The sequence below is a fragment of the Pseudomonas sp. AD21 genome (assembly GCF_002878485.1).
In the GTDB taxonomy this organism is placed as follows: domain Bacteria; phylum Pseudomonadota; class Gammaproteobacteria; order Pseudomonadales; family Pseudomonadaceae; genus Aquipseudomonas.
This window is the reverse complement of the sequence record NZ_NQYG01000048.1, coordinates 1-41,939: the sequence shown is the minus strand read 5'-3', so window position 1 is coordinate 41,939 and position 41,939 is coordinate 1. Positions and strand designations below refer to the sequence as shown.

The 41,939-nt window shown below is 60.8% G+C and carries 30 protein-coding genes and 1 pseudogene; 15 read left to right on the top strand and 16 right to left on the bottom strand.

The window, feature by feature from the left end:
* From PseAD21_RS22390 to PseAD21_RS22380, 3 genes and pseudogenes are all read right to left on the bottom strand, one after another.
* Positions 1-1,059: pseudogene (locus tag PseAD21_RS22390) on the bottom strand (autotransporter domain-containing protein); the annotation flags it as partial.
* A 369-nt stretch (positions 1,060-1,428) separates the two neighbouring features.
* The gene (locus PseAD21_RS22385) at positions 1,429-2,265 is read right to left on the bottom strand and encodes an amino acid ABC transporter permease (protein ID WP_102357889.1); all 837 of its coding nucleotides are present in this window, start codon (positions 2,263-2,265) and stop codon (positions 1,429-1,431) included.
* Positions 2,262-3,083 carry an ABC transporter substrate-binding protein gene (locus tag PseAD21_RS22380; protein WP_102357888.1) on the bottom strand — a complete coding sequence of 274 codons (822 nt, stop codon included), beginning with the start codon at positions 3,081-3,083 and terminating at the stop codon, positions 2,262-2,264. Before PseAD21_RS22380 ends, PseAD21_RS22385 begins: the two co-directional genes overlap by 4 nt.
* 111 nt (positions 3,084-3,194) lie before the next feature.
* Between PseAD21_RS22380 and PseAD21_RS22375 the strand changes: the two genes are divergently transcribed.
* Positions 3,195-4,094 carry a homocysteine S-methyltransferase family protein gene (locus PseAD21_RS22375; RefSeq protein WP_102357886.1) on the top strand — a complete coding sequence of 300 codons (900 nt, stop codon included), beginning with the start codon at positions 3,195-3,197 and terminating at the stop codon, positions 4,092-4,094.
* 44 nt (positions 4,095-4,138) lie between these two features.
* On the opposite strand, the gene PseAD21_RS22370 is transcribed toward PseAD21_RS22375, so the two are convergent.
* Genes PseAD21_RS22370 through PseAD21_RS22360 form a run of 3 tightly spaced genes read right to left on the bottom strand, consistent with a single transcriptional unit; the run spans position 4,139 to position 5,903 of the window.
* Complete coding sequence (locus tag PseAD21_RS22370) at positions 4,139-4,810, bottom strand: GNAT family N-acetyltransferase (protein ID WP_102357885.1); 672 nt, start codon at positions 4,808-4,810, stop codon at positions 4,139-4,141.
* 12 nt (positions 4,811-4,822) lie between these two features.
* The gene (locus PseAD21_RS22365) at positions 4,823-5,269 is read right to left on the bottom strand and encodes a GNAT family N-acetyltransferase (protein ID WP_102357883.1); all 447 of its coding nucleotides are present in this window, start codon (positions 5,267-5,269) and stop codon (positions 4,823-4,825) included.
* 10 nt (positions 5,270-5,279) lie between these two features.
* Positions 5,280-5,903, bottom strand: a complete 624-nt coding sequence (locus PseAD21_RS22360; RefSeq protein ID WP_102357882.1) for an FMN-binding negative transcriptional regulator — start codon at positions 5,901-5,903, stop codon at positions 5,280-5,282.
* A 92-nt stretch (positions 5,904-5,995) separates the two neighbouring features.
* Here PseAD21_RS22360 and PseAD21_RS22355 point away from each other — a divergent pair, with 92 nt between their 5' ends.
* Positions 5,996-7,549 (top strand): PLP-dependent aminotransferase family protein, encoded by a 1,554-nt coding sequence (locus PseAD21_RS22355; protein ID WP_102357880.1) that lies wholly within the window; start codon positions 5,996-5,998, stop codon positions 7,547-7,549.
* Positions 7,550-7,563: 14 nt separating this feature from the next.
* Here the strand turns inward: PseAD21_RS22355 and PseAD21_RS22350 are convergent, their stop codons facing one another.
* The 8 genes from PseAD21_RS22350 to aspA form a co-directional block, all read right to left on the bottom strand.
* Positions 7,564-12,162 (bottom strand): hypothetical protein, encoded by a 4,599-nt coding sequence (locus PseAD21_RS22350; protein WP_102357879.1) that lies wholly within the window; start codon positions 12,160-12,162, stop codon positions 7,564-7,566.
* A gap of 143 nt (positions 12,163-12,305) precedes the next feature.
* Entirely contained in the window at positions 12,306-16,883 is a 4,578-nt protein-coding gene (locus PseAD21_RS22345) for a dermonecrotic toxin domain-containing protein (protein WP_102357877.1), read from the bottom strand.
* Positions 16,884-17,033: 150 nt separating this feature from the next.
* Positions 17,034-18,134, bottom strand: coding sequence for a polyamine ABC transporter substrate-binding protein (locus PseAD21_RS22340; protein ID WP_102357876.1), 1,101 nt, complete (start codon positions 18,132-18,134; stop codon positions 17,034-17,036).
* The gene (locus PseAD21_RS22335) at positions 18,131-19,156 is read right to left on the bottom strand and encodes a histone deacetylase family protein (RefSeq protein ID WP_102357874.1); all 1,026 of its coding nucleotides are present in this window, start codon (positions 19,154-19,156) and stop codon (positions 18,131-18,133) included. Before PseAD21_RS22335 ends, PseAD21_RS22340 begins: the two co-directional genes overlap by 4 nt.
* A gap of 274 nt (positions 19,157-19,430) precedes the next feature.
* Positions 19,431-20,426 (bottom strand): AraC family transcriptional regulator, encoded by a 996-nt coding sequence (locus tag PseAD21_RS22330; protein WP_102357873.1) that lies wholly within the window; start codon positions 20,424-20,426, stop codon positions 19,431-19,433.
* Between the two features lie 102 nt (positions 20,427-20,528).
* On the bottom strand, positions 20,529-21,533 hold the full coding sequence (locus PseAD21_RS22325) for an asparaginase (RefSeq protein WP_102357871.1): 1,005 nt from the start codon (positions 21,531-21,533) through the stop codon (positions 20,529-20,531).
* 169 nt (positions 21,534-21,702) lie between these two features.
* Positions 21,703-23,148 carry a sodium:alanine symporter family protein gene (locus tag PseAD21_RS22320; protein ID WP_102357870.1) on the bottom strand — a complete coding sequence of 482 codons (1,446 nt, stop codon included), beginning with the start codon at positions 23,146-23,148 and terminating at the stop codon, positions 21,703-21,705.
* Between the two features lie 610 nt (positions 23,149-23,758).
* On the bottom strand, positions 23,759-25,183 hold the full coding sequence (gene aspA, locus PseAD21_RS22315) for an aspartate ammonia-lyase (protein WP_102357868.1): 1,425 nt from the start codon (positions 25,181-25,183) through the stop codon (positions 23,759-23,761).
* Positions 25,184-25,363: 180 nt separating this feature from the next.
* On the opposite strand from aspA, the gene PseAD21_RS22310 reads away from it, so the two are divergent.
* From PseAD21_RS22310 to PseAD21_RS22290, 5 genes are all read left to right on the top strand, one after another.
* Entirely contained in the window at positions 25,364-26,272 is a 909-nt protein-coding gene (locus PseAD21_RS22310; protein ID WP_102357867.1) for a LysR substrate-binding domain-containing protein, read from the top strand.
* Between the two features lie 333 nt (positions 26,273-26,605).
* Positions 26,606-27,097, top strand: a complete 492-nt coding sequence (gene purE / locus PseAD21_RS22305; protein ID WP_003229641.1) for a 5-(carboxyamino)imidazole ribonucleotide mutase — start codon at positions 26,606-26,608, stop codon at positions 27,095-27,097.
* A 10-nt stretch (positions 27,098-27,107) separates the two neighbouring features.
* Entirely contained in the window at positions 27,108-28,190 is a 1,083-nt protein-coding gene (locus PseAD21_RS22300) for a 5-(carboxyamino)imidazole ribonucleotide synthase (protein ID WP_102357865.1), read from the top strand.
* Between the two features lie 106 nt (positions 28,191-28,296).
* Complete coding sequence (locus PseAD21_RS22295; protein ID WP_003229635.1) at positions 28,297-28,542, top strand: GlsB/YeaQ/YmgE family stress response membrane protein; 246 nt, start codon at positions 28,297-28,299, stop codon at positions 28,540-28,542.
* A 102-nt stretch (positions 28,543-28,644) separates the two neighbouring features.
* The gene (locus PseAD21_RS22290) at positions 28,645-29,181 is read left to right on the top strand and encodes a DUF3299 domain-containing protein (protein WP_102357864.1); all 537 of its coding nucleotides are present in this window, start codon (positions 28,645-28,647) and stop codon (positions 29,179-29,181) included.
* 152 nt (positions 29,182-29,333) lie between these two features.
* Here the strand turns inward: PseAD21_RS22290 and PseAD21_RS22285 are convergent, their stop codons facing one another.
* Together PseAD21_RS22285 and PseAD21_RS22280 are read right to left on the bottom strand one after the other, a co-directional pair.
* Complete coding sequence (locus tag PseAD21_RS22285; protein ID WP_102357862.1) at positions 29,334-30,233, bottom strand: D-hexose-6-phosphate mutarotase; 900 nt, start codon at positions 30,231-30,233, stop codon at positions 29,334-29,336.
* A gap of 58 nt (positions 30,234-30,291) precedes the next feature.
* The gene (locus PseAD21_RS22280) at positions 30,292-30,696 is read right to left on the bottom strand and encodes an acyl-CoA thioesterase (protein WP_003229628.1); all 405 of its coding nucleotides are present in this window, start codon (positions 30,694-30,696) and stop codon (positions 30,292-30,294) included.
* Positions 30,697-31,072: 376 nt separating this feature from the next.
* Between PseAD21_RS22280 and PseAD21_RS22275 the strand changes: the two genes are divergently transcribed.
* The 8 genes from PseAD21_RS22275 (at position 31,073) to PseAD21_RS22240 (ending at position 41,828) form a co-directional block, all read left to right on the top strand.
* Positions 31,073-32,371, top strand: coding sequence for an MFS transporter (locus PseAD21_RS22275; protein ID WP_102357861.1), 1,299 nt, complete (start codon positions 31,073-31,075; stop codon positions 32,369-32,371).
* A 240-nt stretch (positions 32,372-32,611) separates the two neighbouring features.
* A complete protein-coding gene (locus PseAD21_RS22270) occupies positions 32,612-33,616 on the top strand; it encodes a phosphate ABC transporter substrate-binding protein PstS (RefSeq protein WP_025112655.1) in 1,005 nt (334 codons plus the stop codon).
* Positions 33,617-34,041: 425 nt separating this feature from the next.
* Positions 34,042-36,075 carry an ABC transporter permease subunit gene (locus PseAD21_RS22265; RefSeq protein WP_178082153.1) on the top strand — a complete coding sequence of 678 codons (2,034 nt, stop codon included), beginning with the start codon at positions 34,042-34,044 and terminating at the stop codon, positions 36,073-36,075.
* 15 nt (positions 36,076-36,090) lie between these two features.
* Positions 36,091-37,761 carry a phosphate ABC transporter permease PstA gene (gene pstA, locus PseAD21_RS22260; RefSeq protein ID WP_102357858.1) on the top strand — a complete coding sequence of 557 codons (1,671 nt, stop codon included), beginning with the start codon at positions 36,091-36,093 and terminating at the stop codon, positions 37,759-37,761.
* A 161-nt stretch (positions 37,762-37,922) separates the two neighbouring features.
* Positions 37,923-38,756, top strand: coding sequence for a phosphate ABC transporter ATP-binding protein PstB (gene pstB / locus PseAD21_RS22255; protein WP_102357857.1), 834 nt, complete (start codon positions 37,923-37,925; stop codon positions 38,754-38,756).
* Positions 38,757-38,827: 71 nt separating this feature from the next.
* Positions 38,828-39,589, top strand: coding sequence for a phosphate signaling complex protein PhoU (phoU, locus tag PseAD21_RS22250; protein ID WP_007954334.1), 762 nt, complete (start codon positions 38,828-38,830; stop codon positions 39,587-39,589).
* A 177-nt stretch (positions 39,590-39,766) separates the two neighbouring features.
* Complete coding sequence (locus tag PseAD21_RS22245) at positions 39,767-40,723, top strand: response regulator (protein ID WP_102357855.1); 957 nt, start codon at positions 39,767-39,769, stop codon at positions 40,721-40,723.
* Positions 40,724-40,931: 208 nt separating this feature from the next.
* On the top strand, positions 40,932-41,828 hold the full coding sequence (locus PseAD21_RS22240; RefSeq protein WP_102357853.1) for a M23 family metallopeptidase: 897 nt from the start codon (positions 40,932-40,934) through the stop codon (positions 41,826-41,828).
* Positions 41,829-41,939 lie beyond the last annotated feature (111 nt).

Below are 41,939 nucleotides of genomic sequence, written 5' to 3'. Positions count from 1 at the left end.
AGGTTGCTGAGGTTGCTGAGGTTGCTGAGGTTGCTGAGGTTGCTGAGGCGAGGAAGAGGGCTCGTTGATGTTTTGAGCGAGCGCCTGGCTATTCTCCGTGGTCGCAAGATTTTCAAGTGGTATGTCGTTACGGGTGTAGAGCAAGCCTACGCGTTGTGCTTCGTAATGCAGTGTGGGAGTCATGAACGCCAGATCGTTTTCGACGGTGCCGAACTGTCCTTCAACCTTTCCCGCCTCAAGAATGGTGTGTTGACTGCTTTGCGGATAATCGCCGGCGGTCACCAGCTTCAGGGTGGCGTCGCCCAGATGGGCAGTGCCTTTGACGAACACGGTCGGGCTATTACCGGAGGCTTCCACGGCATAGGCCAGTACGGCGGTGCGGGAAAGACTCAGGTCTCCCGCGACTTTGGGCGCGCCGTATACATCGTCGACGCTCATGCGTCCGTATACGTTCAAATGGTTCACCGCGCCACTGCCGGCAAAGTGGCCGTTCTCATGGACATTCACAATGCCGTCAATGAGGCCCTGGTTGGTCAGGTCTCCTCCTGACTCGACAGCAGCGCCGCCGCTGATCGCACCTTTGTTGATCAGGATGCCCTCGGTCATTGCCGTGCCGAGAATATGCCCGTCGTTGACCAGCAAGGCCTTCGGATGAACCAGTACCCCTAGGCTGAAATCACCTGGTCCGTTGCGTGTCCAGCTCCCGCGCCTGACCTCCAACCCGCTGAAGTTACGGGTTTCACCCAGCGTGCCTTTCTTGTTCGCGTCGAGTTGCAGCAGGTTTTCGCCTCCGCCACCATCGACCAGTCCGGCGAAACTGCCACGTGATTGCACTGTGACAAGGTCGTTGCGCCCATCGAGTGCCAGAGCCACACCATCCTGCGCCGTATAGGCTTTGCTGACCTTCAGTTGAACGGTGTCTGGATGATGGGTGAAAGCATCGATCGCTGACTTGAGTGCTTCTGGAGGGGCGGACAAGGTGTCTTGAGTGTCGAGGGGTGCCTCCTGAGCCATGGACAGATCAGTGCATCCCAGTGCCAGGGCAATGGCCAGTGTCAAGTGTGTAGGTCGATAGTGGAATTGAACGGGCATCGAGTTCAGCCTCTCGTGGAAGGAGGCCAAACTCTAAGTTGGCGCCGGCAGACGCCGATGTCAGCTGGTTCGCACGGTGCTGCGGGCTGCGTCGGTTTGATCTGCGGAAAAGGGCAGCCCGGCGCAGAATTTCCGATCACATCTTCCCGATCCGTCGTCCTTTCCTACAGGTTGTGTCGCCGCTAGCCGCTGGTAATGATCAGAAACTCATCTGCCACTGTCCGATCAGCCCGTGATTGCGGCTGTTGCTGCGGATCTCGCCGTAGGTGTGTTTCCAGCCAACCGTCATGCCTGGCACCAGGCTCATGCCGTTGCTCAGGCTGCTGTCGGATCTACTCAGCTGCGACGCACGTAAGCCTTGCCGTAATGGCGCTCCATCCGTGCCTGGATCAATTCCAGACCGATCGACATCAGCCAGTAAATGAGCGCCGCTGTGGTCAGCATCTCGATGTAGCGGTAGCTCGAGCGCCCGTAGGACTGGGCCAGGAACATCACTTCCCACACACCCATCACCGAGATCAGTGACGAGTCCTTGAGCATCGAGATGAACTGGTTGGTGGTCGGTGGGATGATGGTGCGCATGGCCTGGGGCAGGGTGATGCGCCAGAAGATCACGCTCTCGCGCATGCCCAGCGCCAACGAGGCTTCGCGCTGACCATAGGGCACGCCGAGGATGCCGGCGCGGAAGATCTCACTGAGGTACGCGCCATAGTTCAGCGACAGGGCAATGATCCCGGCCACCACCGCGCCGGGCACCACGCCCAGTTGTGGCAGACCGAGGTAGATCAGCAGGATCTGGATCAGCAACGGCGTGCCGCGAAAGAACGAGGTGTAGAAGCTGGCAATGCCGAATGCCACGGCGCTTTTCGACAGGCGTGCCAGAGCGGTGACGAAGCCCAGCAATGACGAGGCGACGATGGCGCAGGCACACAGAAACAAGGTCAGCGCCGCGCCCTGCAAAAAGCCGTTGGGTGCCAGGTGCACGCCAAGCAGGTTCGGCAATTTGTCGAGGATGATCGAGAGCTTCAGGTCGAAGCTCAGGAAAAAACCGGCAAACAGGCTGAACATCGCCGCCCACGTCAGGTACAGGCGCGTGCGGAAACCGAACAGCCGTTGCAGGCGCGATTCAGCCACCGGTTGTGGCGGCTGTGGAGGGGTCGGGAAGGCAGTCATTGGCTGATATCGGCGCCGATCCATTTCTGCGACAGCTTGCTCAGCGTGCCGTCCTGTTTCAGTTGCGCAAACACCTCGCGCACCTTGGAGTCCCATTGCGCGTCACCCTTTTCAATGGCAACCGAGTTAGGTTCCGAGTACAGCGGCGCGCCGGCCAGTTTGAAACGCTGGTCCTGATTCAGGCGCGGCTGCGCGGTCACCAGGTTGGTGAGGATTGCATCCAGGCGCACACCGGCACCCAGGCCCAGATCCTGAAAGGCAACGTTGTCGGTATCGTACGGGGCGATCTGCACATCCTCGAACGGGTATTGCAGACGCGTGTCTTCGGCGCCTTCGATGATCAGGTTCTTGTTCAGGTAACTTTCGTAGCTGGAGGCGCTGGTCAGGCCGACTTTCTTGCCGCTCAGGTCCTTGGCGCCGTGGATGCGATCGTCCTTGGCGTTGACCACGATCACTGCCGGTGAGGCGTAATACTCGACCGGGAAGTCGAACACTTCGGCGCGGGCCTTGCTCGGGGTCATGGAGCAGATGCAGATGTCATAGCGCCCGCTCCAGCGGCCGGCGGCAATAACGTCCCAGGACGGTGTTTCCAGGCGCAGCTTGACCCCGAGTTTATCCGCCACGGCTTTGGCGACGTCCACATCGAAACCGTCGAGCTGATTCTGGTCATTGAGGAACGAGAAGGGCGGGTAGCTTTCCATCAGCACGCCGACCAGTTGTTTTTTCTGTTCGACGCGGTCGAGTGTGGCGCCGCCGAAGGCTTGAGTGGAGGCGGCCAGAATCGTCAGGCCCAGGGCCAGTAGCGGTTGAAGTTTCACAGTCGACACCTGAAAAAAAGGGGTTGTTATTAACCGAATGGTGCGTATTAAATAGTTATAAGAACTACTCTGGTAGTGAGCAATTTTCATAAGCTTATGAGTGAAACGCATATGGGCACAGCAAGCGCGGTAATTCTTGATGGCGGCATGGGCCGTGAGTTGCAGCGCGCCGGCGCACCGTTCAGGCAGCCCGAGTGGTCGGCGCTGGCTTTGATCGAGGCGCCGCAAGCGGTTGAAGCGGTACACGCCGCCTACATCGCCAGTGGCGCCAACGTGATCACCAGCAACAGTTATGCAGTGGTGCCGTTTCACATTGGCGAAGCGCGGTTTGCTGCTGAAGGTGAGGCACTGGCGGCGTTGGCCGGTGAGTTGGCGCAGCGTGCGGTGCAGGCATCGGGCAAAGCGGTGCGAGTGGCAGGTTCGTTGCCGCCGCTGTTCGGGTCTTATCGTCCGGACCTGTTCGAGGCGTCGCGGGTGAACGAGTTGCTGGCGCCACTGGTGAACGGCCTGGCGCCCCATGTCGACCTGTGGCTGGCGGAAACCCAGAGTTCGATCATCGAGGCGCGATCGATCCGTGCCGGTCTGCCGAAGGACGGCAAGCCGTTCTGGCTGTCGTTTACGCTGAAGGACGAAGATACCGATGAGGTGCCGCGTCTGCGTTCCGGTGAACCGGTGGCCGAAGCAGCGGCGGTGGCGGCGGAGTTGGGCGTGGAGACGCTGCTGTTCAACTGCAGCCAGCCGGAAGTGATCGGCGCGGCGATTGATGCGGCGCGCGACACCTTCGAACGTTTGGGCGTGCAGATTCACATTGGCGCGTATGCCAATGCGTTTCCGCCACAACCGAAGGAGGCGACGGCCAACGACGGCCTCGACCCGTTGCGTGAGGATCTGGATCCGCCGGGGTATCTGCATTGGGCGCAGGACTGGCAGCAGCGCGGCGCCAGCCATTTGGGCGGCTGCTGCGGGATCGGTCCGGAACACATTGCGGTGCTTGCGCAAAAGCTCGCTTGAACAAAAATCAAAGGATCGCAGCCTGCGATCCTTTGATTACAGACTCAGGAACGGCACTCGACCAACCCTTTCACCTGCCCGGTCGGCGTCTGGTTTTCATCACTCAACCAGCGTTCGAACCCTGCCGCAATCGCTGGCCACTCCGAATCCAGAATCGAGAACCACGCGGTATCGCGGTTCTGGCCCTTGACTACCATGTGCTGGCGGAACACGCCTTCGAAGCTGAAGCCCAGGCGCTCGGCGGCGTATTTGGAGCGGGCGTTGCCGTTGTTACATTTCCATTCCAGGCGACGGTAACCCAAGGCGAACGCATATTTGGCGAGCAGGTATACCGCCTCGGTGCTTTTCGGTGAACGCTGCATCGGTGCACCAAAGGTGACGTGGCCGATTTCGATGCGGCCCTGGGCCGGGACAATCGACATCAGGCTCAGAATGCCTTGCACCTGACCCGTGGTGCGGTCGACGACGCTGAAGAAATACGGATCGCTGCTGGCCGCATGGTTGTTCAGCCAGTCATTGAAAACGCTGCGTTGCGGAAACGGTCCGTAGGGCAAATAGTCCCAGAGCTTCGGGTCGGCACCGGGGCCTTCGAGGGCGTTGAACAGCTCGTCCTCGTGGCACGCCGGGTCGAGTCGTTCGAGGCGAATGAAGCGTCCTTCAAGCAGGGTGGCGGTGGGGGCGGGGACGCCTTTCCAGTCGGCCGGTGAAATGCTCATGCGTGCGTCTCCTTAAATGGCTTTGCGAAACTGGATGAATCCCGGGCGCTCGGCGATGCGCTCGTAGAGCTGGATCGCAGTGGCGTTGGTTTCGTGGGTCAGCCAGTGCACTTTGCAGCAGCCGTCAGCCTTGGCCGTGGCGTAAACGTGTTCGATCAGCAGACGGCCGACGCCGGTTCCACGGGTTTGCTCGGCCACCAGCAAGTCCTGCAAGTAGCAGGAGTTTTCGATGCTCCAGTTCGAGCGATGATAGATGTAATGCACCATGCCGACCGCTTTGCCATCGGCCCAGGCCAATGCTGCGTGAGTCGGTTCGCTCGGATCGAGGAAGCGCTGCCAGGTGCTGTCGGTCACCGCGTCCGGCAGTTCGCCGTTGTAGAAACTCAGGTAGGCCTGCCACAACGGCAGCCATGCTGCGTGGTCGGCGGCGCTGACCTGGCGGATGTCGATCTGACTCATGGTGATTTCCTTAGCGCATCAGTTGGGCGAGGGTTTGATCATTGATTTCAGGGCTGGCGGCCAGGCCTTCGCGCACCCCGGCAATGTCTGCGGCGCTGCGGTTCTGGCTGAGTTTGCGCTTGCCTTCGAGACGGTCGATGGGAATGGCAAAACCGACAATCGCTTTAAGCATGCCGTCGATGTAATCGGCGGGCGCGTCATTGACTGACCACGGCTGGGCGCGGCCGGCTTCGTGTCGGTCAGTGAGGGTGCTGACGATGTCGAGCAGGCGTCCGCCGTCGCTGAAGGTTTCGGCGTGGCCATAGGCGTGCACCGCGATGTAGTTCCAGGTCGGCACGACTTTGCCGTGTTCGGCTTTGCTCGGGTAGAAGCCCGGGCTGACGTAGGCATCGGCGCCGGCAAAAATCAGCATGGCCTCGGCACCGTCGCGCAGGTCTTTCCACTGCGGGTTGGCGCGGGCCAGGTGTCCGTACAGCGTGCCGTACTCGCCTTGCTCGCAATGCAGCAGCACCGGCACATGGCTAGCTTGCAGGCCGTTTTCGCCGTGGGTGACCAGAATGGCGAGGCGGCTGGCGAGGATCAGTTCGTGCAGTTGGGACAGTTCTTCGATGGCGAAGGCGCGCGGCGTGTACATGGACAGATTTTCCTTGGCGAATGCCTGCATCCTAGGCAGGCTATTGGTCTGTTGTAAGAGCCATTGATGGCCAATTTCATAGGTCCATTGCCATGCCTGAGCAAACTACCCTGTCGATGCCGTTCAATCCGGCCGGCATTGAACTCGATCGCCGTCAGGGTTTGAGTCGTCAGCTCTACCAGGCTTTGCGTCTGCGCGTACTGGATGGACGTCTGGCCAGCGGCACGCGATTGCCGGCCAGTCGCGATCTGGCGACGGCATTGGCCATCTCTCGCAATAGCGTGGTGCGCGCCTACGATCAGCTGTATGCCGAGGGGTTCATCGAAGGGCGAGTAGGGGACGGCACTTACGTTGCGCAATTACCCCAAGCGCCCAGCTCGCCGAAAAAACTATCCACAAAAGTATCCACAGGGTTTTCAACAGGCTTACCCACAGCCTTATCCACAAATTGGCTGGATCTACCTGTTGTTTCATCCAGTAAAGTTATCCACAGCGATACGTTTGCGCGTATCGAAAAAAACCATTTAGCCCTGCCGCCAAGTGGTCCGCCGCGCGCATTTCGAGTGGGTGTGCCAGCTTTTGACCTGTTTCCATTTGAGGTCTGGGCCAAGCTCAATGCGGCTTTCTGGCGAAAACCGGATCTACAGCAACTGTGTTACGGCGATCCGGCAGGCGACGCGCGACTGCGCGGCATGATCGCCGCCTACTTGCGCAGTTCGCGCGGCATGCAGTGTTCTGCTGAGCAAATTGTGATCACCAGTGGTGCGCAACAGGGCATTAGCCTTTGTGCACAGCTGCTGGTGGCACCGGGCGATGCGGTCGGGATAGAGAATCCGGGTTACCGGGCCGCCGGCCACGCCTTTGCAGTGGCTGGCGGTCGTTTGCACGGTGTGCCGGTGGATGACGAGGGCATCGATTGTCGGGCATTGGCTGAAGTTGCCGACTGCCGGCTGGCCTATGTCACCCCCTCTCACCAGTACCCGACCGGGGTGGTCATGAGCCTGGCGCGCAGGCTGGAACTGCTGGCCTGGGCTGAGCGAAGTCAGGGCTGGATCATCGAAGACGACTACGACGGCGAGTATCGCTACAGCGGTGCACCACTGGCCCCGCTGGCGGCGCTGGATCGGCAAGGCCGTGTGCTTTACGTCGGGACCTTCGGCAAGGTGGCGTTCCCGGCATTGCGCCTGGGGTATCTGGTGTTGCCGGCCGGGCTGGTCGAAGCTTTCGCAAGGCGGCGAGCGGTGGACGTGCGTCATTCCGAAGTGAGCACTCAGGCGGTGATGGCTGAATTCATGGCCGCTGGGCATTTTCAGCGACACATCCGACGCATGCGCCGTGCCGCCCTGAGCCGGCGCAACTGCCTGTTGGCGCATTGGCCGGGAAATATCGCCGGCGTTGGCAGCTTGCCGGCGGTGGCCGCAGGCTTGCACCTGACGGTGCCGGTGGCAAGCGTTGCCCGCGAACGCGAGCTGATTGCCCAGGCCGAACAGGTGGGCGTCGAGGTCAACGGCCTGAGCAGCTATTGGTTACCCGACTCGCCTCGGCCAGCGCAGCAGTGCGCCGGGTTGGTACTGGGCTTCGCCGCTGTGCCGGAGCCGCAAATTGAAGCGGCTCTGGCACGCTTGCGCAGTGTCTGGTGTGAGTGATCGCGTCGGCGTTTTTATACTACTGCGGGGCCAGCATGTTGCGGATGGAGAAACAGATCCCGTACCGCTGGAGTGACGATCCGGCGCAGCAGATTATCCACCGCATCGAAGTGCTCCAGGTCTTGACGCGATTTGCTCGACAGATTTTGCAGATAACTGTCGGCAAATTTCAGATGCGCGGCAGTGAACTGCTCATCCGGATCAGCCAGATTGTTGTAATGGAAGTGCGCGACCCATAGGGTTTTGTTCTGGCGGCTGACGTCGAGGACCCGATACTCCTGAAAAAAATCTTTGCGTTGTTTCGTGCGAATGCGGCCACGTTCGTCTCTGACGATCTGCACCAGATTGTGTTCGTGCAACCATTGCAGATAGCTTTCTCGCGGACGGCGTCCGGTTAGCATACTGCCGTAGACACTGATGCCTTCGCGGCGCAAACGTGTCGCTGCTGTGCGCAGTTCGGCACTCAGGGTTGCAATCGGAAAATCGGCACGTCTGCGCGCGAATATTTCATCAACACTCAGCGCCGCCTGATCGAGGCGAGTGGCCTGTTGATCGAACAGATCCTTCATGTCGGCCGGAATTCGCGAGGGTCGTTGCGCATCGATGCGCAGGCGTTTGATGAACGCTTCAAGCCCGGCGATCATCGACATGGCGTTGTCAACCAGCGGTTCGTCGCCCAGAGCCGGTACAGGTAAAATGCGCCTGGCCGCAGCGCGCACGACGGGCATTTGCTCGACCACCGGCGGTGGTTCGGGAGCCGCCCTGCGAGGTTCGATGACCTGTGGCCGTGCGCGGTTGACCCGACCGACCGCACGTGAAGCCGAGGGGGCCGGTTCGAGTCTGGCCATCGCCGCAATCGGAAGCTCTTCCGGTTCCGGCAATGCTTCGAGCAGGCGCTCACGGGCCAATTCGTGAAACTCGTTCACCAACTGCTGAATCCGCTGGAAACGTTGGGTTTCCAGGTGCGCGGCGGAGCTGTCAAAGACCTCTTGCAGGCGCCGCTTGGCATCAGCCAGACGGTCGACCAAAGCACTGAGTCTCACCACAGCCAGTGCTTGTGTCTCGGCGGGTTGCGCCGTGTTGCGTCGTTCGATCAAAGCATGTCCGGCGTCGGCCGCGCCCTCGAAAATCGGCACAATCAACAACCGCAACGGATCCAGAGCGCTGTCCGGTGCCTCGCGCAATGACAGTTCGATGGACATGCCGATTTCATTGGCGTGCAGGTCTCTACGCGAGAAAGAAGGCAGCAGCCTCCTGAGGTCGCCAGCGACTTTCTGAGTGACGCCGGAGTGATGATTCAACCTTTCGATCGAAGCGTGCAGTCGATCGAGGCGCTCGACCATTTCGTCGCTCACGGCGATGGCGTTGCGCGCCGCCGTCATCTGGACCTGGCGTGAACGGGTTTGCGCTGGCTCTGCCGTGTTGAGCTGTGGCAAGACGATTTTTACGTATTCGCGCAGCTTCATGCGTAGCCAGCCACTGAGGAAACGATGCTGTTCGACGGTCATGCGCATCAGTTGCGACTGATAAAACACCCCGGCACCGCCGGCTTCACGCCACTGCTCCAGTGTTGCCAGCGCCCCGGTGTAGGAACTGGCGAGCTCATCGGCCTTGGTGATGTAGAGCGTGATTTCAGCATCGGACATGGGTGTTTGCTCGTCAGCCTCTTCCAGAGGCTTCAAGGCATCGCTCAGGTTGGCCTTGCGGCCGGCTTCCTGTTCGATGAACCGATGCAGTTCTTTCCACGTGTCAGCCTTGCGTTTGGCCTTTTCGCGGCGCAGTGCTTCGATACGTCCGGTCGGCCCACCGCCGCGCAGGCGCAACCGGAGTTCCCAGTGCCAGCGAGCGCCTTTGGTGTCGAAACGGATGCTCAGACCCGGGTGAGCAGGGTCGGCCGGATCAAGCGCGAATACCGGTTCGTCGACTTGTGCGCTGACTTGAAACCAGCGCTCGCCTACCTGGGCGTACAGCTTGCCTGCGGACTCGTAGAGATGCTCGGCATTGGGGCGCGCGCCTTTGGGCAGGGAGGGCTTGGTCACCTTCATATGATCGATGGTTTTCAAAAAAGCGCTTTGCGAGTCGATGCGCGTCAGTGTCGCTGGCGCCAGCAAAGAAAGGTGAGCCTTGGGCAATGGTGTAGTGATGGGCGTGTTGTCATGCGTAATTTTCGGCTCCTTGCGCAGCAGCGGCGCAGGCCGGGGCAATTCGGTGCCAGACGCATGCTTGAGCGCTTTGCTTTCACTCCACGGGTTGAAAAGCCGAAGCCGACGAACAGCGATGCGCTGCCCAAGCAGAATGCCCAGCGTCAGCAGAACATCACCGATCGATGACCATTCAGCGGACGTATCCCCCTGGTCGCGGGCATCCAGCGCCTGCTGGATCTGGCTGATGGTTTGCCAGACCCAGACAGCGGTGCCGGCCGGACCGCTGAGAAAATTGGCCGCGACGCCGAATATCGCCCAGCCGCTGTCTGCCAGGATCGCCCAGCGGCGCTCGGCATTGGAGGTCGACTGGCGATCGGCAAGATCAGCCAGTGCCTGGCTGTGGCTGGTGAACAGGGTCTTGTAGATGTCGCCGCTCATTGGTGTGTCGGCGAGTGTCACGGCCGCCGTCAGGTCAAGGTGGATGAAAGGTTCGAAAGCCAGTTCGGTGATGGTCCAGGGCGAGGGCAGCCCGCTGGAAAAAACGTATTGGGCGTAGTCGAAACTCAAGGATCGGTTGGGCAGCCAGGCCAGTACCGAGTCACGCAGTTCGCCGGATTGGTAGAACGCATACAGCATGTTCTGCGCGGAGGGAAACTGCCGCAACGGTTGATCGAGTAGTGGCCGATAAAGCAGGCAGGGGCCGTCCTTACCCGCAGGTGGCCCGATGATGTACATGTTCGCAACGGTGTCGGGAGTGCTGCCCGGGCGAAAGCGCGGCATGAACGCCAAGGGACGGATTTGCACCGGCCAGTCAGCGACGGCGCGGTTGTCGGCAATCGATTTGATCAACTGGCGAACCTGGCGATAACCCTGCTCGTCGACATCGCCCTGGCGCTTGAGTTTGCATTCCAGCGCCAGCAGCGGCAGCAACAGGGGTAACTGTTGGCAGTAGCGGGTCTGGTAAAGCCGCGCCTGAGACGCATCGTCGATCAAGCTGGTCTTGATCAGTTTCGGATAGTTTTTGCCGATGTCGACCTCGCCTGCCAGGCGCACCAGCAGATCCAGGGTCAGCCAGCCCGGCGCGGGTGTCGCGTCAGCGTAGGCGACCTTGGCGAGGTAGGGTCGGGTGTTATGCAGAGCGAATTCGCCAAGTGTCTGCACGCGAGTGCTGAAAGGATCGGGCAAGGTCAATCCGCCGGCCTCGAAGCTCTGGGTGACGGTGATCCGTAGTTGATCCGGACGCAGTAGCGCAGGCTCTTTGGCGGGCTTGGCGGCGATAATGGCGTCGCGCATTTGCTGCTGGGCATAGTCGGCGATAAGCGCAATCTTGTTGACGTCGAAGGCATCGCTGTCGGCGTCTCTCAGCCTGCCCAGTTCTGTCAGGTAACCGCTGTAGGCCTGGATATCGTCCAGTGATCCGGTAATCAGCCAGTCGGGGATGGCCTCGTCGAGAACCCCGGCACGCGGATCATTGGCTATTTCTTCATGACCGCCGTGCTCTTGGGGGGAAATGAACCTTATCAGCGGCGAGCGGCTCATCGGGTCAAGCGCGTCGATCGAATCGATCTGGCAGCTCACCAGTGCCCGGACCAACGCGTCAAAGATATTGCCATCGGGTTCATACAATCGCCATTTCAAGGTCTGACCACTCAGATCCATGTCGATTCGTTCAGGCAGGGTGGCGCCCAGTTCCGCCAGGGAGCTGAACGATTCAAAGCCTTCATCGATGGTGTACATCGTGACCAGTTCCCGGCTGCCCAGCTTCGCCGTCAACACCAGTGCGCCGGCGACCATCAGGTGGCGGGTCTGATTGCCTTCCGCCAACTCGAAGGCGAAGTCGAGATCGATCAGGCTGGCGCGCACATCCGACAGACCTGCATGCGTTGTTGCGCGCGAAGCCTTGTCCGGAAATGCCGAGACATGACGTGCCAGGCTGCATTCGTTGGCATCCCAGCCTGCGATTGACTGCACATTCAGCGTTGCTTTCAGGGTGTCAGCCAAGTGTTGCCAGCGCGGTACTTGTTCTTCGGTGGCATTCCAGTAGTCCAACTGGCTTTGAGCGAAAGCGAGAAACAATGCCGGCGCGTTTTCATTGAGCATTGTACTGATTGCATCCATACCGACGGGTAAATGGACCGGGTCTTCCATCTCGGGTGCCACCGTCAGAAAGTGTTCGCCTTCTATGTAGTTGGCGGTCTCGCCGGTAAACGCCAGGCGCGCCAGTACGTGGGGCAGTGATTCGAATTGGCTGCTGTGACTGAGCAGTTTTTGCCCTTGCTGATACCAGACAGGCGTCATCAACATGATGTCGTCCGGATCGATCTGCAATTGCGCAAGGGTGGTCTTCAGGGCCTTGCGCAGCATCTCTACAGCAGCCTCTTGCAAGGTCGGCCCGCTGCTGGTCTGTTCCACCAGTCGGCTTTTTTTGAGCAGCGGCGGGGCGATGATCGTTCGGTTGGTTTCACTCATTGGTCAGGCACCGGTTAGAAGGTGGACGGTCGGCAAATGCCGCCTGCCACGGACATTAGCGAGGCGTCCAATAGCGCGGGTGGTAGATATATATAGGATGAAAAAAAGCCCGCACATGGCGGGCGATTGATCCGGTTGAGTGATCAGGAAAAGAACAATGTAGCGGCCTGGGTATGGCTTATGGCGCTGCGGTGGATGGCGATCAATTCCTGATTACTGCGGCCCTCACGCTCGACAAAGGCACCGCCCAGCCGGCGCTGCTCGACGGTTTTCAAATGCGCGGCGGTGAATGACGGCAACGGATCGTCAAGGTTGGCGTAGTGAAAGTGGGCGTACCACAGGACTTTACCGCTCTGTTTGTCGAGAATCGGGTATTCGAGCAGGTAGTCTTTGCGCGGGCCTTTGAGCCGGCGGCGTTCGGTGGATCGAGTAATCGTCACCTCCTGCTTGCTGTACAACCATTCGACTCGCGCAGCAGTCGGCGCCTGTTGTTTGGTGATTTCGATCCGGGCCGCTCGACCTCTGGCATAAAGTGCCGTGGCTTCGCTTTCGAGTTGCTGGCGCACTTCGGTAGCGGAAGCGGTTTTGCTTTCGACGTGATTGCCTGAGGTGAGTGCCTTGTCGATCTTATCCATGGCATCGCGCAGGCGCGTGGCGTGCAGGTAATAGATCTCCTCGATCTCAATGGGATTGCGTTGCGCCCGTGCGATGTGTGACTGGGTGCGCTGCCTGAAGGCTGGCAGTTCGTCGAGTAATTCCCTGGCGCCCTGCAGGCTCTTAGAGAGCCCAGGACCTGGCTTTGGTAATGCGACCGGTTTGGCGGGAACTCTCTCGACCCAGTTGCCCGGGGTTTTCTCGTGAAAGGTAGCAATCACTTTACCGGTCAATGGCGCCACGACGTCGACCAGATCGCCATCCTGCCCACCACCACTGCGCCTGGGCTGACCGACCAGTGTGCCTTTGTAGCGAGTCTTGATGATTTTACGCACCGGCGGCGTCGACGATTTTGATGGCCCGGCAACGGGCTCTACCAGGCGTTGTTCGCGCAACAGGTTGGAAAGCTGCTGTACGGCATCCTGTTGAAATCCGCCGACGTGGCGTTTTACCTGCTCGAGGCGTTCGCTGACCAGATACTGCGGATATTCACTGACAAGGTCGCCAAACCGCTGGTCGATGACGTCGAACTGTTCCACCAGATTGTTCATCGCTTCCACGCGCTCACCGAGCTGGTTGAAACTTTCTTCGGCGCTCAAGTCGAGCACGCTCTGAATGTTCAGAGAGGCATCCTCGACGAGATTTTCCAGGGCGGTACGTGCTGCTTCGCGAGATTCTCCCTCAGCGGCCGACAGACATAGCTCCTGACCCAGAGTGATTTGCAGCAGCTTCAAGTCTTCCAGCGAGAACTTCGGCAGCCTGGCTTTGTAGTGTCGGGCGACATCAACGGCTTCTTTACCAAGCAGGTTCAACTCGGCGAAACGGGTATGGGCAAATTCGATTTTGTCGATGATGCCCTGCGTCAGGTCAGACATCTTTTCGAAAGGTTCGGAACGGTCTTCTGTGGCTTCGATGGGGTCCTCGTCAAGCAGCTCGAGCGTCTGTGCCAGATTCTCGCGAAAGGCTACGTAGGTCTCATCGATCCAGTTCTGCATGAGGAACAATTGCGAGGAAAGTCGTTCGAGCATTGCGCTGCGATAGTTGGGTACCGCTTCGAGAAGATTCAGTGCCTTCAGGCTGTCGATATGGGGGCTGTACTCCTTTACCTGAGTATCAAGCGTGTCGAGAAACGCCTGACGGGCGCCTTCAGCATCTGGTGCGGTAGCCTCCAGCATGGCTTGTCTTGCGTTGACCATCTCGCTGTGCTTGCCGGCCAGGCCTGCATCGAATACAGCAATGTCGCGTTTTATCTGCCGCAATTGTTCGGCGTTCTGCTTGCGCAGTTTTGCGCGTTGACTGTTGAGGCCGCCGGCGCGCAGACGCAAGCGTAAATCGACAAACCATTGCCCTCGCGCATTGGCGATCAACAGCGGCCCGGTGCGCGTCGGTTGCTGGCGCGTGTCGATGATCTGCACATCTTCATTGTCATTAAGAGCAACTTCGAACCAGCGTTCGCCGACCTCGGCGTACCACTTTTGCCCGGCACTGCAAAGGTGACGGTATGCGCCCTCGGTCGCTGCTGCTGCCAAGGGTTCCGGTCGGCTTACTTTCAGGCTGTCGAGTATCGTGCCCAGGCTCGAGGCTGATTGTTCCAGTGCACCCAGCACGTGCAGCGACAACTCGTGATTGCCTGGCAGTTCAGCGCCACTGATATCCGTGAGGCGACTGAAGCGAATGCTGGCGGGCGCGACAGGTTTACTGCCGGAGGGGATTTTCTCTGGTAGGGCGACAGATGAGGCTCGTTGCGGTTGCTCGCGTGTCGCCGCTCGATGCGCGAGCGCCATACCCAGCGACAGCAGGATGTCGGTCAGTGCGGTCCATGCCACGGGTTGCTGCTGGTTTTGCGCATCGGTGACTTCTTGCAGGTCGTCCATGATTTGCCAGATCCACGCCGCAGTGCCGACGCTACGCCCCAGAAATGGCAGCGCCGCATTGAACAACGCCCAGCCGCCGCGCTTGAGCGTCGCCCAGCGTGCCTCGACATTCGACACGGACACGCGATCGGCCAAGGTGATCAGTGCGTCGGCGTTGGCTTTGAACAGATTTGCCAGTACGTCCGGCTCGATCACGCGGTTACCCAGTGTCACGCCTGCCCGGTTATCTGAAGCCGAACCGGGGTCAATCAACAGTTGCGGCAGGGTCCAGACCGAAGGCAGGCTTCCGGGAAAAACGTATTGCGAATAATCGAAGCGTACGCTGTCCGGCAACCAGGCCAGTACCGACTGGCGCAGAGTGTTCGAATGCTTGAGCGCATACAGCAGATTTGCCCTTGAAGGGTATTGCAGCAGCGGTGCATCGAACAACGGACGATAGAGCAGGCACGGACCCTTGTGCGCATCGCGTGGGCCGATCACGAACATGTTGAGCACGTCGTCCGGGCTCTTGCCGGCCTTGTCGCCGGTGATGAATGCCAGCGGGCGCACGACGATGTCCTCGCCGTCTACGCGTCTGTCTGCCGACTCTGTGGCCAGCGCCGCCACGACGTAGCGATAACCTTGCTCATCAACGCCTGCTTCGCCGCGGATCTTGTGTTGCAGCGCCAGCAACGACAACTCAACGGGCAATTGTCGACTGTAAAGCTGCTGCAGGCGTGCAGCCTGGGTCTTGTCTTTGACCAGGCGTTGCTCAAGCAACTGCGGATAGGTCTTGCCGATATCGACCGCAGTGACCAGGTTTTTCAGGTACGTGGCGGTCATCCATACAGGCACCGGTGTCTTGCTGTTGCGATAGCCCACCGACAGGTCACCGAGTGGCAAACCGGCCAGATTCTGCAGCGCCAGATCGACCACGGACAAGGTCAGGGTCTGCGGCTGCTGCGGTGCGACAAACGTGCCCCAGACCACCACGCTGGTATCGGTTATTTCCACATCCTGCAGCTTGAAGCTCTGGGTCGGAGCTCGGTTGATCGCCTTTCTCAGCTGGTCCAGGGTAAATGTCTGAATGTCGGGAATTTCATTTTGAAACGTCTTCCCCGAACTCTGCTGCTGCACGGCGACCAGATCCAGCAGGTGCCGGCTGTAGCGGGTCTGGTCTGCGGCGCAGGCATTGTCCAGCCAGGACGGCAGGGCGTGTTCGGTGTGGGTGAAGCGGCGGGAAAGGTTTGATTCGCCGGCGGCCGGACTGGCGCCGCTGCCCAGATGGGCGAGAGCAACCGAATCATTACGGCGCTTGAAAAAATCGACCTCGCCGATTGCCTGGGCTTCCAGCGCAATCAGCGCGCAGGCTTGCTGATCGAAGAAATTACCTGTTGGCTCGAACAGTCGCCATTGCACATGGATCGCGGCAGCACCCGGTTCCAGAGGCCACTGCAACGACTTTTCCAGGTCGGTGAAACTGTCGAAGCATTGGAAACCCTGAGGGACCGAATGCGTGAGGATAATTGTCCGCGCGCCTTTGCTGCCGATCAGAACGGCTGTGTCGAGGACATTGAGATGGGTACGGTCGGTGGTTTCGCCCAGATCAAGATCGATCAGGCAGGTGCGGGTCTGATAGATGTCCTTGAGCGCCCGTGCGGTTTTATCCGGGTTGTTGAAAACGCCAAGCGCCATTGCTCGTTGATCGGCATCCCAACCGTTGTCGGCGCTGACGTTCCACACCTGCTGCAAGGTCTCTGAAAGTTGGTGCCAGCGCGGTACGGAAGGGCTGATGGTTTCGTTCCAGTAGTCGATCTGCTGCTCTTCCAGCGCCGTGAGCAGCAGCGGAGCGAGTTCGTTGAGCAAGGCGCCAATCGCTTTGATGTCTACGGGTAACTGGACGCAAGGCATGACGTCCGGTTGTTCGGTGAGAAAATGTTCGCCGTCCATGAGTGTGATCGCGGTGCCAGACAGGGTCAGCCGCACCAGTGCATGGGTGAGCGACTCGAAATGGTAGGGGCCCGCCACGACTTTGTGTCCGTCGGACCGCCAGGTCGGCGTGGCAATCATTGCCAATGCCGGATCGATGTCCTGTCGCGGGTACGACTTTGCAAGGGCAGGGTGCAAGGCATTCGCGGCCACCTCACTGAGCGAGGGGCCGCTCACCAGTTGGCTGAGTACATCAATGGCGCTGGGCGCCGGTTTTTCTGGCATGACCGTATCCTTGTCTGACGTTAGCGGCCGCTGCGATGGACAGCGCCGGACGACAGCAAGTTATGGCCGTGGCGATGGCGGCAGGTGGTACATAGTTATCGCCGGAAAAAAAAGACCCGCAGGGCGCGGGTCTTGATTTACCTGATGGGCTCAGGTGCCTGATTTGATCTTGGTCCAGGCCCGTGTGCGTGCCCGTTCGGCCTCACGCGGCAGTGGTTGCAGGGTATAGAGCGTGCTCATCGCCGCGTCGGTCGGGTACAGGTTGGGGTTGTTGCGGATCGCCGGATCAACCAGTCCGGTGGCGTCCTTGTTCGGGTTCGGGTAGCCGACGAAGTCGCTGACCGGGGCAATCACTGCCGGTTGCAGCAAGTAGTTGATGAAGGTGTAGGCGTCCTCGGTGTTCTTCGCACCCTTGGGAATCGCGAGCATGTCGAACCAGATGGGTGCGCCTTCCTTGGGCAGGCGCATGTCGACCACCACGCCGTTTTTCGCCTCTTTGGCGCGGTTGGCCGCTTGCGAGAAGCTGCCGGAATAGCCGACCGCGACGCAGATGTCGCCGTTGGCGATATCGGCCATGTACTTGGACGAGTGGAAGTAGGTGATGTACGGGCGGATCTTCATCAGCAGCGCTTCGGCTTTTGCGTAGTCCGCCGGGTTCTTGCTGTTGGGATCCAGACCCAGGTGTTGCAAGGCCAGCGGCAGGATCTCCGACGGCGAGTCGAGCAGGGCGACGCCGCACTGCTTGAGCTTGCTGATGTTTTCTTCCTTGAAGATCAGGTCCCAGCTGTCCACCGGCGCGTTGTCACCCAGCGCGGCCTTGACCTTGGCCGGGTTGAAGCCGATCAGAATGGTCCCGTACATGTACGGCACGGCGAACTGGTTGCCCGGGTCGTTGGCCTCGATCAGTTTCATCAGTTTCGGATCGAGGTGGTTCCAGTTCGGCAACTTGCTGCGATCCAGCGGCTGGAACACCCCGGCCTCGATCTGCTTGGCGAGGAACACGTTGGACGGCACCACCACGTCATAACCGGAGTTACCGGTCAGCAGCTTGGCTTCCAGGGCTTCGTTGGTGTCGAAGATGTCGTAGACCAGTTTGGTCTGGGTGTTCTGCGCCTTGAACTCTTCCAGCGCCTTGGGCGTGATGTAGTCGAACCAGTTGTAGACGCGCAGAGTGCGTTCTTCGGCGTGGGCAGCGCTGCTCAGCAGCGCCGCGCACAGGGCTGGCGCGATCAATTGCTTGAAGCGGTTCATTGTTCAAACCCTTCCAGCACGTTCACCGCGTTGATGCCGATTTCTTCCACCGCGTAACCGCCTTCCATGACGAACAGGGTTGGCTTGCCAAGCGCGGCAATGCGCTTGCCCATGGCCAGATAATCCGGGCTGTCGAGTTTGAATTGCGAGATCGGATCGTCCTTGAAGGTGTCGACGCCCAGCGACACGACAATGATGTCGGCGTCGTAGCTGTCGATCTCGTTGCAGGCCTGCTCCAGCGCCGCACTCCACACGTCCCAGCCGGAGCCGGCGGGCAGCGGGTAGTTGAAGTTGAAGCCAACACCGGCGCCTTCGCCGCGTTCATCGTCGTAGCCGAGGAAGAACGGAAATTCCGCTTCCGGGTGGCCGTGGATCGAGGTGAACAGCACGTCGCTGCGCGCATAGAAAATCGACTGCGTGCCGTTGCCGTGGTGATAGTCGACGTCGAGGATCGCGACTTTCTTGTGGCCCTGGTCAAGGAATGCCTGAGCGGCGATGGCGGCGTTGTTGAGGTAGCAATAACCGCCCATCAAGTCGCTGGCGGCGTGGTGTCCCGGTGGACGGCACAGGGCGAAGGCACTGGGTCCACCGCGCTGGATTTCTGCCTGGGCGGTCAGCGCCACTTGCGCCGCGCTGTAGGCTGCTTGCCAGGTGCCGGCGGTGATCGGTGCGCCACCATCGAAGCTGTAATAGCCGAGCTGGCCGTGCAGGCTGGTCGGTTTGATCTGTCGCAGGGTACGTGCCGGCCAGGTGTAGGGCAGCAGGTCGCCGTCGGTGTTGAATTCGGTCCAGCGCTGCCATGCGCCTTTGAAGAAGTCGAGGTAGTCGCGGCTGTGGATCCGTGCGATCGGCTCCAGGCCGAAATCCTTTGGTGCCTCGACTGCGCCGAGGCTCTGGTTCTTGACCCGTTGCAGCACGTGGTCGGCGCGCGAAGGCATCTCGAAACATGGCTTGAGCTGGCCGTCGATGAGTTCGCAGCGGCCATGGTGCAGGTGGTGATCGTCTGAGTAGATCGTCAGCATTTGTTGTTCTCCGCGGGGCTGATTCGGTTGCCCCCAGTGTTGCGGCGCGCGATGAATCGGAGAACGGCAGGAAAGGCCAAAAGGGGATCGATATGGCCAAAAGATCTGACCGTAATTCGCCCCCACCCCCCCTCAATGCAGCCATGTCTCGATTCGAGGCATGGAATGCGTCCCCTGTGGGAGCGGGCTTGCTCGCGAATACGGTGTGTCAGATGCATTGATGGCGACTGACACTCCGTATTCGCGAGCAAGCCCGCACACACACACTGGAACATCAATGCGGACGGAACTGGCTCGGCGCCACACCGCTCCAGCGCACGAACGCATGGCGGAAACTCGCGGTCTCGCTGAAACCCAGCGTCTCGGCGATGCGGTAGATCGGCAACTGATCCTCACACAGCATCTGCTTGGCGCGCTCGAAACGCAGTTCGTCGAGCAGTTCCTGATAGCTGCTGCCCATGTCCTTGAGGTGGCGGCGCAAGGTGCGCGGCGAGCATTTCATCTGCTGGGCCAGGCCCTCCAGACCTGGCGCGGCGTTCAACTGGGCGCTGAGCAACTGGCGGATGCGTCCAAGCCAGGCCTGGCGGCCGGTGAATTCGAGGTTCTGTTTGCGGCAGCGCTCGGCCATGGCCTGATGGGTGATGGCGTCGGCCAGCGCCAACGGCTGCTCGAGCCAGCGGCGGTCGAAGGCGAACGCGTTGTTCCGGGCGGCAAAGTGCAGCGGGCTGTCGAAGTGCTCGGCGTAGCTGTCGCGGTAATCCGGTGCCGCGTGCTCGAACCGCGTGGCGAGCAACGGCAGGGGGTGGCCGAGCAGGTCGTCGCAAATCACTTTTAGTGACACCAGACAGAACTCGGCGTTGAACACCGCCATCGCCGGGCTTTCACGATAGTCGGCGGCGACGAACCAGATGCGCTCGCCATCGTCTTCCAGGCTCAGTTCGAAAAGTGTTCCCAACAGCGCCGGATAATGGAGCGCCAGACGCAAAGCGTCACCGAAGGTGGCACAGGTCAGCAGCGCGTAACCAAGGATGCCGTAGCAGGACACATGCATGCGTCGGCCCAGTTCGAGTCCGATGTCGTGCTTGAGCGCGACCGCGTTGGCGCAGACCTGCATTTCCTGATTGGTGGTGATGCGTGTGTCGGCGCGGTTCAGGTCCGCGGCACTGATGCCGCTGCCGGCCAGCAACGCATCACCGGGAAGGCCCTCGGTCTTGAAGGTGTTGAGGATCAGCGAGACCGCGTTGAGGGTGGTGAGGTGGGAGTGCAGCATAAGATCTTCCAGCCTGGGGATGGCTGGAGCGCAGCAAGTTGCATGCCGGACGCAAATCAAACTGTGGGAGCGGGCTTGCTCCCACAGGGGTATTGCATGGTGTCAGATCAGTTCGCCACACAGGTCGAGTTCGATCAGCCGGCGCACTTCAGCCGATTCCAGGCCCGCGCCAAGCAACGCCTGCAACTTGCCGAACGCCGCCTCGCGGGTCATGCCGCCACCGGACAACACACCAGCTCCACGCAGCCGGCTGCCGGCTTCGTAAACGTCCAGCTCCACGCCGCCCTCATGGCACTGCGTGACCGCAACCACCACCACGCCGTTGTCCCGGGCACGGCCGAGGCTGGCGAGAAACTGCGGGTTGTCGCTCGGTCCGGTGCCGCTGCCGTAGCACTCCAGCACCAGGCCCTGGATGCCGCCGTCGAGCAGGCCGTCGACAATCCCGGCACTGATGCCGGGGAACAGCGGCAGCACCGCGACATTCGCCAGTTGCTTGGGTTGGTTGTAGTTCAATGCGGCGGGGATCGACGTGGCTTTCACGCCGCCACCCTGACGCTCAAGGCGTTTGAACGGATGGCGTCCGAAGCTGCGTACTTTCGCGCAGCGGGTCGGGTCCAGCAGTTCGCCGTGGAAGTACAGGTGCACACCCGGTGCCAGGCCCTGGCCGAGGGCAACCAGTGCGCCGCCGAGGTTTTCCCAGGCATCGCTGTCGGTGACGCCCGCCGGCAGCATGGAACCGGTGAAGCACACACGGGCATGCAGGCCGAGCAACTGGAAACTCATCGCGGCGGCGCTGTAGGCCAGCGTGTCGGTGCCGTGCAGGATCAACACGCTGTCGCAGCCTTGCACGTCCACGGCATCGACCACCGCTTCACGCAGTTGCTGCCAATAGGCCGGGGTCATGTTGGCGCTGTCGATCAGCGGCGACATTTCCCGGAAGCGCCACTGCGGCACCACCCGCTCAGGCTGGCTGTGCAGGTAGTCGCGCATGCGGGCTTCGAAGCCGGACGCCGGGGCCAGGCCGTTGGCACTGGCCTGCATGCCGATGGTGCCACCGGTGTAGAGCACCATGACGTGTTGGGCGGCGGGGAAGGAATTGGAAATCATCTGAAGGTCTCCACAAGAGATGACATGTGGGAGCGGGCTTGCTCGCGAATGCGGTGGGTCAGCTAAAGATATTTGACTGATTCACCGCATTCGCGAGCGAGCCCGCTCCTACAGGTAATGCATTGCACTGTAACTGACGGGCGCAGGGGATGCGCCCGTCATTCACCTGTCAGCGTTGCGCTGCAGGGACGCCTTGCGGCTCGGCTTCGGTCTTGCCGGCAGCTTGCGGGCTGTTCGGCCAGGCTTTCAGGTCCAGGTCCAGATCGGCAAATTTGCTGGAATCGAACACTGGTTGCTTGACGCCGGCGCGGCGCTGCTCGTCGTAGTCGCGCATCACGCGCATGCCGACCTTGAACAGCAAGGCCAGGGCCATCAGGTTGACGAAGGCCAGGCAGGTCATGGTGATGTCGGCGAAGGCGAACACGGTCGACAGGTCCTGCATCGAACCCCATACCACCAGCGCTAGCACCAGGCCGCGGAAAATCATCAGCGCGGCGCGGTTGCGGGTGAGGAACTGCAGGCTGTTCTCGCCCAGGTAGTAGTTGTAGAGGATGCAGGTGAAGACGAACAGCGACAGCGCGACGCTGACGAACATGCGACCCCAGTCACCGACCACGGCGGCCAGCGAGTTCTGGGTCAGGACGATGCCGTCGCCTTCGAAGCCCGGGGTGTAGAAGCCCGACAGCAGGATCAGCAGCGCGGTGCAGGTGCAGATCACAAAGGTGTCGAGGAACACGCTGAAGGCCTGGACCACGCCCTGGGCGCCCGGGTGCTTCACGGCGGCTACTGCGGCGACGTTCGGCGCACTGCCCAGGCCCGCTTCGTTGGCGAACACGCCACGCTTCACGCCCATGACGATGGCGCTGCCGAGCAGGCCGCCAAAGGCCGGGTCGAGGCCGAAGGCGCTCTTGAAGATCGTTTCCAGCATGGCTGGCACGTGTTCGATCTGGGTACCGATCACGTACAGGGTCACGCCGATATAGGCCAGGGTCTTGATCGGTACCAGCAGGTCGGACACCGAGGCGATGCGCTTGATGCCGCCGAGGAAGGTGATGGCCAGCAGCACAGCCAGGACGATACCGGTGTGTTGTGGGTTGAATTCAAAGGCGTTCTGCAGCGAGTGAGTCACGGTGTAGGACTGCAGGCCAATGAAGGCGAAGCCGTAGGTGACCAGCAACAGGACGGAAAACACCACCGCCATGCCTTTGAGCTTCAGGCCGTGCTGGATGTAGTAGGCCGGACCGCCACGATACAGACCGTCACCATCGGCGCGCTTGTAGACCTGAGCGAGGGTGCATTCGAAGAAGCTGCTGGACATTCCGACCAGTGCTGTCACCCACATCCAGAACACCGCGCCCGGACCACCGAGGGTCACGGCGATGCCGACACCGGCGATGTTGCCTGCACCGACACGGCCGGCAAGGCTGAGCATCAGGGCCTGGAACGAGCTGAGTTGCCCGGCGCTGCCTTTGAGGCTGTCGCGGAACACCGCGAACATGTGGAAGAAGTGACGCAATTGAACGAAACGCGAGCGAATCGTGAAGTAGCTACCGAGCCCGACAATGAGCACGATCAGTACTTTCCCTGAGAGGAAGTCGTTGATGACTTCGAGCATGGATTTTTCCTCGCTGTTTTTTGTGTGAGCAAATGCTGGACGGTCAGAAACATCGTGTTACTCCGGTGTGCGCGCGGCACGACAGGAGAGGCGAAGGTTTCGTCCCGGAGCTATTTCGCGGGTTTGTTATTAGTTCGGGTTTCGCATGGGTTATGGCCTCGTTACCGACGACCTCTCACGCGAAGAGGGGCGGCACTATACCGATCAGTGACGCGCCCGTCTGCACGGTTGTGGTGCAAGCGACGAAACGAGGCTTTGAAACACCCGGCGTTACCGGCGCCGGGCTTGTACAGGAACTGCTCTTTTGTAGGAGCTGGCTTGTGTGGCGAGGGGATTTATCCCCGATGGGTCGCATAGCGGCCCCAAAGCCTGCAATCGCGATGTATCAGGTACACCGCGCGCGGTGACTATGCGACTGCTTCGCAGCCGATCGGGGATAAATCCCTTCGCCACAACAAGCCCATTCCCATTTGAAGCAATCCCCAGACATATGGGTCTCAGGGTCAGAAAGTTAAAAAAAAGGGCTTGAGGACAAATCCCCAAGCCCTCAAAAGGTGAGAGGTGTCTAGTCCCTCAACCTGGTGAGCGGTGCTACAAGTCACGCGTCGGCTCAGGCTTTGAGCGGAACCAGACGCGGCGCAATCATGTTTTCCGGGCGCAGGATGTCGGCGAGCATGGCTTCGTCGAGCAGACCTTCTTCGCGCACCAGTTCCAGCACGCCGCGGCCGCTTTCAAGGGCGATACGGGCGATGCGGGTGGCGTTTTTGTAGCCGATGTACGGGTTCAGCGCGGTAACCAGACCAATCGAGTGTTCGACCAGTTCGCGGCAGCGGGCTTCGTTGGCGGTGATGCCGACGATGCAGTGCTCGCGCAGCATGTCCATGGCGCGTTGCAGCAGGCGGATCGAGTCGAGGATCTTGAACGCGATCAGCGGCTCCATCACGTTCAGTTGCAGCTGGCCGCCTTCGGCTGCCATGGTCAGCGCCAGATCGTTACCGATGACCTGGAAGGCCACCTGGTTAACGGCTTCCGGAATAACCGGGTTGACCTTGCCGGGCATGATCGAGCTGCCTGGCTGACGCGCTGGCAGGTTGATTTCGTTGATGCCGGTGCGTGGGCCGCTGGACAGCAGGCGCAAGTCGTTGCAGATCTTCGACAGCTTGACCGCGGTGCGCTTGAGCATGCCGGAGAACAGCACGAAGGCGCCCATGTCGGAGGTCGCTTCGATCAGGTCGGCGGCTGGAACCAGCGGTTGACCGCTGATCAGTGCCAGACGCTGGACGGCCAGCGCCTGATAGCGCGGGTCGGCGTTGATGCCGGTACCGATCGCGGTGCCGCCCAGGTTCACTTCAGTCAGCAGTTCCGGGGCCAGCGTCTTCAGACGGGCCAGGTCTTCGCCCATGGTGGTGGCGAATGCACGGAACTCTTGACCCAAGGTCATCGGCACGGCGTCTTGCAGCTGGGTACGACCCATCTTCAGGACGTGGTTGAATTCTTGACCCTTGGCGGCGAAGGCCTGAATCAGGCTGTCGAGGCTGGCCAGCAGCGCGTCGTGACCCAGCAGCAGACCCAGGCGGATCGCGGTCGGGTAAGCGTCGTTGGTCGACTGCGCCATGTTGACGTCGTCGTTCGGGTGCAGGTACTGGTACTCGCCTTTCTCGTGACCCATTGCTTCGAGCGCAATGTTGGCGATCACTTCGTTGGCGTTCATGTTGGTGGAAGTACCGGCGCCACCTTGAATCATGTCGACCACGAACTCTTCGTGGAAATCACCGCGGATCAATCGGGCACAGGCTTCGCTGATGGCAGCGTGCTTGGCTTCGCTCAGGTGCCCCAACTCACGGTTGGCGTCAGCGGCGGCCTGTTTGACCATCGCCAGACCCACAACCAGCTTCGGGTAATGCGAAATCGGAACGCCGGAGAGACGGAAGTTGTTCACCGCTCGCAGGGTCTGGATGCCGTAATACGCTTGAGCCGGTACTTCGAGGGCGCCAAGCAGGTCGTTTTCTGTGCGGAAAGATGCAGCGGAGGACATGATAGAAATCATCTCGATATGGACCCGGTCTATGCCGGAACGCTGCGAATGCTAGGCTTGTGGGATTTTTTGGGCCAATGCTGTTAAACACTGGCCTATGCACATTCGGCATAATGCCCGTGTGACGCCGCGTGCGCGGCAGACGTGTGACCTGTTTTGGTGCGTTCCCGGGAGGGCGTGATGAATCTGGAAAGCAAATGGCTCGAGGACTTCAGTGCTCTGGCCGCCACTCGCAGCTTCTCGCAGGCGGCTGAACGGCGCTTCGTGACCCAGCCAGCGTTCAGTCGGCGGATCCGCAGCCTCGAAGCGGCGCTCGGGCTGACGCTGGTCAACCGCTCGCGCACGCCGATCGAGCTGACGGCCGCCGGGCAGCTGTTTCTGGTGACTGCGCGCACCGTGGTCGAACAGCTCGGTGAAGTGCTGCGTCATCTGCATCACCTGGAAGGCGGGCAGGGCGAAGTGATGCAAGTCGCCGCCGCGCACTCGCTGGCGCTGGGATTTTTCCCGCGCTGGATCGCGCAACTGCGCAACGAAGGGCTGAACATCGCCACGCGGCTGGTGGCGACCAACGTCGGCGACGCGGTGCATGCGCTACGCGAAGGCGGCTGCGACCTGATGCTGGCGTTCTACGACCCGGACGCGGCAATGCAGATGGACCCGGAAATCTTCCCGTCACTGCACCTGGGCCAGACCGAGATGCTCCCGGTGTGCGCGGCGGATGACGATGGCAAGCCGCTGTTCGATCTGGAAGGCGAGGCCAGCGTGCCGTTGCTGGCCTACAGCGCCGGGGCGTTTCTCGGGCGTTCGGTGAACGGTTTGTTGCGCCAGCGTCAGCTGCGTTTCACCACCATCTACGAAACCGCGATGGCCGACAGCCTGAAGAGCATGGCCCTGGAAGGCCTTGGCATCGCGTGGGTCCCGCAGTTGAGCGTGCGTGCCGAACTGGCCCGTGGCGAACTGGTCGTCTGCGGCGGCCCGCAATGGCACGTGCCGCTGGAAATTCGTCTGTATCGCTGCGCACTGGTGCGCAAGGCCAACGTTCGGTTGCTCTGGCGCAAGCTCGAAGGCGGCGCCGCGCAAAACTCCTGAACCCACCCGCAGCCCCTGTGGGAGCGAGCCTGCTCGCGAATGCGGTGGGTCAGGCAGCATCAATGTTGACTGACCCACCGCATTCGCGAGCAGGCTCGCTCCCACAATGAAATTTGAGGTGTCTCTCCGCTGACCTTCAAGTCAATAAAACCGGGCCTTTCGCTCATTTGACAGATGGTCGTTTCGGGGGCTGTTTATTGCTTTCTTTGCGGTATACTGCGCGGCCTTCGGCCGGCACGACCGGCCATTTTTCGTACAATCAAGCCACGCAACCTGCGTGGCTTGTTGTTTTATGACGCGCCTGCGGGCGCTCCTGAGAGAAGAGGCGCGACGATGAGTGCACTGGTTGGCGTGATCATGGGCTCCAAGTCCGATTGGTCCACCCTTAGCCACACCGCCGATATGCTGGAAAAGCTCGGCATCCCGTACGAGGTCAAGGTGGTTTCTGCCCACCGTACCCCGGATCTGCTGTTCCAGTACGCCGAAGAGGCTGAGGGCCGCGGCATCGAGGTGATCATCGCCGGTGCCGGTGGCGCAGCCCACCTGCCAGGCATGTGTGCGGCCAAGACCCACCTGCCGGTGCTGGGCGTTCCGGTGCAGTCGTCGATGCTCTCGGGCGTCGATTCGCTGCTGTCTATCGTGCAGATGCCGGCCGGCATTCCGGTCGCCACCCTGGCCATCGGCAAGGCAGGTGCAATCAACGCCGCGCTGCTCTCGGCGAGCATCCTGGGCGCCAAGCATCCACAGTTCCACGCGGTACTGAAAACCTTCCGTGCCGAGCAGACAGACAGCGTCCTGGACAATCCAGACCCACGTATTGCCTGAGGTTGTTGAGATGAAGATCGGTGTAATCGGTGGCGGCCAGTTGGGCCGCATGTTGGCGCTGGCGGGGACTCCGCTGGGCATGAACTTCGCTTTCCTCGACCCTGCGCCGGACGCTTGCGCCGCGGCACTGGGCGAACACCTGCGGGCCGATTACGGCGATCAGGATCACCTGCGCCAACTGGCTGACGAAGTCGACCTGGTGACCTTCGAGTTCGAAAGCGTCCCGGCCGAAACCGTGGCGTTCCTCTCGCAATTCGTGCCGGTGTACCCGAGCGCTGAAGCCCTGCGCATCGCTCGCGACCGCTGGTTCGAGAAGAGCATGTTCAAGGACCTGGGGATTCCGACCCCGGCCTTCGCCGACATTCAGTCGCAAGCCGACCTGGATGCCGCCGTCGCTTCGATCGGTCTGCCGGCCGTGCTGAAAACCCGCACCCTGGGTTACGACGGCAAGGGCCAGAAAGTCCTGCGCAAGCCAGAAGACGTGGTCGGCACGTTCGCCGAACTGGGCAGCGTTGCCTGCCTGCTGGAAGGCTTCGTGCCGTTCACCGGCGAAGTCTCGCTGATCGCCGTGCGTGCCCGCGATGGCGAAACCCGGTTCTACCCACTGGTGCACAACACCCACGACAGCGGCATCCTCAAACTGTCGGTCGCCAGCACCGATCACCCGTTGCAGGCCTTGGCCGAAGACTACTCCAGCCGTGTACTCAAGCAGCTCGATTATGTGGGCGTGATGGCGTTCGAGTTCTTTGAAGTCGACGGTGGCCTCAAAGCCAACGAAATCGCCCCGCGTGTGCACAACTCCGGGCACTGGACCACCGAAGGCGCCGAGTGCAGCCAGTTCGAAAACCACCTGCGCGCCGTTGCCGGCCTGCCGCTGGGTTCGACGGCCAAGGTCGGTGAGAGCGCCATGCTCAACTTCATCGGCGTGGTTCCGCCGGTCGAGAAAGTCATCGCCATCGCGGATTGCCATCTGCATCACTACGGCAAAGCCTTCAAGGCCGGGCGCAAGGTCGGTCACGCCAACCTGCGCTGCGCCGACATGGCTACGCTGCAGGCGCAGATCGTCAAGGTCGAAGCGCTGATCGCCGAGTAACGACAGTTTCATCTGGCAGCGGCGGAACCTTCGGGAGCCGCCGTTCTCTGATGGCAGGATGCCAAAGTCTGTCTAGGCTATAGCCAATCAATCAGAGGGAAATGCCATGGGAATTATCGGAACCATCTTTATCGGCTTGATCGTCGGCCTGCTGGCTCGCTTCCTCAAACCGGGCGATGACAGCATGGGCTGGATCATGACCATCCTGCTCGGTATCGGCGGTTCACTGGCAGCCACTTACGGCGGCCAGGCCCTGGGTATCTATCAGGCAGGTCAAGGCGCAGGCTTCATCGGCGCCCTGGTCGGCGCGATCGTGCTGCTGGTGATCTACGGCCTGATCAAAAAGAACTGATCCAAGCGACCAAGCCCTCTCTGCCAATGCGGCAGGGAGGGCTGGAATGCTCGGCGATTCAACGTCCTTCCTTTATCCGAGCATCTTTTACCGAGCACCTCCATGCGCCGTCTTTTGTTGACTCTCCTTTTGCTGGGCAGCGGTCTGGCCCACGCCGGTGATCTGCCGGAAACCGACTGGCTGGAACTGATGCCCAAGTCGGACCAGAAAGCCCTCGAGGCCATGCCCGAAATCGATCACAACTCCCCGGAAGCCACCGGCACCTTCACCGAGAAGGGCGGGATGAAACAGGCCAAGGGCCTGCCGGCGGTGATGTATTCGACCAAGACCGTGGCGTCGATGAACGACAAGCACATCCGCATCGGGGGTTACCCGGTGCCGCTGGAGTCCGATGCCAAGGGCCGCAGCACGCTGTTCTTCCTCGTGCCGTACCCCGGCGCCTGCATCCACGTACCGCCACCGCCGCCGAATCAACTGGTGCTGGTGCGTTATCCCAAGGGTTTGAAGCTGGATGACATTTACACACCGCTGTGGGTAACCGGCACGCTGAAGATCGAGAAGGTCAGCAACGACCTGGCCGACGCGGCGTATGCGCTGGAAGCGGACAAGGTGCGGGTGGTGCAGGAGTCCGATCTCTGACACCTGCACAATTGTAGCGAGGGGATTCATCCCCGATGGGTTGCGAAGCGACCCCCGCTTTTGAATCAAGAGCAGGGGCCAGCTCTGCAGGCCATCGGGGATAAATCCCCTCACCACAAAGGCTCACGCCTACATTGGTTTTGCGGTGTTGGTCAGAGTGGCTTGCTGGCGACGCTGACGCCCATGGTGTGGCTCGCGCCCGAAGCCAGGTTCACCACATCACCCATCACATTCGCCGTCTCGATGCACAGCATGCGTTGCCAGCCATCGTTGTCCATGTCGCTGAACGCGGCGGCGCGGTCGATCCACGGGTTCCAGATCACCGCTGTGCGGGAGCCGGTCGCGGTCAGCACGATACGCCGTTCCCACTCCGGATCGACAATGTTCAGCTGCGGCGGGGCATTGACGTAGATGCGGTCAGTCTCACCGGCAAAGCGCAGTTCGCCTTTCTGGCTGTGGGTGTTCCAGTTGTCCAGCGTCTCGATGTAATCCAGACCGTCCACGCCGTCGACGTGCACATTACGCACATCGCTGACCGCGAAATACGTGTGCAGCGCCTGACTGATGCTGACGTCTTCGGCACCACGGTTGTGGCTGGTCAGGCTGATGTGCAACTGATCATTCAGATGCAACGTCAGGGTCAGATCAACCTCATGCGGCCAGCCCGGAAACCCGCCCTCGGGGTAAGGCAGCTTGAATTCAACCTTCACGCCATGGTCTTCGGCTTCGATGCCGCCCAATTCCCAATCCATCGCCCGTACAAAACCGTGAGCCTGCGCCGGCTCGTCGCTGACGCGCATGGCTTTGACGCTCTGCGGATTGCGCTCGAAGACGCCGAACCACGGCCAGCACACCGGCACGCCGGCGCGGATGCTCTTGCCGGCCTTGAACACGGCCTTGTCGTTCAGCCAGATGATCGGCGGCTGGCCGTCGATCTGATAACTGAGGATGTGCGCGCCTTGCTGGGCCACCAGCACTTCGGCCTGACCGTGGCGGATGCGCCAGCAGTTCAGTTCATCCAGTTTCACGGCTTCAACGTTGGGCGTGTTCATGGGACAGCTCTCGATCAGACACTTGGGACGACTATCGACCGCAAAACCGCGGCGAGGTTTAACGCGCGCGCGGTGGCACCGAACGGGTGCGACCGCTGCCGTCGATGGCGACGAAGACGAATACCGCTTCGGTCACTTTACGCCACTCGCTGGACAGCGGATCGTCGCTCCACACCTCGACCATCATCTGGATCGAGCTGCGGCCGATTTCCAGGGTCTGGGTGTAAAAGGACAATTGCGCGCCGACAGCGACCGGCACCAGAAATGCCATGCGGTCGATGGCCACGGTCGCCACACGGCCACCGGCAACACGGCTGGCCATTGCGGTGCCCGCCAGGTCCATCTGCGCCACCAGCCAGCCGCCGAAAATATCGCCAAAGCCGTTGGTTTCGCGGGGGAGTGCGGTAATTTGCAGGGCCAGGTCGCCTTGCGGGATCGGATCTTCTTGTTCGAGCTCTATCATGCCGGGGGTGCCTCTGACCCGTGACTCTTCGTTGGTATTGCTGGTGGTAGCCGTCTTCAGGAAAAACGATTCAGCACCGAACATACTGCGTTCGTCACGTTTTCCATAGGCGTCTAAAGGGAAACTCTGCGAAAGCGGCTGGATCCACGCACCAGGGCGACCAACGACGTTTTCGCACAGCAACCCCCTACAAACCGGAGCAAGGTTGCGAGTATATCGGTCGGTAGACTCCGCGACGACCATCCGGTTCTGATTTTGACCGTCAAATACGCGCCTCTATGTGCTTTTTCGAACAATTTGCTATGGTGCCGAACCTGCCCGAGCCACAGCCAGCGTTGTTGTGGCGGTAGATCCGACTATAAGAGAAGCCCTTGCCATGACCACAGCGCCTTCGAGCCTCGCGCAGCCCGAGCAACCTGCACGCCCCCTGACCCGCAATGACTACAAGACTCTGTCGCTCTCGGCCCTGGGCGGTGCGCTGGAGTTTTACGACTTCATCATCTTCGTGTTCTTCGCCACCGTGGTCGGCAAGCTGTTCTTCCCGGCCGACATGCCCGAGTGGCTGCGCCTGATGCAGACCTTTGGCATCTTTGCCGCCGGTTACCTGGCACGGCCACTGGGCGGCATCGTCATGGCGCACTTCGGCGACCTGCTGGGGCGCAAGAAAATGTTCACCCTGAGCATTTTCATGATGGCTGTGCCGACCCTGATCATGGGTCTGCTGCCGACTTACGCGCAGATCGGCATGTGGGCACCGATTCTGCTGTTGCTGATGCGGGTGATCCAGGGCGCGGCGATTGGCGGTGAAGTGCCGGGGGCGTGGGTCTTCGTTTCCGAACACGTGCCGCAAAAGCACATTGGCTATGCCTGCGGCACACTCACCAGCGGCCTGACCGCCGGCATTCTGCTTGGCTCGTTGGTCGCCACCGCGATCAACAGCATATATACGCCAGCCGAGGTGTCCGATTACGCGTGGCGGATCCCGTTCCTGCTCGGCGGCGTGTTTGGTCTGTTCTCGGTCTACCTGCGCCGCTGGCTGCACGAGACCCCGGTGTTTGCCGAGCTGCAACTGCGCAAGGCCCTGGCCGAAGAAGTGCCGCTACGCGCGGTGCTGCGTGACCATCGCGGGGCGATTGCGATCTCGATGCTGCTGACCTGGCTGCTGTCCGCCGGGATCGTCGTGGTGATTCTGATGACTCCGACTGTACTGCAAACGGTCTATCACTTCTCGCCGACGGTGGCGTTGCAATCGAACAGCCTGGCGATCGTGTTCCTGAGCGTTGGTTGCATCATCTCCGGCGCCCTGGCGGATCGTTTTGGCGCCGGCCGGGTGTTTGTCTTCGGTAGCCTGGGGCTGCTGATCAGCTCCTGGACCTTCTATCACAGCCTCGCCGATCACCCGAACTGGCTGTTCCCGCTGTATGCGCTGACCGGTTTTCTGGTCGGCACGATTGGTGCGGTGCCGTATGTGATGGTGAAAGCGTTTCCGCCGGTGGTGCGGTTCAGCGGGTTGTCGTTCTCGTACAACGTCGCTTACGCGATCTTTGGTGGTTTGACGCCGATGGTGGTGAGCTTACTGCTGAAAGAAAGCGCGATGGGGCCTGCCTACTATGTGGCGGTGCTGTGCGCGATGGGGATTCTGGTGGGAGCATGGCTCTGGAAGAAGGGGCGCTGATTTCCCCTGCCGCCTGATCGTTCCCACGCTCCGCGTGGGAATGCATCCTGTGACGCTCCGCGTCACCTCTCAAATGCGGACGCAGAGCGTCCATGGCGGCGTTCCCACGCAGAGCGTCGGAACGATCTGTCGCGACATGCTGGCCTTTCATCCAATTGTCATATTTCAGCCATAGAGTGTTCACACGGCCTGCTGATACTTGGCCCCGACTTAACACACCCTATCTGCTAGGAGTAAGGCATGAAACTGAAGCGTTTGATGGCGGCAATGACTTTTGTCGCCGCTGGCGTTGCGACTGCCCACGCGGTAGCCGCTGGCGTTGACCCGGCAATTCCGGCTTACACCAAGGTCACCGGTGTATCGGGCAACTTGTCCAGCGTTGGTTCCGACACTCTGGCCAACCTCATGACCCTGTGGGCTGAGAACTACAAAAAAGAATACCCGAACGTAAACATCCAGATTCAGGCCGCTGGCTCCGCCACTGCGCCACCTGCGCTGACTGAAGGCACCTCCAACCTGGGCCCGATGAGCCGCAAGATGAAGGACACCGAACTGGCGGCCTTCGAGCAGAAGTATGGCTACAAGCCGACCGCTATCCCGGTTGCCGTGGACGCCCTGGCTGTGTTCGTGCACAAGGACAACCCGATCCAGCACCTGACCATGGAGCAGGTTGACGCGATCTTCTCGTCCACCCGTCTGTGCGGCGCCAAGGCCGAAGTCAAAACCTGGGGCGACCTGGGCGTGACCGGCGACCTGGCCAACAAGCCGGTGCAACTGTTCGGCCGTAACTCGGTATCCGGCACCTACGGCTACTTCAAGGAAGAAGCCTTGTGCAAAGGCGACTACAAACCCAACGTCAACGAACAACCAGGTTCGGCGTCGGTGGTGCAGTCGATCAGCTCCTCGTTGAACGGCATCGGTTACTCGGGCATCGGTTACAAGACTGCCAGCGTGAAAACCGTTGCGCTGTCGAAGAAAGGCAGCACCGAGTTCATCGAAGACTCCGAAGAAAACGCACTGAACGGCAAGTATCCGCTGTCGCGCTTCCTCTACGTTTACGTGAACAAGGCCCCGAACAAGCCTCTGGCCCCGCTGGAAGCCGAGTTCGTGAAACTGGTTCTGTCCAAACAGGGTCAGGAAGTTGTGGTGAAAGACGGCTACATCCCACTGCCAGCCAAAGTTGCTGCAAAAGCACTGGCTGACCTGGGTCTGCAGGAAGGCGGCGCTGAAGTCGCAAAAAAGTAACAAACTGAGTCCGGGATGAACCCCGCCGGACTCATGTAAAAGGCCGGATCTGCCAGCAGACCGGCCTTTTACACACCTCAAATTTTCGATCCTCTGCCAGTCCCGCTGGCGGTGGATTTGCTGCGTCACTGCACTGTCATCTTTCTGTCATACAGGATCGCTAGGGTGAGCGCATGAATGATCTGGCCAATTCCCCAATGACTACGACTTCCCCTCCCAAGCGCATTGATTTCAATACGCCTGAGCTGCAACGCAAGCGCCGCATTCGCGCGCTCAAGGATCGCTTCACCCGTTGGTACGTCCTCGTTGGCGGGCTGGCGGTGCTGGCAGCCATCACCCTGATCTTCTTCTTTCTCGCCTACGTCGTTGCGCCATTGTTCCAGGGTGCGAGCCTGACCGCGAAAGATGCCATTACCCCGGCCTGGATGCAGGACGCCGGCAAGCCGCTGATGATTTCGCTCGAAGAGCAGAATCAGGTGGCGATGCGCGTTTCCGATAAAGGCCAGGCACTGTTCTTTGACATCGACAGTGGCGCTGAATTGACGCGCGTCGATCTGCCAGTGCCCGCGGGCGCCAGCGTGACGTCCATCGGTGAAGATCAGCCAGGTCATCCACTGGTGGCCGTGGGCCTGTCCAATGGCCAGGCACTGGTGTTCCGTCACACCTATAAAGTCAGCTACCCCGACGGCAAGAAAACCATCACCCCGGCCATCGAATACCCGTACGGCAACACGCCGATCGCGGTGAATGAAAGTGGCGGGGCGCTGGAGCACGTGAGCCTCAATGCTACCGATTCGACCCTGATGCTGGTGGGCTCGACTGGCTCGCAACTCAACGTGTTGTCGCTGACCAGCGAAGAAAACATGATGACCGGCGAAGTTACCTCCGAGCAGAAGCGTATCGATCTGCCGCAGATGACTGAGCCGGTGAAAAACATTTTCGTCGACCCGCGCCAGCAATGGCTGTACGTGGTCAACGGGCGTGCCCAGGCCGACGTGTTCAGCCTGCGCGACAAGAGCCTCAACGGTCGCTACAAACTGCTGGAAAACGCCGACGCCGAAGTCACTGCAACCACCCAGCTGGTCGGTGGTATCTCGCTGATCGTGGGCGACTCCAAAGGCGGTCTGGCCCAGTGGTTCATGGCGCGTGACACTGACGGTGAACTGCGCCTGAAGCAGATCCGCACCTTTCAGATGGGCACTGCGCCGATCGTTGAAATCACCGCTGAAGAACGTCGCAAAGGCTTCCTCGCGCTGGATGCCAGCGGCAAGCTTGGCGTGTTCCACAGCACCGCGCACCGCACTTTGCTGGTCGATCAGGTTGTTGAAGGACAAGGCCTGTTCGGTCTGTCGCCACGCGCCAACCGGGTGATCGTCGAGGCCGGCGGCAAGCTGCAACCGCTGCTGCTCGACAACCCGCACCCGGAAGTGTCGTGGAGCGCGCTGTGGAGCAAGGTCTGGTACGAGAACTACGACGAGCCTAAATACGTCTGGCAATCGACCGCGGCCAACACCGACTTCGAACCGAAACTGAGCCTCTCGCCACTGACCTTCGGCACCCTGAAAGCCGCGTTCTACGCGATGCTGCTGGCGGCACCGCTGGCCGTTGCCGCAGCGATCTACACCGCTTACTTCATGGCCCCGGGCATGCGCCGCAAGGTCAAGCCGGTGATCGAACTGATGGAAGCGATGCCGACGGTAATCCTCGGGTTCTTCGCCGGTCTGTTCCTCGCGCCGTATGTGGAAGGGCATCTGCCGGGCATCTTCAGCCTGTTGATGCTGCTGCCGATCGGCATCCTGGTTGCCGGTTTCACCTTCAGCCGCCTGCCTGAGTCGATCCGCCTGAAAGTCCCGGATGGCTGGGAGAGTGCGCTGCTGATCCCGGTGATCCTGTTCGTCGGCTGGCTGTCGCTGTACATGAGTCCGTTCATGGAGAACTGGTTCTTCGGCGGCGACATGCGTATGTGGATCTCCCACGACCTTGGCATCACCTACGACCAGCGCAACGCTCTGGTGGTTGGTCTGGCCATGGGTTTCGCGGTGATCCCGAACATCTACTCGATCGCCGAAGACGCCGTGTTCAGCGTGCCACGCGGCCTGACCCTGGGTTCGCTGGCACTCGGTGCCACGCCGTGGCAGACCATGACTCGCGTAGTCATCCTCACCGCCAGCCCGGGCATCTTCTCGGCGCTGATGATCGGTATGGGCCGTGCGGTCGGCGAAACCATGATCGTGCTGATGGCCACGGGTAACACCCCGGTCATGGAAATGAACCTGTTCGAAGGCCTGCGCACCCTGGCCGCCAACGTCGCGGTGGAAATGCCGGAATCGGAAGTCGGCGGCAGCCACTACCGCGTGCTGTTCCTCTCGGCGCTGGTGCTGCTGTTGTTCACCTTCGTCATGAACACCCTGGCAGAACTGATTCGTCAGCGTCTGCGCAAGAAATACTCGTCGCTTTAAGAAAGGTAGAAGTCTGTGAAACAGAACTCCCTGAATGGATGGTTCAAGAGCGGCGCCCCGGGCGTCTGGATCAGCGGTGGCGCGGTGTCCATCGCGGTCATCATGACCATTGGCCTGCTGGCAGTGATTGCCGTGCGCGGTCTGGGTCATTTCTGGCCGGCGGACCTGATCCACGCCAACTACGACGTACCGGGCCAGGCCAATCACCTGGTCATCGGCGAAGTGGTGCAGAAAGAAGAAGTGCCCCGTGCCCGCCTGAAAAGCGCTGGCCTGCCGGTGCCCGACCAGGGCCCGGAATTCATGACCCGCGAGCTGATCAAGGTCGGCAACCGTGACTTGAATGGCAACGACTTCACCTGGATCGTCGGCGAGTGGCTGACCAACCAGACCACGCCGCCAGAGTTGATGGCGATCGAACGTCGCGAGTGGGGCAACTTCTACGGCTACCTGGTCAACGTCAAACAGGACGGCAAGGTGATCGCCGAGGGCGAGGCCGCATGGCCTGAGCTGCAAGCGCGGATCGACCGCGTGAACAAGCTCGCTGCGCAACTGAAGTCGCTGGAAAAGACCGACATCGGGGCGATCAACTCAGGTCTGGAACGCATTCGTCTGCACGGCCGCAAACTGGAACTGGAAGGTAAGCTCGACGCCACCGCGCAAGCGGACATGGATGCCGAACGTGCCGAGCTGAACGCGCGTTATCAGGACGTCGAAGCACGTCTGAGCGATCTGCATGCGCAGTTCAACCGTGACGCTTTGACGGCTCGCGATGCCAACGGCAAAGAGATCGAAATCGGCCTGGGCAAAGTGGTTCACGCTTACCAGCCGAATGCCATGGGCACGATGACCAAGATCGGTTTCTACTTCGGCAAGGTCTGGGAGTTCCTGTCCGACGACCCGCGTGAAGCGAACACCGAAGGCGGGATCTTCCCGGCGATCTTCGGCACCGTGATGATGACCCTGATCATGGCGATGATCGTCACCCCGTTCGGCGTGCTGGCGGCGGTGTACCTGCGTGAATACGCCAAGCAGAACGCCCTGACCCGAATCATCCGCATCGCGGTGAACAACCTCGCGGGCGTTCCGGCAATCGTTTACGGCGTGTTCGGTCTGGGCTTCTTCGTCTACGTGCTGGGTGGCTCGGTTGACCGCCTGTTCTTCCCTGAAGCACTGCCGGCGCCGACCTTCGGTACGCCGGGCCTGCTCTGGGCCTCGTTGACCCTGGCGCTGCTGGCGGTGCCGGTGGTGATCGTGGCGACCGAGGAAGGTCTGGCGCGTATCCCGCGCACCGTCCGCGAAGGCTCGCTGGCACTGGGCGCGACCAAGGCCGAGACGCTGTGGAAAATTGTCCTGCCGATGGCCAGCCCGGCGATGATGACCGGCATGATCCTCGCCGTGGCCCGCGCCGCCGGTGAAGTGGCGCCGCTGATGCTGGTGGGTGTAGTGAAACTGGCGCCGTCGCTGCCGCTGGACGGCAACTACCCGTACCTGCACCTGGACCAGAAGATCATGCACTTGGGCTTCCACATCTATGACGTCGGCTTCCAGAGCCCGAACGTCGAAGCCGCACGGCCACTGGTGTACGCCACGGCGCTGCTGCTGGTGCTGGTGATCGCCACGTTGAACCTGTCGGCAGTGTGGATTCGTAACCACCTGCGCGAAAAATATAAAGCGCTGGACAGTTGATATTCCGGTGGGAGCGGACTTGCTCGCGAAGGCGGTGGGTCAGGCGACATTGAGGTTGAATGTGCCGACTTCTTCGCGAGCAAGCCCGCTCCCACCCTAGATTGAGTACAGCCGCATCAAGCGGCTAACCGAACCGAATTTGTTAGCACAGGGAGCCTCCCATGCAGCACGAAACACATACCCACGGCATCAACATGTCCGCCCTGGGCCGCGACAAGCAGAGCCTGAACCTCGCCCAGGAAACCGTTGCCATCGAAGTCCCGGGCCTGAGCCTGTTCTACGGCGAGAAACAGGCACTGTTCGACGTCAGCATGAACATCCCGAAACAGCGCGTGACCGCGTTCATCGGCCCGTCCGGCTGCGGCAAGTCCACGCTGCTGCGTACCTTCAACCGCATGAACGACCTGGTTGATGGCTGCCGTGTCGAAGGCGCGATCAACCTGTACGGCAACAACATCTACCGCAAGGGCGAAGACGTCGCCGAGCTGCGTCGTCGGGTCGGCATGGTGTTCCAGAAGCCCAACCCGTTTCCGAAGACCATCTACGAAAACGTGGTCTACGGCTTGCGCATCCAGGGCATCAACAAGAAGCGCATCCTCGACGAAGCGGTCGAGTGGGCGTTGAAAGGCGCGGCGCTGTGGGACGAAGTGAAGGATCGCCTGCATGATTCGGCACTCGGTCTGTCCGGTGGTCAGCAGCAGCGTCTGGTGATCGCCCGCACCATCGCGGTCGAGCCGGAAGTGTTGCTGCTCGACGAACCGTGCTCGGCCCTCGACCCGATCTCGACCCTGAAAGTCGAAGAGCTGATCTACGAGCTGAAGTCCAAGTTCACCATTGTCATCGTGACCCACAACATGCAGCAGGCCGCGCGGGTTTCCGACTACACGGCGTTCATGTACATGGGCAAACTGGTGGAGTTCGGCGACACCGACACCCTGTTCACCAATCCGGCGAAGAAGCAGACCGAAGACTACATCACCGGTCGTTATGGCTGACAGTTGCGGGTTATTCACAGAATTGACGCTGCGGCCCACCGCACCTTACCGGACGCTCCAAGGACGCCAACATGATTAGTAAAGAAGGCCTTACCCACCATATCTCCGCGCAGTTCAACGCCGAGCTTGAGGAAGTGCGCAGCCACCTCCTGGCCATGGGCGGGCTGGTCGAGAAGCAGGTCAACGACGCGGTCACCGCGCTGATCGAGGCCGACTCCGGCCTGGCCCAGCAGGTGCGCGAGATCGACGACCAGATCAACCAGATGGAGCGCAACATCGACGAAGAATGCCTGCGCATTCTTGCCCGTCGTCAGCCGGCGGCGTCCGACCTGCGGCTGATCATCAGCATCTCCAAGTCGGTGATCGACCTGGAGCGTATCGGTGACGAAGCGACCAAGATCGCCCGCCGCGCGATTCAGCTGTGCGAAGAAGGCGAAGCGCCGCGCGGTTACGTCGAGGTTCGCCACATCGGCGACCAGGTGCGCAATATGGTCCGTGATGCGCTGGATGCGTTCGCCCGTTTCGACGCCGATCTGGCGTTGTCGGTGGCGCAGTACGACAAGATCATCGACCGCGAATACAAAACCGCCCTGCGTGAGCTGGCGACCTACATGATGGAAGACCCGCGCTCTATCTCGCGGGTCTTGAGCATCATCTGGGTGCTGCGTTCGCTGGAGCGCATCGGCGATCACGCGCGCAACATCTCTGAACTGGTGATCTACCTGGTACGCGGCACCGACGTGCGGCACATGGGCCTCAAGCGCATGAAAGAAGAAGTTGAAGGTACAAGCGGCGAAACCGCTAATGTTCCGGGCGATGCTGACGATAAGTAAGATTGCCTGAGAAAAGCGCCCGGCCCTTTGGCCGGGCGTTTTTGTTTGTGCTTTTCATAGGCAGATCCGAATTAAAAAGCAGCACCCGCGAACGAAAAGTCCCGGCGTGACTGAAGAGTTTTGGCAATGTGCCATCAGCCAGCGTTATGCTTGCCGGGATTTTAATAGGGGTGTTGGATGAGCAAGATCAGTGTGTTGGTCGTGGACGATGCTTCGTTCATTCGTGACCTGGTGAAAAAGTGCCTGCGTAATTACTTCCCGGGGATCCGCACCGAGGACGCCGTCAACGGTAAAAAGGCTCAGGCCATGCTGGCCAAGGAAGCGTTCGACCTTGTGCTCTGCGACTGGGAAATGCCGGAAATGTCCGGCCTCGAACTGCTGACCTGGTGCCGCGAGCAAGACAACCTCAAGACCATGCCGTTCGTCATGGTCACCAGCCGTGGCGACAAGGAAAACGTTGTGCAGGCGATTCAGGCCGGCGTTTCCGGCTACGTCAGCAAGCCGTTCACCAACGAGCAACTGCTGACCAAGGTCAAACAGGCGCTGAACAAGGTCGGCAAGCTCGATACCCTGATGAACAGCGCGCCGACCAAGATGAACTCGGCGTTCGGCAACGACTCCCTGAGCGCGTTGACCGGCGGCAAGCCTGCTGTGGTGGGTGGCGCTCCGGCAACTGCTGCGGTCAACCCGTTCGCCAAGCCTGCGGTCGTTGCACCGGCGCCTGCCGCTGCACCATCGCGTGGCCTGCTCAACAGCCCGCCGGTGCAGGCACCGGCCGCCTCGAAAGCGCCGGCGGGTGGTCGTGGTCAGGGCCAGTTGCGCCTGCCGAGCGGCAACCAGCAATGCGTGATCAAGGCCCTGAGCATCAAGGAAGCGCTGTTGGTGGTGAAGCGCACCGAGACCCTGCCGCAGATCCTCGACAGCGCCGTGCTCGACCTGGAGCAGGGCGACAACGCCGAAGTCGCCCGTCTCAACGGTTACCTGCATGCCATCGTGGCCCACGAGCAGAAAGCGGATAGCGACTGGCTGCAACTGACCTTCCGCTTCGTCGACCAGGATGCGCAGAAGCTCGACTACATCTCCCGCCTGATCGCCCGCGGCACGGCGCAGAAGCACTTCGTTCCGGGCGCGTGATCTTCGGCGCCTGACAATCCGCCATCGCGAGCAGGCTCACTCCTACAAGGGATCGCATTCCATATGTAGGAGTGAGCCTGCTCGCGATGGGGCCATCACTTACGACATCCATTTTCCAGACTGCCCAATTTGAAACATCTGTCGACTAGCCTGGTCTGTCTCACCTGCTAGGCTCATTCCCAGGCCTTACTTCGACAGACTCTTGCCCATGCTCGCGCGCCTGCTGTTTTTCTGTGGTCTTTTCCTGGCCTCCACCTCGGCTGTGGCCATGACCATCTACAAATCCACCGATGCCAACGGAGTGGTCTCGTACAGCGACCGGCCGAGCAAAGGCTCGCAGGTGTTCGTGTTTCAGGACCGCATGGTCGAACATCTGGAGCGCCAGGTGTACCTCGACATCAAGAAGCAGAAGGGCACCGACGTGGTGTTCGTGCGCAACGATCTGTACGCGCCGGTCGAGGTGGCGCTGGCATTTACCGGGATGAGCAACGTGCGTGGCGCACCGGCCCAGACGATCCGCCGGGTGCTGCCGGCGCGCAGCAATACCCGCTTGGCACTGCTGACGGCGATCAGCGGCGGCCAGCCGCTGGTGTATACGCCGCAGTTCCAGTATTCGCTGGGCGACCCCGCCGGAGCCGCTCAGAGCTATCGCTATCCACTGCCGTGGCGGGGCGGACCGTTCCGCCTCAGTCAGGGTGCCAACGGCCAATACAGTCACTACGGGCCGAAGAACAAGTACGCGATGGACATCGCCATGCCGGTCGGCACACAGATCATCGCGGCGCGGGCCGGGGTGGTGGTGAAAACCGAAAACTCGCAGAGCGGGCGCGGCAATGATGCCTCGGGCAATTTCGTCCGGGTGCTGCACGATGACGGCACGATGGGCGTGTACCTGCATCTCAAGCAAGGTTCGGTGAGCGTGCGCGAGGGGCAGCGAGTAAAGGTTGGCAGTCCGCTGGCGCTGTCGGGCAATACCGGCAACAGCAGCGGCCCGCACCTGCACTTTGTGGTGCAGCGCAATACGGGGCAGGGGCTAGTGTCGATTCCGTATCAGTTCAACCAGCCGCTGGGGGCGTTGCCCAACTTTGCGTTGGGCAAGCAGTGATGTGCTGCACCTGCGGGCCCCTTCGCGAGCAAGCTCGCTCCCACCTTGGAATGCATTTCAACTGTGGGAGCGGGCTTGCTCGCGAAAGGATCGACGTGGTGCCGGATCAGC

What these genes read in the sequence shown, in the direction of transcription:
- PseAD21_RS22295 (WP_003229635.1), top strand. Translation starts at nt 28,297, where the DNA reads ATGGGAATTATCGGAACCATCTTTATCGGCTTGATCGTCGGCCTGCTG.
- PseAD21_RS22330 (WP_102357873.1), bottom strand. Translation starts at nt 20,426, where the DNA reads ATGCTGCACTCCCACCTCACCACCCTCAACGCGGTCTCGCTGATCCTC.
- PseAD21_RS22285 (WP_102357862.1), bottom strand. Translation starts at nt 30,233, where the DNA reads ATGAACACGCCCAACGTTGAAGCCGTGAAACTGGATGAACTGAACTGC.
- PseAD21_RS22350 (WP_102357879.1), bottom strand. Translation starts at nt 12,162, where the DNA reads ATGAGTGAAACCAACCGAACGATCATCGCCCCGCCGCTGCTCAAAAAA.
- PseAD21_RS22365 (WP_102357883.1), bottom strand. Translation starts at nt 5,269, where the DNA reads ATGAGTCAGATCGACATCCGCCAGGTCAGCGCCGCCGACCACGCAGCA.
- phoU (WP_007954334.1), top strand. Translation starts at nt 38,828, where the DNA reads ATGATTAGTAAAGAAGGCCTTACCCACCATATCTCCGCGCAGTTCAAC.
- PseAD21_RS22265 (WP_178082153.1), top strand. Translation starts at nt 34,042, where the DNA reads ATGCAGGACGCCGGCAAGCCGCTGATGATTTCGCTCGAAGAGCAGAAT.
- PseAD21_RS22300 (WP_102357865.1), top strand. Translation starts at nt 27,108, where the DNA reads ATGAAGATCGGTGTAATCGGTGGCGGCCAGTTGGGCCGCATGTTGGCG.
- PseAD21_RS22385 (WP_102357889.1), bottom strand. Translation starts at nt 2,265, where the DNA reads ATGACTGCCTTCCCGACCCCTCCACAGCCGCCACAACCGGTGGCTGAA.
- PseAD21_RS22375 (WP_102357886.1), top strand. Translation starts at nt 3,195, where the DNA reads ATGGGCACAGCAAGCGCGGTAATTCTTGATGGCGGCATGGGCCGTGAG.
- PseAD21_RS22340 (WP_102357876.1), bottom strand. Translation starts at nt 18,134, where the DNA reads ATGAACCGCTTCAAGCAATTGATCGCGCCAGCCCTGTGCGCGGCGCTG.
- PseAD21_RS22280 (WP_003229628.1), bottom strand. Translation starts at nt 30,696, where the DNA reads ATGATAGAGCTCGAACAAGAAGATCCGATCCCGCAAGGCGACCTGGCC.
- PseAD21_RS22355 (WP_102357880.1), top strand. Translation starts at nt 5,996, where the DNA reads ATGCCTGAGCAAACTACCCTGTCGATGCCGTTCAATCCGGCCGGCATT.
- PseAD21_RS22345 (WP_102357877.1), bottom strand. Translation starts at nt 16,883, where the DNA reads ATGCCAGAAAAACCGGCGCCCAGCGCCATTGATGTACTCAGCCAACTG.
- PseAD21_RS22240 (WP_102357853.1), top strand. Translation starts at nt 40,932, where the DNA reads ATGCTCGCGCGCCTGCTGTTTTTCTGTGGTCTTTTCCTGGCCTCCACC.
- PseAD21_RS22335 (WP_102357874.1), bottom strand. Translation starts at nt 19,156, where the DNA reads ATGCTGACGATCTACTCAGACGATCACCACCTGCACCATGGCCGCTGC.
- pstB (WP_102357857.1), top strand. Translation starts at nt 37,923, where the DNA reads ATGCAGCACGAAACACATACCCACGGCATCAACATGTCCGCCCTGGGC.
- PseAD21_RS22290 (WP_102357864.1), top strand. Translation starts at nt 28,645, where the DNA reads ATGCGCCGTCTTTTGTTGACTCTCCTTTTGCTGGGCAGCGGTCTGGCC.
- aspA (WP_102357868.1), bottom strand. Translation starts at nt 25,183, where the DNA reads ATGTCCTCCGCTGCATCTTTCCGCACAGAAAACGACCTGCTTGGCGCC.
- PseAD21_RS22360 (WP_102357882.1), bottom strand. Translation starts at nt 5,903, where the DNA reads ATGTACACGCCGCGCGCCTTCGCCATCGAAGAACTGTCCCAACTGCAC.
- PseAD21_RS22275 (WP_102357861.1), top strand. Translation starts at nt 31,073, where the DNA reads ATGACCACAGCGCCTTCGAGCCTCGCGCAGCCCGAGCAACCTGCACGC.
- PseAD21_RS22310 (WP_102357867.1), top strand. Translation starts at nt 25,364, where the DNA reads ATGAATCTGGAAAGCAAATGGCTCGAGGACTTCAGTGCTCTGGCCGCC.
- PseAD21_RS22245 (WP_102357855.1), top strand. Translation starts at nt 39,767, where the DNA reads ATGAGCAAGATCAGTGTGTTGGTCGTGGACGATGCTTCGTTCATTCGT.
- PseAD21_RS22320 (WP_102357870.1), bottom strand. Translation starts at nt 23,148, where the DNA reads ATGCTCGAAGTCATCAACGACTTCCTCTCAGGGAAAGTACTGATCGTG.
- PseAD21_RS22370 (WP_102357885.1), bottom strand. Translation starts at nt 4,810, where the DNA reads ATGAGCATTTCACCGGCCGACTGGAAAGGCGTCCCCGCCCCCACCGCC.
- PseAD21_RS22270 (WP_025112655.1), top strand. Translation starts at nt 32,612, where the DNA reads ATGAAACTGAAGCGTTTGATGGCGGCAATGACTTTTGTCGCCGCTGGC.
- purE (WP_003229641.1), top strand. Translation starts at nt 26,606, where the DNA reads ATGAGTGCACTGGTTGGCGTGATCATGGGCTCCAAGTCCGATTGGTCC.
- PseAD21_RS22325 (WP_102357871.1), bottom strand. Translation starts at nt 21,533, where the DNA reads ATGATTTCCAATTCCTTCCCCGCCGCCCAACACGTCATGGTGCTCTAC.